This is a genomic window from Amycolatopsis thermalba (assembly GCF_023376025.1).
Taxonomy (GTDB): domain Bacteria; phylum Actinomycetota; class Actinomycetes; order Mycobacteriales; family Pseudonocardiaceae; genus Amycolatopsis_E; species Amycolatopsis_E thermalba.
On record NZ_CP091196.1, the window covers coordinates 2,779,075 to 2,835,601 of the forward strand.

Consider the following 56,527-nt stretch of genomic DNA (forward strand, 5'->3'; position numbering starts at 1 on the left):
TGCCCAGCTCGCGCTTGTCGGACAGGCCGGCGACGTGCGGGGCGAACCCGAGCTCGGCGAACGCCGCGACGTTGTCGTCGACGGTGATGCCGCGTTCGGAACCAGCCACCAGGGCGCCGTAGACGGACTTGGGCAGGCGCTTCTTCGCCCGCCGCTGTGCCTCGGCCACCGTCTCGAACCAACCGTTGGACATCTCGCCACTCCGCCTCGCCTGTGAGGGACATCATTTTGGCACTTGATGCCATATTAGGCCACACGGGGTCGCCGGACGCAAGACCGGGCTTTCCGCCGTTGTCCGGTCACGGTTAGATCGAGCGGGTGTCCTCTTTCCAGCCGGACGAGCCGGTCGCGCACGTGGACGTGCACGTGGAGCACCTGCCCGGCGCGACGCTGGTGCGCGTCGCCGGCGAACTCGACCACCTGACCGCCCCCGCGTTCGAGGCCGTCGCCCTGCCCGCGGCGCGCGCCTGCGCCGAGCGGCTGGTGATCGACTTGAGCGAGGTGAGTTTCCTGGCCTCGGCGGGGATCGCGGTCGTGCTGGCCGCCGGGATGGCGGCCCCGGGCCGCGTGCACGTGGTGGTCGGCTCCGGCTTCACAAGGCGCCCACTGGAGATCACCGGAGCCGACGAAATCGTCCGACTGCGCACGACGCGCGAGGAGGCGCTGGCGGAGGATTAGGGCCTGTCCGCATGGCGACGGCCCAGCCGGGCCGGGCGGGTGGAGTCGCGCCGCGGCCGGCCGGGTGCGGCGGCGATCGGCAGGCACTCCATCGCCGCCGACCACTCCGGCCACCCAAGCACGAGGCGATCCACCTGGCGGGCGAGCAGCGTCTGCGACGGTGACCCGGCGCGGCCTACTCCGCGATCACCGTCCTGACCGGATCCAGGCCGCCTCAAGGAGCGACCGGCTCGTGCGGACCCGGCTCACGCCGGCACTCCCTCCATGATCTGGTATCGCCTGGGCCAGTGGGACCAGTAGGCGCCGGTGTAGCCCAGCTCGGTCAGCCGCAGGAGGAACGGGTTGTCCGCGTAGTTGTTGTCCTCCGGGCTGAGACCGGGACGTGTCGGCAACATGACCCGGAGCCGGTCCTGGTGGGGGACGTAATCCCACAGGAGCTCGAGGGCGTGGTCATAGCGCTGGCCGGGGCCGCGTTCGTCGTCGCCGCGAAGTTCCGGGGAAAAGTAGTAGACAGGGCGGAACCCGCCCGCGCGGTCGAACATGAACTGCCGCTCATAAGTCACGGTGTCGGTGCACTGGTTCAGCGGAGTCAGCACGATCGGTTCGTCGGCATCGTTGGACTGCAGGCCGGGTACCGGCACCGAGCCCATGCTCGCGGCAGCCAGGCGGCGTCCCAGCGGCGAGTACGGGAACACGCGAATGCCCAGCGTGTAGCCAACGACCGTCGCGTCGAGCGACTGGAAGTCCTCGACGCACGCGCGCATCGTCTCGGGAGTTTCGCCGGGCATGCCGAGCAGGGCTTCCACCATGGTGGCCATGCCGTACTCGGATGCCCACTGGCACACCCTCCGGACGTCCTCGAAGGTGTAGAACCCGGTGCCGCCCGCGCTCACCTTCCAGCCGCTGAGCAGTTCGGGGCGCGAATGGTCCGGAGCCACGTTGATACCGGCGCAGCCCGCTTCGGCGAGCAGCGCCGCGTATTCGGCATCGAAGGGTGCCGGTTGTACGTAGATCCACAGGCGCAGATCGTGCAGCGGGGACGAGGAGTCGCGGGACTTGCGCCGGATGATCTCCCGCAGAACCGCCTTGCTGTGAGCGATGTTCAGGTTGAACTCGCTGTCCGTCGTGTGCAGGTCCTGAACGCCTTGCGACAGCAGGCTCTCGATCTCGTCGACCACCGCGGTCTCGGCCCGGCGCGCGAATCGGTTGCCCTTGGCGTCCGGTTCCACGCAATGGGTGCAGGCGAAGGTGCACCCGTTCTTCGTCAGAATGTTGCCCAGCCCGCCACGGCGGAAGTAGGCGAAGTTGTCGACGCGATCTGCCCGCCCTGAGTGCCGGCGGTACGGCGCCGCACGCTGAACCAGCGACACTCGCGCGGTGGTGGCCGAGCTGTCGCCGTGGGGAATCTGCCGCACACCCGCTGGCCCGTTGTTGATGATCAGCCCGGGAACGGTTTCCGGTGGGTTGGCGCTCGCTACCGCTTCGGCGAGTTGCACCAGTGTGAACTCGCCTGGCCCCTTGACGCCGTACTCGATTCCGAAGTAATCGACCAGCGCGTACGGCATGGACGAGAATCCGACGCCACCCGCGACCACCGGCGCCGTCGTCCTCGTCCGGATGCAGTCGATGATCTCCTTGTGGGAATCCAGGAACACTCGTTGTTCCTGCGGGTAGATCGTGTCGGTGTTCCTGATCGTCACTCCGATCAGCATCGGTTGCCTGCGCTGGAAGTAGGACGTGACGGCGTCCGGCCAGTGGTCGCGCTCGAACGTGAGATCCAGGACTTCGACGTCGAACCGCGCGTCCTCGAGGGCGGTCGTCAGGATGTCGAGCGCGTAGGGAGTGATCGGTGGATGCACCAGGTTCGGGTTGACGAGCGTGACCAAACCCCTTGCCATTGTTCCCCCAGTTTCGTGGTACCGACGGTATTCGTTCCCTCGTCGCCGAATCAGCATGCAAAGGATTCGTGCTACCGGGTAGGGGCCAACAACACCAGGGCCTCCGCCGAACAGGTGAACTGTTCTTCTCCACCCCGGGCGAGCCGCCGCACCGCGTCGCGGTGCGGTAGGGCGCTCGGTATCGTCGTTACCGGCAGGGTCAGCGCGGATCCGAGGGACCAGGCTGTCCAGGCACGCGAGGAACCGATGGATGAGCTGCCGCTGAAGCGATTCGAGTACTACCACACCACCAGAGTGGACGAGTCCCGGGACAAGACCGCTCGGATGATGAGGTCGCACCGGCTCGTCCCGCTCGACCGGCGTGCCTCCGGGTTCGAAGCACGGCATCATGTGGCCCCGGTGGGCAAGGCTTCCCTGCACTACGTCAGCTACGGGCGGGACGACACGCACGTCATCCCCGGGCCGCTGGAAACCTTCTACGTCCTGATGATCCCGCACAACGGGCGGTGTGTCGTCAACACAGGGCATCGCAGCCGGGTCATCACTCCCGGAACCGCAGCCCTGATCTCGCCGGACGACGAACTGGACATGGTGTGGGAACGAGGTTGCGGCCAGCTTATGGTCAAGTTGCCAACGGATGTCGTGATCGGCAGGCTCGAGTCCCTTCTCCACCGGTCGATCGCTGCACCGCCACGGTTCGAGCCGTTCGTCGACCTCCGCAGTGGTGGGGGCAGGCAGCTCTGGAACCTCGTCCAGGGCATCACCGACGGGTTGAACGTGGACGATCCGTTGCTGGCACACCACGGCATGCTCTTGACTGTCGAGCAGATGCTCACCACTACCGTCCTCTACACGCAGCACCACAGCTATTCGGATGAGCTCACACGAGTCGAGACGTCTATGGCTTCCCATGTCGTCCGGAAGGTGGCCGACTTCGTGGAAGAGATCTCGGTCCTGCCCTCGACCACCGCGGAGCTGGCTGTGGTCGCGGGAGTCAGCGAACGATCACTGCAGCGTGCTTTTCGCGCCGAGCTGGGTGTTTCACCGATGCGTTATGTGAGCGAAGTTCGACTGCGGCGGGTACATGAGGAGTTGCTGCGCGCGGACCAGGCGCAGAACGTCACTGTGACACAGATCGCAGCTCGGGTAGGGGTGTCGAATTTCGGCCGATTCGCCCGGGCGTACCGGGAGCGGTACGGGGAACTCCCCTCCGAGACGAAGCGTCGTGCCAGGATGGCCCCGTTGGCGCGAAGTGGACAAGAACCTGTCGGCAACTGAATAGGTCTTCGCCGTTTCCGTTCCTAACGTGGGATGGTGACTCCTCGCTCCCACGTACCGCAGATTTCGCGCGGCTCCACCGCCATCGGCTCGTTGATCAGGATTTCACGCTCGCAACTCGGGTACAGCCAGTACCGGCTGGCTGAGGAGTTGCTGGACGTCTCGGGCAACTCGGCGATCACGCGCGAGCAGGTCGCCCGTTGGGAACGCGGTAAACGCATCCCGCGGTCCTACTGGCGGGCATGGCTGGCTGTCGCGCTGGACCTGCCCGTCGCAGTGCTCGACGAGGCGGCTCGCTTCGACCAGCGGGTCCGTGTTGCCGGTGGAGCGACGCGCGACACCGCCACGCGTGTCGACGGCCCCGCCTCGGCCGGGCGAGCCGGCGTTGAGTCAGCGCCGGTGCAAAGTGGCCGAGGGGAACTCGTCGTAGTGACTGCGATACCAGGCGGCGAAGCGACCACTGTGCCGCACGCCCCAGCGGCTCGTGACCGCCTCCACCGTGCACCCTGCCTCCGGGTCCGCGGCGACCAGGTCGTCGTGTATCCGCCGCAGCCGGGTCAGCCGGATGTAGGTGCTCGGCGAGACACCGAGCTCGTCCTGGAAACGCCGCTGCAACCACCGCACGCTCACCCGTGCGAACCTCGCGAGCTCCGGGACGGTCAAGTCCTTGTCGGCGTGTTCGTCGATCAGCGTGATGACGGCCGCAAGGTCAGGCCTGGACAGCGTCGTCACATTCACCTCCCGTGGGACGGGTCGTCGGGTGCCGGAGGCGCTCCCGCACCTCGAGCAGCAACACGTTCGATGAGGGGTGGCGACGGAAGCGGCCGAGGTGCCGGTTCAGTTCCTCGAGCGCGGAGTCGACCCTGCCCGAAGACAGCCCGGCGTGGTCGTCCAGCAGCGTGCGGATCACTGTGCGGGCCTTGCCCATCTGTCCCGTTCGCAGTCGCAGGCCGGCGAGCCGAGCACTCGTCAGCGCCCGGGAGCGGCGCTCGTGTGGGGGGCGTTGCTTGAGCGAAACCGCAAGTGCGCGCTGTGCCTCGGCGAGGTCACCGGCGTGCTCCAGGACTACCCCGCGCTGGTAGGTGAGGGTGGCGTTCTCTGCTCCGGACGTGGCCAGGATTCTCTCGGCATCGGCCAGCGCCTGCCGGGCCGCGTTCGGTTCGTTCAGCGCCGCGCGGGTGATGGCCACGTGGCCGAGGAGCTCTGCGAGCTGTTGTCGGGGCATGCTGTCCGGTGCGGTCGCGAGAGCCATTTCGGCGATACGGGCTGCGCTCGCGGTGTCTCCTAGGGTCAACGCCTGCAGGCTGATGTTCCGCAGCACGGCGGCGTAGGTGTTCTGGTCCACCGCTTCGATCGCCAGGCGCAGGGCGAGGCGAAAGTAGGCCAGCGCGAGGCCGTGGAGATTGCTGTCGAAGGACATGAACCCCGCGAGGTCGCAGGACCGGGCAGCGGCTGCGCACACGGCCCGCTGAGGAGCGCCTGGCGAAGCGCGGTGAGCAGCTTCGACGACGTCCCCAGCCAGGTACGCGACGAGTGCGCCGCGTGCGTGGCCGCCACCGAAGCGCTGGTCCGCTGTGGCGAACGCGGAGGTCATCATGGTCAACGCTTCGGCCGCCGCCGCCCGCCGCGGCACTGGCGCGGACGGCCGGGATGCCGGCAGGGTCTCCGGCCACGGGGCGACCTCGAGATCGACCTGCCGGTAGAGACGTTTCTGAGGGATGCCCGTCCACACCGATGAGAGGTCTTCCCGAGCGAGATCGCGCAGTGCCGCGATGGCGTCGGTACACCCGTCCCGGCCCCCGCCGGGGTCGCCCTGATCGTTTCGCGGGAAACCCACTTCGTCCGGTGTGACGACTCGTCCCAGCCTCCGGGAAAGGGCTTCGGCGACATAGAGCGGAGTGTCACCGCGCGGTAGTGAACCCCGGAGCCAGTGCGAAACGGAGGTCCGATCGTACGTGAGGACCCGCCCCGACTCGGCGGCCACGGCGTTCACCGCCCGCGCCAGTCCTTCCCGTGTCCAGTCGGCCACGGCCAGCAGCCTGCGCAACTTCTCGTTCGGGTCACGTGGCATTTCCTGGTCCTCCCAGGAGTTTCCTATCGCTTTTTCGCCCACACCGGGCAGGGGCCAATCTCGCGGGATCGATCGAACGGGCGTTCAACACTTTCAACAGCCCGGAACGCTCCAAGGCTGGCGCGCGGAGTTGATCGCCGCTTACATGGAGGACGTAGGTGGCATGTGGTCACGCGAATCTCGTCCTGTTACTACGGAAGTACGAGGCGGATCAGCCTGGCCCCTATCGCGGAGAGGATCTTCGTGAAAGTCGGTTCCGTGGATATGGTCCACGGACGGCGCCCAGGCCACTCGTCCCCCGCGGACTGCCGGCCCGACGACGGGTCGGTGGAAATCTGGACCGCTTTGGTGGACGACCTGTGCCTGATGTCGTTCGTGGCGTGGACCCAGCAGAAGGGCGCTCACCCGGCACGGGTGCGTGTTCTCGATTCCATCAGCACGAACAATCTGAGGTATGCGAAGGAAATAGCAGAAGTGTCCCGTGCAGGTGCAGCACCGGATCGGGTCCGCCTGACGCGGCGCCCGCCCCGGGACTGGTGGCCGAGTGGTCTCTTCCGGATTCCGGATCGCTCGTGGTCCTCGGTCGTCGCCCGGGGCCTCGTTCTCTCGGCGAGCCTGCTGGTACTGGCTCGATCGCAGCTCGGCGAGGTGACCGACACTGCCTGGCGACGAGCGCTCGTGCTCGTCGAGCGGGGGCAGTCACGGCAGTTCGGCCAGTGGCGGCTGGCGGCGGGATCGCTGCTCGCCGGCCCGGACGCAAGCGCGGAGCTCGGGGAGTACGTCCGTGCGACCATGGCGTGCGCGGGTGATCTCTACCGTGCTGGTGGGCCAGGTGGGCTCGACATCGGGGACGTGCAGTGTCACCATGCGCTTCCCCGTGTCCTCCGGCGGTCCGGCGTCCCGCAGTCCTGGTTGTCCACCTGGTGCGACTATCCGCGTCGCCGCGAGAACGCCACGGCCTGTCGCGCCACCACCCGGCTGATCGACGAGATGCGCTCCACCCCCAGGTGGCCGGCGGTACGACGGGCACCGAGCATCCGGGAGACGGTGTGATCATGAGCAGATTCACCCACTTCTGCTCGACGCGATGGTCCGATTTGGACGCTCGCGGACACGTGGCGGACACTTCGTACCTGCGCTACCTCCAGGAGTGCCGTCTCGAGCTGATCTACCGGCTGCTGCCGCTGTACGAGGCCGAGGACCTGGCTCGTGGCAGTGTCGTCACGCGGCAGTGCATGACATACCTCCGCCCGCTCTACCACCGCGCCGAGCCGATCACCGTCGAAACCTGGGTCACGGACATGAAGGCGGCGCTGGTGCGGTTCGCGTACGTGGTCCGCGATCACGCTCGGGCATACGTGGAGGGCGAGGCTGATCTCGTACCGGTAGACCTCCGGTACGGCACGCCACGACGGTTCACCGAAAACGAACGCACCCATTTCCGGGCTTACTGGGAGCGCGAAGTGACCAGTCACCCGGCAGCAGCATTGGCAGAACACGGAGGTTGATCGTGAGCAGTGACACTGGCACGGCGTTCGCGCCGGCCGGCGACATCGGCGCAGTGGGGCGCCCACCGGCCAGAGGCAGGCTCGCCGGGAAGGTCGCGGTGGTGACGGGCGGCACGCGCGGATTGGGGCTCGCGATGGCCACCGTCTTTCTCGAGGAAGAGGCGAGCGTCATTTGCGCCGCCAGGAGAAGCACCACGCTCACCGAGCTGGCGCAGGCACACGGTGATCGCGTGAGCGTGGAGACGGTGGACGTGTGCTCGGCGGAATCCGTCCGCTCCCTCATGGACCGGGTCATGCAGCGGTTCGGGCGGGTCGACATCCTGGTGTCCAACGCGGGCGTCAGCCGCAACGGCAAGATCGTGGATCTCGGCGAACGCGAATGGCGGGAAGTGCTGGACACGAACCTGACCGGGGCGTTCCACTGCACGAAGTACGTGGTCCCGTGCATGGAGACGGCCGGGGGCGGGCGGATCATCAACATCTCGGCCGGCATGTCCTCACGTGTCGCCCCCGGCGCTGCCGCCTACTCCGCCTCGAAGGCCGCGCTCGAGATGTTCACCCGGGCATCCGCCGTCGAGCTGGCGAAGAAGGGCATCCTCGTCAACTGCATCGCCCCCGGGTTCGTCAACACCGGGATGTACGAACCCCTGCGTGACGACGAACGGCTGCGTTCACGGTACGAACGCATGATGGTGTCCGGGCGACCGGGCGAGCCGTGGGAAGTCGCGGCCGCGGCGGTGTTCCTCGCGAGCGCTGAGGGCTCGTACGTCAACGGGCATGTTCTGGAAGTCAACGGGGGCCTGTTGTGGTCCTGACCCAGCAACTCGGCAAGAGGGAGAACACCGTGTACGTCGACGTGGAGGTCGAAGGCGCGGTGGCCACGATCCGGATGGACCGGCCACCGCTCAACGTCCTGAACCTCGAGCTGCTGAACTCGCTACGCGAGGCGGCTGAGGACATTGCCACCCAGCTGCAGATCAAGGCCGTCGTGCTGTACGGAGGCTCCAAGGTGTTCTCCGCCGGGGCCGACATCCGCGAGCTGAAACAGCTCACCGACGAGGACGCACCGGAACACGCCAAGGCGATGCAGGACGCCGTGATGTCCGTGGCGCACATACCCGTGCCCGTGATCGCGGCGATCCGCGGTGCGGCGGTGGGCGGAGGGTGCGAGCTCGCGCTCGCCGCCGATTTCCGCGTCTGTGCCGACAGTTCCGTGATCGGGTTGCCCGAGATCCTGTTGGGTGTCATCCCCACCGGAGGTGGAACGCAGCGCCTGACAGCCGTGGTCGGGCTCCCCAGAGCGAAGGAGATCGTCTACTCCGGACGCACGCTCGACGCCAAGGAAGCCAGGGAGATCGGATTGGCCGACCGCGTGGTTCCCGACGATGAGGTGCTCACCGAGGCGAAACGTTGGGCGGCGCGTTACGAGAACAGCTCAGCGACGGGGTTGCGGGCCGCCAAGGCCGCACTCGAGCACGGGCAGGACGACGGCCTGGCCGTCGAACTGGAGAACTTCGTCGAATCGTTTCGTGCACCCGACCGGACGATCGGGATGCGCAGTTTCCTCGAGCAGGGGCCCGGCCGGGCGAGGTTTGGCGCGGGCACGGAGAAGGCGGGTAAGTCATGACCACTGATGTCGGGATCATCGGTCTGGGCAGATACCTGCCCAGCGAGGTGCGTACCAATGAAGACGTGGCCGCTCGTACACCCGGCGTGAACGCGGAGTGGGTCGGGCGCCGAACCGGGGTGCTGACCCGGCACGTCGCCGCGCCCGGCGAAGCCGCTTCGGACCTGGCCACTCCCGCCGCCGAGGCGGCTCTGTCGGCCGCCGAGCTGGACCCTGCCCAGGTGTCCCTGCTCGTCGTGGCGACCACGACCGCGGACGAGCCCAGCCCGGCGACGGCCTGCCGCGTGCAGGCCTCGTTGGGAGCGGTCAACGCGGTGTCCTTCGACGTCAACGGCGCCTGCGCCGGCTGGCTGTTCGCCGTCAAGATCGCCCGCGACTGGTTGCGAGACAACCCGTCGGGCGGGTACGCGGTCGTCGTCGGCGTCGAGGTGTTCTCCCGTTTCCTGGACCCGGACGATCGCGCGACCGCGGTCATCTTCGGTGACGGCGCCGCCGCGGCGGTTCTCGGACCGGTTCCCGAGGGGGCGGGATTCGACGACATCCGTCTCGGCACCGAAAGTGATCTCGTGGACGCGGTGGTCGTGCCGGGTGGCGGGAGCCGTCTGCCGGCCAGTCCGTCCACCGTGGAGCGGCGGGAGCACACGATCCGGATGGACGGCCGGGCGGTGACCCAGTTCTTCCGGTCCCAATTCCCGCAGTTGCTGTACGGATTGCTGCGGGACCATGACCTGAAGCTCGACGACATCGACGTCTTCGCCTGTCACCAGGCGAACCCCGTGCTGCTGAAGGCGGTCGCCGCCGAGCACGGCATCGAACCGGACCGCCTCATCGTCGTAGCCGACCGCATCGGCAACATCGGATCCGGTTGCACGCCCTACGCGATCGCCGAAGCCGTGGCCCGAGGACGTGTGCGTCCGGGCTCCCGGGTCATCCTCGTCGCATTCGGGGCCGGCATGACGTGGGGGAGTGCCTTGCTGACCTGGGCGCCGGACGTACGACTGCTGGACGCCACGCCCGCCACCACCGCCCGTCCGAAGGAGAGTGTGTGATGACGACCTCCGGTCTCATCGGGCTGGGCATGAGCCTTCCGCCCGACGTCGTCTCGAACGAAAGGCTGATCCGGGACAACGGGCTCGACTCGAGTGACGAGTGGATCAGGACGCGTACCGGGATCGGCGCCCGGCGAATGGCGGACGAGTACACGAGCACCGGCGACCTCGGCGTCGCGGCCGGGGCCGCGGCCCTCGCGTCGGCCAGGGTCGTGACGGGCGGTGAGGTGTGCCCGGACATGGTGATCCTCGCGACGACCACGCCGGATCACCGGTGCCCGTCGACCGCGCCGCATATCGCGCACCGCCTGGGCCTCAAGGGTGTAGCGGCGGTCGACGTCTCCGCGGCCTGTTCTGGCTTCGTGTATGCACTTTCCCTGGCCCACGCGCTGGTCGTCGCGGGAACGCACCAGCAGGTCCTCGTAGTCGCCGCGGAGACCTACACAACCACGTTGATCGACCCGCACGACCGGGATACCGCGATCCTGTTCGGCGACGGGGCGGGAGCGGCGGTGGTGGCCGCCGCGGCACCCGGTGATCCCGGTGCCGTCGAGTCCATCGAGCTGGGCAGCGACGGCACCGGACTGGAGGTCTTCCACGTGCCGGCCGGAGGTTCCCGGTCGCCGTTCCGAATGAGCCAGGGGCCGGTCGAGGACCTGTACGTCAAGATGAACGGGCGCGCGCTCTACACCAATGCGGTTCGCCGGATGACCGCCACCGCCAGGGCCGCGCTCAGCGGAGCCGGGTGGTCGGTCGAAGACCTCGGCGTGTTCATCGGGCACCAGGCGAACCAGCGGATCCTCGACAGCGTGGCCGAGCACCTCGGCCTGCCGCCCGGCCGTCAGCAGGGAAATCTCCGCGATCTGGGAAACACGGCCGCGGCGTCCATCCCCCTGGCGGTCGCGGACGCCGCACTTCGTGGCGCCGCTCGCCCGGGCGATCGCACCCTTCTCGCGGCGTTCGGCGCCGGCTACACCTGGGGAGCCGTGGCCCTGCGATTCCCGGCTGCCGTGCCCTACAGCCTGGCTCCGCACGCCGCGGGAGCGCCGGAACCCGCGGCGCCGGGTCGCCGAGTCGCCACACACGCTTGAATCGCAATCAAGGAGAGGAATCGATGACCGAACGGTATGAGCAGTTGACCCGGACCCTTGTCGAGAAGTTCTCGGCCGACCCCGAACAGATCGACCCTGGTGTCACGCTGGCCGAACTCGGACTGGACTCGCTCGCGGTCGCGGAGTTGTTCATGAATCTGCAGGACGAGTGGAACGTGCCCCTGCAGGACGACATCGACTCGATGGAACTGACCCTCGACCAGGTCCTGAAGCTGGCCGAATCGGCGGGTTGACAGGTGCCCCGGCCGGTGTGCGTCACCGGCCGGGGACACCCTCGAGGTGTTTCGGGCGCTCGTGGATTCCCACCGTCATCAGGGCGATGTCGATGTAGCGCTGGGCGACCTCCTCGGGCGCCATCGGGCCGGTCGGGTGGTACCAGCGGGCTATGGACTGGCACATGCCGAGCAGGGCGCGGGCCGTCTCGGCGGGCTGGGCCACCGTGAAGATCCCCTGGACCGCACCGTCGGTGACGACGCGGACCAGCAGGTCCTCCACCTCCTTGCGGATCGCCGCGTAGCGCCTGCGGTTCGGGGCCGACAGGTAGCGCAGTTCGACGTCCAGGGTGGCCAGCTTGACGCGGTGCGTCATGTACAGCACGACCGCCTCGATCATGTTCACGAACTGCAGGTCGGGCCGGTCACCGGCGTCCTCCACCGCCGCGCGGGCCCGCCACGCCACCTCGAGCGTGCCCTTCTCCAGCAGCGCGACGAACACGCCCTCCTTGTTCTCGTGGTGGTAGTACAGCGACGGCACCGTCTGGCCGACCCGGCGGGCGATGTCCCGCACCGAGGTGCCGTAGAACCCGCGCTCGTAGAACGCCTGCAGCGCCGCGGCCAGCAGGGGGGTCAGGTCGAGCGGCTCGAAATTGCGCCAGTCGTCCCGCCCGCCCCGCGCGGGGCGGGTCTTCCTCGCTGCTGCTTTCACGCCTGTCCACCCGACTTTCGTCCGTCGCCGGTGCCTGCCAAGGTTACGCCCACCTCAATAGATCGCGGCGTACATGATCTTCTCCTGCGTCGCCTCCGCGCGGCTGAACTCCGCAACCGCGCGGCCGAACCTGGTGACCAGGATGCGGTCCGACACGGCGAGGATCTCCGGCAGGTAGGAGGATATGACGATCACCGCCTTGCCCTCGTCGGCGAGGGTGCGGATCAGGTGGTGGATCTCGTCGATCGCGCCGACGTCGACGCCGCGCGTGGGCTCGTCGAAGATGACCACCTCCGGCTCGGCGACCAGCGACTTGCCGACCACCACCTTCTGCTGGTTCCCGCCGGACAGCTCGATGATCTTCGCGTCCGCGTTGATCGCCTTGATGCGCAGCTTCGCCGACCACTCGTCGGCGACGCGCCTGCGCTGCGATCCGGCCAGCAGCCACTGCCGGCGGCCCCGGCGGGAGGCGAGGTACCCGAGGTAGATGTTGTCGGCCACGGTCATCGTCTCGAAGAACCCGTCGAGCTTGCGGTCCTCGGTGATGTAGACGATGCCGTCGTCGATGGCCTGCTTGGGCACCCGGTAGCGGACCGGTTTGCCGTTGAGCAGCACCCGCCCGCCGTGGATCCGGTTGCGTTTCAGCGCGCCGGTGATGATCTTCGCCGTCTCCGTCCGGCCGCTGCCGATCAGCCCGGCGATGCCGAGCACCTCACCGGCGTAGGCCGAGAACGACATGTTCTTCACGACGTTGCCCAGGATCAGGTTCTCGACCTCCAGCACCCGGCGGCGCCGGACGTGGCCCTCGCGGGCGGCCGGGCGGTTCCGCGCGGCCCCGTCCAGCGACCGGCCCACCATGTACTTGACGATCTCGTCCCGCGAGGTCTGCTTCGCGTCCAGGCAGGCGACCCGCTTGCCGTCACGCAGAACGGTGACGCGGTTGGCGATGGCGAGCGATTCCTCCAGCGCGTGGGACACGTAGATGATGCCCAGGCCCGCGGTCCGCAGGTCCTCGATCACGTTGAACAGGTGCAGGGTCTCCTCAGGCGTGAGGCTCGCGGTCGGCTCGTCGAAGATGACGATGCGCGCGCCGGTGCGCAGGGCCCGCGCGATCTCGACCATCTGCTTCTTCGCCGCGCCGAGGTTGGACACGTACGCCGTCGGGTCGACGTGGAAGTTCATCGACTGCAGCAGCTGCTGGGCGCCGATGTTCAGCGAGCGGAACCGGGTCAGCAGCTTTTCGTGGCCGAGCTCGATGTTCTGCGCCGCCGTCATCGTCGGCACCAGGCTCGTCTCCTGGTAGACCATCGCGATGCCGTGGTCGAGCGCTTCGTGCGGGCGCCGGAACGAGACCTCCTCCCCGCCGATGCGCACCACTCCGCTCGAATGCTGCACCGCCCCGGCGAGGATCTTGCACAGCGTCGACTTGCCCGCGCCGTTCTCGCCGACCAGCGCGTGCACCTCGCCGGCCCGCAGGTCGAAGTCGACCTCGGAGATGGCGTGCACCCCGCGGTAGGTCTTGGTCACCTTCGCCATGTCCACCAGCAGCGTGCCGCCGCCTGCCGGGTCGATGTCGAGCTGGTCCACCAGCGACTGGCTCATTGCGCGTCACCCGCCCTCGTGATCAGGACCTCGTCGCCACCGCGGACCGCGATGAACAACCGGTCGCCGTACTGCTTCACCGACGTCACCCCGTGCCGCCGACCGCCGCCGCGGCTGTGCAGGCTGCGGAGCGGGTACCCGTCGGGATCCAGCCGGGTCACCAGGCCGTAGGACCGGGGCGGCGCCCACGGTTTGATCACGCCGAGCTTGCGGATCTGACCGCCCTGCAGGGGTTCCAGCCCCGAGTCGAGGCCGCGCAGCGCGGGGCGGATCCACAGGTCCGGTTCGATCGTGCGCATCATCTCCTCGACGTAGTCGCGCTGGGTGAGGACGAACTCGACCAGCTGGGTGCGCAACGCGAACACCGCGAGCCAGTACCCGCCGCCGGAGGCCGGGCTGATCCGCCCCGGGTAGCCGGGCAGGTTGTCCCGCAGCACGTCCGGGCGGCTCGTGTCCGCCAGCGGGTACCGCACCAGCCGGTGCGACCACGCCTCGCTGACGACGAGTGCGTCCTCGTCCGCGGTGAGCGTGACCCCGCTGGGGTGGGCGAGTCCGCGGGCCAGCACCGTGGTCCGGCGGGTCCGCGGGTCGTACCGCAGGAGCCGGCCGAGGGCGTTCTGCTCCATCAGGTCGCGCACCCAGTCCGCGCCGTGGTGGCGCACGGAGCCGTCGGTGAGGTAGATCGTCCCGTCGCCGGCCACCGCGACATCGGTCAGGCAGCGAGTGGGCACGCCGTCGGAGTCGGCGTCGACGAGGACCTCGGTGCCGCCGCCCTGGTCGACGCGGACGAGCCCGAGACCCGCCACGCACACCAGCAGCCCGCCCTCGTGGTCGAGTGCGATCGCGCCGGCGTCACCGGGCACGGTCGCGGTGACCTCGTGGTGGGCGAAGTTCAGGCCGTACCGCCGGACCACCTTGTCGGCCGTGGTGACGTGGAGCGATCCGTACGCGTCGCGCACCACGTCGTCGGGCTCGGGCAGCTCGTCGATCGACTCCTCGATGCGCTCCAGCGCGTCGTTCGGGGTCAGCCCGCCGTCCAGCGGCGGGATCGCCCGCGCGCCGGACCGGCCGGGGAACAGGAACTCCTTGACCAGTTCCCACGCTTCCACTCGTGGCATGGTTCCTCCTCAGCTCACCGACGCGTGGCGCGTCCGGCGTGCCTCGCCGGCGGCCGCGGCGGGGACCTCACGCACCTTGATCCGGCCGATGCGGTTGTTCTCCAGCCCGCCGATGTACAGGTAGCCGTCGTGCTCGCGCATCGACGTGATGGTGGAGTGCTTCTTCCCGCCCGGGTCCCAGTAGGTGTCGAGCACCTCGCCCCGCTCGGACACCCGCACCACGCAGCCGTGGTTCATGCTGGGGTAGAGCCATTCGTCGCGCGGGATGCGCTTCATCATGCGGCGGCGGAACTTCGGCATCCGCATCGCGAGGTCGTAGGCGGGGGAGCGCATGCCGCAGATCGCGATCCAGTAGGCCCCGCCGGAGCCGCGGTTGATGTTGTCCACGTAGCCGGGGAAGTTGTCCATGAACACCTCGAGCCGGCCCTTCTTCGGGCCGCTGTGCCAGTACCTCAGGATGCGGCACAGCCAGGTTTGGGCGATCAGCACCGACTCGCCGTCGTGGGAGCAGCACACCCCGTTGGGGAACACCAGGTCCGGCACCGCGGTGCGGGTCTTGCCGGTGGCCGGGTCGTAGCACAACAGACGCCCGTTGGGCCGCCCCTCGATGCCGTCGAGGACCCAGTCGGCCATCTCGAACCGGTTGGTGGCCTCGCTGAAGTAGATCTTGCCGTCCGGCGCGATGTCGAGGTCGTCGGGCAGGCGCAGCCGCGAGTCGTCCCGCAGGCGGGTCCAGGTCCGGTTCGTCTCGTCGGACAGCTTGCGGTGCTTGCCGTCGGGTGAGACCGCGTACAGGCCCATGCCGCCGACGCAGACGATCAGGTCGCCCGCGGAGTCGAAGGCCAGCCCCAGCGGGTGGCCGCCGATGCGCGCGAAGATCTCCCGGTCGCGGTAGTCCTCGCCGGAGAACCGCAGGATCCAGCCCTGCCGGGTGCCGCAGTAGATCCGGCCCTGGTCGTCGAGGATGACGTCCTCCGGCCCTTCGACCTCACCGAGACCGATCTCCTCGGCGTCGCTGAGGCGGTCGTTGATCTCGTACCGGGTGCCCGAGCCGGGCCGCACGTCCGGCGGGGTGCCGTACTCGACGAGCGTGGGGTTGACGTAGGTCTTCTGGATCGCCTTGCCGCGGTTCTTGCCCCACTTCGTGTCGAGCCCGACGGCGATGATCAGCACGACGGCCAGCGCCGTCTGCAGCACCTCGCCGCCGACGTCCATCAGCAGCAGTCCCTTGCCGAGCAGGCTGATCGTGGCCGCGCCGATGAACGCCCGCCACACCGTGCCCTTGCCGCCGGAGAGGCTGATGCCGCCGAGGATCACCGCGGTCAGCACGCTCAGTTCCATGCCCTCGCCGACGCGGGCGCTCGCGCTGCCCAGGCGCGCGGCGTAGAAGACGCCGGCCAGCGCGCACAGGGCGCCGGAGATCACGTAACCCAGCAGCAGCACCCGTTCCACCCGGATGCCGGCGTGCCGCGCGGCCCGCCTGCTCGCGCCGACGGCGGTCACGTGCCAGCCGAACCGGGACCGGCTGAGCAGGAGGTGCCCCGCGACGAGCACGACGAGCAGCGTGACGAAGCTGAACGGGATGCCGGCCACCTTGCCCGTGCTGAACCAGTCCCACACCGGGTCCATCAGGAACACCATCGCGGTCTGCGCGGAGTAGTGCAGGTCCAGCAGGTTGAGGACGCCGCGGAAGATGATCAGCGTGACGAGCGTGGTGAGGAACGGCCGCGCCTTGAGGTAGGCCACGATCGACCCGTTCACCGACCCGAGGACCGCGCCGACGACGATCGTCAGCAGGATCGCCGGCACGACGGGCACACCCACGACGGTGATCAGCAGGAGCACCACGATGTTGCACAGCCCGAACATCGAGCCGACGGACAGGTCGATCCCGCCGGAGATCATCACGACCGCCATGCCGAGGCAGACCAGTGAGATCTCGGCCAGCTCGGTGGCCGAGGACAACAGGTTCGCGGTGGTGGCGAAACCCGGTGCGGCGATCGAGAAGAAGACGATCACCCCGACCAGGATCGCCAGCGGGATGGCGGGTTCCATCCACCGTTTCTCGAACAGCTCGGCGAACAACTGCTGCGGGGAGAACCGGTACCGCAGGTGGCGCAGCCGGGTGCCGAGGTTCTCGTTCTCCAGAACGTTGCGCTCCGGAGGCCGGCGCCGGGCGGGCACGGGCCGGACTTCCGTACTTGCCGTCATGGCGGTCCCTCTCGGTGCCGGTCAGGAAACGGTGAGCCCGTCGCTCTTGCCGTCGTAACACATGTTGGGCTGGTTCCAGTTGGTCTTGTCGATCTTCACCAGCGGGGTGTAGTCGGCGATGCGGGCGGTGCCGGGCGCCTGCCCGGACTGCAGGAGGTACTTGGCGATGGCGACGATGTCCTTGCCCTGGGTGGGCACCGAGTAGCCGTAGGACTGGTGGAACATGCCGTCGCGGATGCCCTCGCAGGTGATGGAGCTGTGGTCGGAGGTGAACACCTTGACCTGCCCGAGCTTGCCGGCCTCCTTGATCGCCGCGGCCGAGCCGTACTGCATCTGGTCCCAGAAACCCCAGCTGGCGCACAGGTTCGGGTGCTGCTGGATCACGGTCGCCGTGATGTCGTGCGCCTTGGTGCGGTCCCAGTTCGCCGCCTGGGTGGACACGATCTTGATCTCCGGGTGCTGGTCGAAGATCTCCTTCGCGCCCGCCATCACGTCGAGCGTGAAGCCGGAGGTCGCGTCGCCCTGCACGATCTGCACCTCGTGCGAGGTGGGGGTGTTCGCGCCGCACTCGTTGACGATGTCGGTCGCGATGCGACGGCCCAGGTCGATGGTGTCGGCGCCGACGAAGGCGTCCGACTTGTAGTTGCTCACCATGTTGATCTGGATGACGTAGATCCCGGCCTGCTCGGCCTGCTGGATGAGCTTGGCGAGGATCTGCACGTCGAAGTTGTGCACCACCAGGACGGCGGGTTTCTCGTTGATCAGCGACTGCACCGCTTCGGCCTGTTTCGCGGTGTCCCAGTTGGGATCGCGCAGGACGTAGTTCAGCCCGGCCGCCTTGAAGCCGGTCTCCATCTGCCGGTTCCACTCCTCCATGAGCGGGGTGCCCAGTCCCACCGGGACGAACGCCACCGTCTTGCCCTCGATGCTGCGCAGGGCGTGGTTGCGCAGTTCACCGGCGGAGGCGGTCGGCGGGATCTGGCCGCTGCCCGCCGACGTCGAGTTCGCCCTGGTGCCGGTGGAACATCCGGTGGCGATCAGCACCGCGGCGGCGCCGAGTGCGAGCGCGCGGACCGCGCGGGTACGAAGTGGACGCATGGGAGGACCTCCTTGTCCTTCGGTGGATGTCTGGGGTGTCAGTCGCCCTGGCGGACGGTCTCTTCGTCGCGCGGGTGCAGCCGGTTGTCCAGCACGAGGGCCGCGAGCAGGATGAGACCCTTGACGATGTCCTGCTCGTGGGTGTTCATGTTCATGATCGTCATGCCGTTGAGCATGATCCCGATCAGCGCGGTGCCGGCCACCACGCTCGCGACGCTGCCGCGTCCGCCGACCAGGCTGATGCCGCCGACCACGACGACGAGCAGCACGTCGTAGATCAGCGAACCGTCGATGACCTGGGTGTTGAGCCCGCCGACCGCGCCGGCGGTGACCAGGCCGCCGACGAACCCGATCGCGGCGCTGGCCGTGTACTCGAACACGGTCAGCGGCCGCACGGCGATGCCGGTGAGCGCGGCCGCGCCGGCGTTGTCCCCGTGGGCGTAGATGAAGCGTCCCCCGCGGGTGCGGGAGAGCATCAGCTGGGCGAGCACGGCGACGACCGCGAACACGATGATGGGGACCGGGATGCCGAACACCGTGCCCTGTCCCAGGGCGAGGACGAACTGGCGGTCGCCGGGCAGCTCCGCGATCAGTCCGTCCAGGACGGTGGTGCGGGCGAGACCGTAGACCAGCAGGCCGGAGGCCAGCGTCGCGAACAGGGCCGGGATCTCCACGAAGGCGATCAGGAACCCGTTCAGCAGCCCCATGATGACGACGATGCCGAGGCCGGTCAGCAGGGCGACCGGGGTGCTGACCGGTGTGCGCATCAGCTGGATCGCCACCGCGGTGGCCACGCCCATCGAGGCGATGAGGGACAGGTCCATCCCCCTGGCGATCACCACGACCGCCATGGCCACCCCGAAGATCCCCAGTGCGGACACACTGCGGACCAGGTTGACCAGGTTGTCGACGTTGAGGAACCCGTCGAGGGTCAGGCTGAAGACCACGAACAGGGCCACGACCACGAACAGGACCACTTGCTCCTGGGAAATCCGGTTCGCGAATGATGGTCGGGACCTCGGTAGAACTGCGCTCATCGCTACTCCGTTGTCCGATGCGCGGGCTGTCTAGCGAGCACTAGATAGGATTGACGGAAAAGATACACGGGTTCGTTTTCCAGACAAGTCCGCGTGGTCCGCGGGGGCGAGTTACCACCCGTTGGGGTGAGGTGGGCCGCGCCCGTGGTGGGGTGGCGGGGTAACGCTTCGGCATCGCGGACCGCGTCCGGCCGGTGTCTGCAAGTGCTCCATGTCGGGCAAAAGTCCATGTCGGGCAAGGGAGTTTCAGTCCTGAATGGTCAAAGCTTCAACCGACTGCGGGGCGCCGGGCGGGTTGTCCGCGATGCGAACTTGACAAACCGGCCGCTTCGTGCCCTACTTATCGGGCGTTAGATAGACACACGAACGCGACCGGGAGCGGTGTGACGTATTCGCTGTCGCGCTGATTTCCTTTTGCCGATTCTTCCCTTTTCTTTTCGTGCCGATCAGTCCTCGCTCGGAGAAAACCGCATGCTTCCTTCTTCCTGGGCCGCGCGGCTGCGGTTGCCGTTGATCGCGGCGCCCATGACGGCCGTTTCGGGTCCCGATCTCGTCGTCGCCGCCTGCCGCCAGGGCGTCGTCGGCTCGTTCCCGACGCACAACGCGCGGACTCCCGCCCAGCTCGGCCGGTGGCTGACCCACATCCGGGAGGCCCTGCCCGCCGCGGCTGCCCCGGTCGCGCCCAACCTGGTCGTGCACCGGTCGAACCCCCGGCTGCGGGAGGACGTGGACTGTCTCGTGCGGCACGGCGCCGAGGTGGTGATCACCAGCGTCGGATCCCCGGAGCCGGTGATCGGGCCGCTGCACGACGCCGGGGCGCTCGTGTTCGCCGACGTCGCGACCCTGCGCCACGTGGACCGGGCCCTGGCGGCCGGCGCCGACGGTCTGGTGCTGCTGACCTCCGGAGCCGGTGGGCAGACGGGGTGGAACAACCCGTTCGCCTTCGTCCGCGCGGTGCGGGAGCGCTACGACGGGCCCGTGGTCCTCGCCGGCGGCGTCAGCGACGGTGTCGCGCTGCTCGCCGCCCGCCTGCTGGGCGCGGACCTGGCGTACATGGGCACCAGGTTCATCGCCACCGAGGAGAGCCTCGCCGGTGACGACTACCGGCGGGCGCTCGTCGAGGCCTCGCTCGACGACATCGTGCTCTCCCGCGGGCCGAGCGGGTTGCCCGCCAACTTCCTCGCCGCCTCGCTCGCCACCGCCGGCCACGGCCCGGACCAGCCCGCCCGGTTCGACTTCCGGACGCTGCTCGAGCGACCGCGGGCCTGGGCGGCCGGCCAGAGCGCGCACGGCGTGCACCGCGTGCAGAGCGTCGCCGATCTGGTCGAGACGACCCGGGCGGAATACGCCTCGGCCCTCCGGGCCGTTCCCGTCGATCCCCTGCCCGAGGCCTGCGCGGCCGGAAAGGAGTTCTGATGTCGTTGTGGGGAACGCTGCCCAGCGTCCTGGACCGCGCCTGCGCGTACTACCCGGACCGGGTGGCCATCGTGGACGGCGACCGCCGGATCCGGTACCGGGAGCTGCGGGAGTGGTCCGACCGCGTCGGCAACGGCCTGCACGAGCTCGGCGTGCGGAAAGGGGACCGGGTCGGGCTGCTGATGCCGAACTGCCTGGAGTTCATCCCGACGCAGCACGGGATCTGGAAGGCCGGTGCGGCGACGGTGCAGATGCCGGCCCGGGCCTCCGCCGAGGACCTCGCGTTCTTCCTCGAGCAGTCCGAAGCTTCGACGCTGGTCTACCACTCCCAGTTCGAGCCGGTCGTCGGGAAGTTCCGCGGCCGGCTGCCGGGCATCCGGCGGTACATCCGGCTGGGCGGCGGGGAGGACCTGGCGGACACCTGGGACTACGGGATGGTGTTCAGCGCGGCGCCGACGGAGACGCCGGTCCCCGAGCCCGCGCCGGGCGACCTCGCCTACGTCGCCTTCACCTCGGGCACGACGGGCACGCCCAAGGGCGTCATCTACACCCACGAGGCCTGGTCGCACTACATCGTGACGGCGGGCCTGGAGATCGCCGACACCCGCCCCGGCGAGGTGTTCGCCCACGGCGCGCCGCTCACGCACTTCACGGGCGCGTTCGTGCTGCCGACGTTCATGCGCGGCGGGACGAACGTCATGCTGCCCACCCTGGACATCGACCTGCTGCTCGACACCGTGGCGAAGGAGCGGGTCACCGCGACCGCGGTGGTGCCGACCGCGCTGTACCTGCTGCTCGACCACCCGCGCTTGGCGGACACGGACCTCTCGTCGCTGCGCACGGTCGTCTACGCCGGTTCGCCGATCGCGCCCGAACGCCTGCGCCAGGCGCTGGCCGCGCTCGGGCCGATCTTCGTGCAGACCTACGCCGGCCACGAGCCCGGCTTCATGACGACGCTGCGCAAGGAGGACCACCGGTTCGGCACGCCGGAGGAGGTCGCGCGGCTGGCGTCCGCCGGGCGGCCGATGTTCCACGTCGAGATGAGCATCCAGGACGAGTCCGACCGGATCCTGCCGGTCGGCGACGTGGGGGAGGTCTGCACCCGGCAGGAGGGGCAGATGGTCGGCTACCTCGATCCCGCGCTGGACGGCGAGGCGATCCGCGACGGCTGGGTGCACTCCGGCGACATCGGCTACCTCGACGACGACGGCTCCCTCTACCTCGTCGACCGCAAGAAGGACATGATCGTGTCGGGCGGGTTCAACGTGTTCCCGAGGCAGGTGGAGGACGTGCTGGCCCAGCACCCCGCGGTCGCGCAGTGCGCGGTGTTCGGCGTGCCCGACCCGAAGTGGGGCGAGGCGGTCAAGGCGGTCGTCGTGCCGAAACCGGGGTCCGACGTGGCTGCCGGGGAGCTGATCGCGCTGGTCAAGGAGCACAAGGGCAGTGTGTGGGCGCCCAAGTCGGTGGACTTCGTGTCCGCGTTGCCCCTGAACGCGTCGGGAAAGGTGGACAAGAAGTCGCTGCGTGCTCCGTACTGGGCCGGGCAGGGCAGGCGCATCGGCTGAGGGGTCAGCATCCGGGGGCGCGCGTGCCCGGTGGGCTGAACTCCAGCCAGAGCGTGTTCGTGCGGGGGAGGACGTACGTGGGGCTCTCCGGGCGGCGCCAGTCGTCCGGGACGAGGACGTACTGGTTGCCCGACTGGAGCAGCAGTTTGAGCCCGGGGTAGCGGTACTGGAACGCGCCGTCCGGGGCGGGGCAGTGCACTTCGCCCGGGAGGTTGAGCTTCTGGGCGCTGTAGAGGACCGCCGCGGGGCGGCCGGCGAGCGCGCGTTCGGTTTCGAAGGCCCGGCGGACGCCGACCTGGCCCGCGTAGTCGGCCACCGCCCAGAACAGGCCGAACGTCACCAGCGCGTACGCCACCAGCCATTCGGCGACCCCGTGCGCGGTCCACCGCCGCCACGCGAAGACCAGCAGCACCACGGCCAGCGCGAAACCGAGCCCGGGCAGCGCGGTGAACCGCCGGAAGGGCACCGGGTCCAGCGCGATCGCGAACGTCACCGCGAGCAGCGCCGCGCCCAGCACCGCGGCCACGGGCGTCGCCCGGCGCAGGATCGTCTGCCAGGCCCGGCGGGAGAGCCGGAAGCGCAGGAACCGGATCACGCCGAGCGCCAGGAACACCGCCCCGGCCAGCTCGGCGATCGGCAGCAGCAGCCCGTCCACCCCGCGTGCCAGTATCTCCGGCGTGGTCTGCCCGAGCAGCGTGTAGTGCACCCGGAAGTAGCTGAAGAACACCTGCGTGGTCAGGAAACCGAAGTAGTAGAGCAGCCCGGTCAGCAGCGTCGCGTTCGCGGCCAGCGTGCCGACCACCCGCAGCGCGCGGGCCGGGCCGGCCGCCTGCCGCGGGCGCGGCGGCGACAGCCGGGTCCTAGCCACCGGACTCGGCGGTGTCCGGGGTGGACTCTGCGGCGGTGGTTTCCTCCGTCGTCTCACAGGGTTTCGCCCTGATCGTGATCGTTCCGCCCGGGAGCACCGGGTCCGGCCCGATGCTCGCCGCGCACTCGCCCCGTCCGGAGACCACCACCTTCACCCCGCAGAGGCCGGGCCCGCACTCCTCGCGCAGGGTCGCGAGGATCTCCGCCCGCGCACCCGCCACCCCTGCGAGCAGCAGCGTGCTGTCGTAGTCGATGGGGCTGCCCGGTACCCCGGGCGGCTCGCTCTTCGACGTGCGGGTCGTCGTCGGGTCCGCGCCCGTGCCGGCCGTCTCGGTCGTGGTGACTTCGGCCGGGCTGTCCGCCGGCTGCTCGCCCGGGATCGGCGACCCGCCCGCGCACCCCGCGAGGGCCGCGCCGATCAGCAACGCACCGTGGTAGCTCCGCATAGCTCACCGTCCTGGCGGGAGTTCCTGCCTATCAGGACGCACCCGGAGCGCGACCTGATACAGCAGCCGGCTCCTCCCTTCGGGTGAATCAGCGCGCGCGGGCGGGCAGCGGCGACGTGCTCGCGCGCGCCGGGACGGCGTACCGGCTCTTCCCGCCGTCACGGGGGAACAACACGGTCATCCAGGTGCCTTCGCCGCCGATCCAGGCCGGCTGCGGCCCGGCGCTCGCGAAGCGCGTCGGCCGGCGGATCGACAGGCCCCCGCTCAGCTCGATCCCACCGCCCTCGGCGGCGAACACCCGCCCGACCGGGGTCACCACGACCGACGCCGGGTGCCACCCGGTGCGGCGCACCGGGTGGCACCTGCGGGCCCAGCTCGCCGCCGCGAACGCGGCGACCGGCGTGCCGGCGAGCCCGGCCAGCAGCGGGACGAGGTTCCAGAAGGACCGGACGGGATCGTCGTTCGCGTCGTCGAGGGTGCGGACGCGAGCGGGGTCCGCGGGGTCGTAGGCGACCAGGACCTGTTGGTACACCTCGAACCGCTGCCCGGTGCTGAGCTTGATCACCGCGGCGCGGCGGGTGTCCCCGACCGGGTAGGTGACTTCGATCGTCGCGTCTCCCCGGCGCGGATGCGGCGCCGTCACGACGGTGGCCGGGACGCGCGTTCCGTGCTCCAGCAGTTCCCGCACGCGGGCCCTGGCGACCTGTGCCAGTGGACGGCCTCGGCCGCCAAGAGGACGGCCGCCGCGGACAGCAGGATGGCGATCGCCAGCGCGACGCCGGTCTCACTGCCGGAGAGATCGCCCCCGATCGCTCCCGTCAGGACCACGCCGATCACGGCGACGACGGCGAGGCATGAGCCGGCGAACCGGTTCCGGGTTCTCCGTCGTCGTCGGACGCGATGTCCGTGGTCATGATCCCAAACTACTCACCCATCCGTGTGACTGGTGCCACAACCGCGGCGGAACTCCTCAGGATCGGCAATTAACCATTTGGTCCATTGAGAGCGAGCACGACGTGGTGGCTCAGCCGGGTGCCGACAGGGCGCGTCCGCGGCAGGCGGCATTCGCCGCCTGGGTCGGCAGCGCTCTGGAGTACTACGCCTTCTTCATCTACGGCACGGCCGCGGCGCTGGTGTTCGGCAAGATCTTCTTCCCGGTCTCGGACCCGGCGACCGGCACGTTGCTGGCCTTGTCCACGTTCGGCGTCGGGTACGTGTCGCGGCCGTTGGGCGCGATCCTGCTCGGCCACCTCGGCGACCGGTTCGGGCGCAAGCGGGTGCTCGTGCTCACCCTGCTCCTGATGGGCGTGTCGACGGTGCTGGTCGGCTGTCTGCCCAGCTACCAGACCGCCGGGGTCGCCGCGCCGGTCATGCTCGTCGCGCTGCGGCTGCTGCAGGGGCTGTCCGCGGGCGGCGAGCAGGCGAGCGCGAACTCGATGTCGCTGGAGCACGCTCCGGAGAACCGCCGCGCGTACTACACCAGCTTCACCCTCAGCGGCACCCAGGCCGGGCAGATCGTCGCCACCGCCGTGTTCCTCCCGGTCGCCGCGCTGCCGCAGGACGTCCTGCTGTCCTGGGGCAGCGCGTGCCGTTCTGGGGCAGCGCCCTGATGGTCCTCGTCGGCTACCTGGTGCGCCGCACGGTCGAGGAGACCCCGGTGTTCGAGCAGGAGGTCCGCACCGGCGAGGTCACCAAGCTGCCGATGGTCGTGCTGCTGCGCGAGCACTGGGCCGACGTGCTACGGGTGATCGTCGCGGCGCTCATCGCGTGCTCGCCAACGTCGCCGCCGTCGTCTCGATCCCGCTGTGGGCGAGGCTCGCCGACCGGGTCGGCCGCAAGCCGCTGTTCATCGCCGGTTCGCTGGGCTGCGCGGTGCTGATCTTCGCCTACCTCGGCGCCATCGCGGCCGGCAGCTGGGGGCTGATCTTCGCCGTCGGCATCGTCCTGTTCGGCGTCGTCTACACCGCCACCAGCGCGGTGTAGCCCGCCTTCTACGGCGAGATGTTCCCGGCCCGCGTGCGGCTGTCCGTTACCGCGATCGGCACCCAGATCGGGTTCGCCATCAGCGGCTTCCTGCCGACCGTGGCCGCCGCGGTCGCCGGTGACGGCACCGGCGCGTGGCTCGGCGTGGCGATCTTCACCGCGGCGCTGTGCCTGGTCAACGTGATCGCCGTGGCCACCGCGCGGGAGACCTACCGCGTCCCGACCGCGCGGCTGGGCATCGAGGAAACCGCTCCGGCGGAGCCGGTGGGCGCTGTGCGGTGAGCGAGTACGAGGTCCACGCCCTCTGCTACGGCCGCCGGAACGGCACCCGCGGACAGCACTTCCTCGGGCGGCCGACCGAGCTGCTGGCCTCGATCGTGGTCGCCGCGGCGGGAGCTGGACTACTGGACCGGACCGTGGGCGCTGGACCACTCCGCGGCGACCGGTTGTCCGAAGTGGACGGAGATGTGGAGGTCCGGCCCGGGCTGAGCGTGCACCTCGTGGGCGGGCACACGGCCGGGATGCAGATCGTCCGCGTCGCGACCGCCGCCGGGCCGGTCGTGGTGGCCTCGGACGCCGGCCACTTCCACGAGAACCTCGACGACGACCGGCCCGCGCCGCTGCTGCACTCGATGCCCGGGGTCTACGGCGCGTTCGACCGGATCCGCGAACTGGGCGGCGTCGTGCTGCCCGGGCACGATCCGGAGGTGCTGGCGCGGTACCCGGCCGTGGCGCGGGACGTCGTCCGCGTCGCCTGAGGCCGGGTACCGGCACGGCGTCAGGCCGCTCGGTCCAGGGCGGCCGGCGCCCCGTCCCGCACCAGACGGCGGCGCTTGTCGTCCGTGGCCCACCACTTCCGCTTGCCCGGGTGGCGCGCCTCGTAGCCCATCTGCCACACGACGCTCCGGCAGATGACCTCCTTCACCACCGCGCCGAGCCGGCCGCCGAGGTAGGAGGCCTTCGCGGTGTCGTCCTTCGTCGAAAACTGGAAGATGCCGTGGCGACGGCCCAGGCTGATGCACTGCCCGGCGAACCCGACGTCGATCGGGGCGGGCTCGGTGCCCGCGATCCGGGCCAGGACCGTCTGGGCGGCCTGCGGGCCCACCTGCACCGCGGCCTGGCAGCTCATCCGGACCGGCAGGCCCGAGGGCGCCGCCGAATCCCCGGCCGCGACGATGCGCTCGTCGTCCACACTGGTCAGGGTCTCGTCGGTGAGCAGGCGGCCCAGCGCGTCGGTGGTCAGGCCGCTGCGGGCGGCGAGGCCGGGCACACCGAACCCGGCGGTCCACAGGGTCACGCCGGAGGTGAGGGTGCGGCCGTCGCTGAGCTGGACGGCGTCGCGGGTCACCGCGGTCACCGCGGGTCCTTCGAGGACGGTCACCCCCAGCTTCGCGAGCCGCCGGGCGACCGACCGCCGTCCACGCGGGTGCAGGTACGGGCCGAGCTCGCCGCCGCAGACCAGCGTCACGGCGCGGCCCCGCCCGGCCAGTTCGGCGGCGGTCTCGATGCCGGTCGGGCCGGCGCCGACGATCGTCACCGCGGCGGCGGCTTCGACGAGCGGCCGGGCGCGCTCGGCTTCTTCGAGCGTGGCGAGCGGGTGGGCGAACTCGGCCGCGCCCGGCACGCTCGGGTCCGCGCTGCCGCTGCCCACCGCGTAGACCAGGTAGTCGTAGCCGATCGTGCCGCCACCGGCGAGGGTCACGCTCCGCTGGGCGGTGTCGATCCGCGTCGCGGTGTCCACCACCAGCCGGATGCCCTCACGCAGGATCTTGCGGTAGCCGACGACCGCGGGGTGCGTGCCGCCGACGAGCTGGTGCAGGCGGACCCGGTCGACGAACTCCGGGCGCGGGTTGACCACGGTGACGGTCACGTCGGCGCGCTGGGTCAGCCGGTTCGCGGCCATGACTCCGGCATAACCGCCGCCGATCACGACCACTTCGGTGTTGCCGCTCATGGTGTCTCCTTTCCAGGGGGTCGACCATCAGACAAAGCGGCCCCGCGGAGCGTGACAGCGCGTGACCTGGATCACTCCGCTGGCGGACGAGAGATCGCCGTCGCCCGGATCCGCGTGAAGCTGGACCAGGTGGCCGGCGACCTCGGTACCACGTGACGCTCCACTCGTTTCGCCTGGTCGGCTCTCGCCCGCCGCGACACATTCGGATGAACTGGACCGAGCACGAAACGACGGACGAGGAGGGGGCCCGTGGCGCTGCCAGAATGGCTGGTCAAGGAGATCGACGAAGTAGGAGACCACCCGGCGTTCGCGGGCGTCGACGAGCTGCACCGCCGGTTGCGCGGGCTCGCCGCGGGCTACGGCGAGATCGCGACGCTCCAGCGCGTGGGCACGTCCCGGCACGGCGAGCCGCTGCTGTGCCTGACGATCGACGGCGAGCCGGGCGATCCCACCGCGCTGGTCTTCGGCCTGCCGCACCCCAACGAGCCCATCGGCGGGCTCACCGCGCTGCACCTGGCCGAGCGGCTGTGCGCCGATCCCGGGCTGCGGGCGCGGCTGCGGCACCGGTGGCGGATCATCGCGTGCATCGACCCGGACGGGCTGCGGCTCAACGAGGGCTGGCTGGCCGGCCCGTTCACCCGGGAGCACTACGCGCGGCACTTCTACCGCCCGGCCGGTTCCGACCAGGTCGAGTGGACGTTCCCGCTGGACTACAAGGACGCCTACTTCGACGCGGCGCTGCCGGAGACGCAGGCGCTGATGCGGCTGATCGACTCCGACCGCCCGGATCTGGTGTGCTCGCTGCACAACAGCGAGCTGGGCGGGGTCTACTACTACCTCAGCCGGCCCGAGCCCGCGCTGCACCGGGTGTTGCAGGCGCTGCCCGGGCACGCCGGGCTGCCGCTGGACCGCGGTGAGCCGGAGGCGCCCTACATCGTGCGGCTGGACGACGCGATCTTCCAGGGCACGTCGATCAGCCGGGCCTACGACTACCTGACCGGCCGGGGCGAGCCGTGGACCAACTCGGCCGGCGACAGCACGGCGTCCTACGCGGGCCGGTACGGGGCGCTCACGCTGGTGACCGAGCTGCCGTACTGGACGTCGGACACCGCGGACGACGAGAGCCCGGCCGGCATCGGGTACGCGTCGGCGCTGGCCGCGCACGCCCGGGCGGTGGCGGACCTGTCGTCGCTGATGACGGACACCATCGAGGCGGTGTCCGGGGCGCTGATGGTGCCGGACTCCCCCTTCTGGCGGGCGAGCCGCTCCTTCGCGACGATGATGGCGGCCGGGGCGCGCAGTGCCCGGTCCCGCAGCACAACCCCGGAGGCCGACCGCCCGGCGACGGTGGCCGAAGTGGCGTCCCTGGCGGAGGCGACGCACAGTTTCCGGTTGCGGTACGGGGGGATTCTGTTGCGGGCGCTGGACGGTGAGCTGGCGGTGGGGAACACGCGGCCGCCGGTGCGGGTCGCGCGGGACCGGGTGGCCGCCCGGCACGCGGAGTGGCTGGCCGAGGACGCCGCGCTGGGCGACTACCGGACGATCCCGATCCGCCACCTGGTGGCGACGCAGTACGGAGCGGTGCTCGCCGCTGCCTCGCAGGTGGCTGGGTGAGTAGCCGCTCCGGCCTGTGGCTGGTGAGTAGCCGCTACGCGGGTGTTTGCGCTGCGCGCGGCTGACAGCGCCGGCTTCGCTCCGCTACGCCCCGATTGAGGCCGCGCCCCGATTTTTCATTGTTTCAACGGCCGAGCAGGGGAGCGGGGGAGGGCTGGGCGGCAGGTGGGTCACCTGCCGTTGCCGGGCGTCACAAACCGCCACCCTGATGTGCTCCGAGAATCTCGGACGCGGCTCAAGCGGACTGTATCACGCAACCTGCTGATTGGTGAACCATTCGTCGAGCACTTCGATCGGTGGTCGATATCCCAGCGCTGAATGTAGTCGGCGTGTGTTGTAGAAGCCTTCGATGAAGCGGATGATCTCGCGGCGAGCCTCCTTCTTGGTCGCGAAATGTCGGTGGTGCATCCACTCCGTCTTCAACTTCCCGAAGAACGACTCGGCCATAGTGTTATCAAAACAGATCCCGGTGCGGCCCATTGATTGCCGAACATTCTCTTCTCGTAGTAGTCGCCCAAAACTGTAGGAGGTATATTGGCTACCGCGGTCGGAGTGGAAGATCGATCCGGCGGGCAGTCGGATACGGTGCGCTGCCATCGTCATCGCCGTGCACACCAGTTCCGCATCGTAATGCTCATCCACAGACCATCCGAGGATGCTCTTCGAGTAGCAGTCGATCACTGTTGCCAGGAAGAGTGCGCCTTCACCGGTGTTGAGCTGCGTGATATCGCCGACCAGTTTCTCCCCAGGTGCCGACGCGGTGAAGTTCCGTCTGACCAGGTCGGGGATCGGGCCGGCAACCCGGTCGGTCACGGTCAGCCCGCGCCGGGGCTTGACCTGCACGGGAAACAGTCGCGCCTGGCGCATGAGCCGCCGCACCAGCTCGTCGTGGACCTGTACGCCGCCGCGCACCAGCTCGGCATGCACGCGCCGATAGCCGTAGGTGCGCTTCGAGGCGGCGAACACCACGCGAATCTGCTCGATCAACAATCCCCGGCGCTGTTCCTGCGCCGAGACCGCGCGACGCTCCCAGTCGTAGAAGCCCGAGCGTGACACACCCATCAGCCGACACATCAGGGCCACATCGAAATGCGCCTTCTCCGCTGCAATACACGCGTAGCGCTGGGCTACCGTTGTTCTTTCGCGAAGAAGGCTGCCGCTTTTTTCAGGAACGCGTTCTCCTGCTCCAGTTCGCGGATACGCCGCTCCAGCTCGCCCACCTGACCCCGCGTCGCGGTCGGCGACTCTTCAGCTCTCTTCTTTTTCTCGGCCGTCACCCAGTTATGCACCGTCTGCGCGACCAAATCAAAATCGCGCGCCGCTTCGGTATAGCTCAGCCCGCCCTCGAGTACCGCGTTGACGACTTCAGCCTTCAATTCCGGCGAGTACTTTCTCGGTCTCCTTGCCATGAAACACTCCTCCGGGCTCCTCCGCCAGTCTACTTGGAAGACGTGTCCGGAGACCTCGGAGCACATCAAAAGAGTACCTTGACAACCCCTGATCGGCCGCAGAACCGGGCTGTGGATCGGGGAGCGGGGGAGGGCTGGGCGGCAGGTGGGTCACCTGCCGTTGCCGGGCGTCACAAACCGCCACCCGGCAACGCAAAGCACCAACCCCCACGAGCCACCCCTCTCCCGCAACCCGATCCCCAGCCAAATCGGTTGCCGAGCAGTCGGGTCAAGGTACTCTTTCCCGCCTTGACGCGACTTCTCGGCAACCGAACAATTGAAGATCGGGTTCGGGAGGGGCAGATCGGGGCGTAGCGAAGCGAAGCCGGCGCAGTTCAGCCACCCGCGTAGCGGCTACGAAACTTTCGACGGATGCGTAGCCAACGGCATCACCCGAATATCCATGTACGGGAACAACGGCAACCCCGACAACAGCTCGTGCAGCTCGTCGTTCGACCCCACGTCGAAGATCGAGATGTTCGAGTACTCACCCACGATGCGCCACAGGTGCGGCCACTTCCCCTCCCGTTGCAGCTGCTGGCTGTACGCCTTCTCCCGGGCGACGATGTCCGCCCGCACCGACGGGTCCATATCGGACGGCAACCGAACATCCATCCGGACGTGGAACAACATGGGTGAGTCCTCCAGAGACGATCAAGCGGGGTCGAGCACGAAACCGTAGGACACCGTCTCGCCGCCGTCGCCCGGTTTCGGGTCCAGCAGCAGCTCCGGCTTGACCGCCGAGGCGATGTCGTCCTCATTGTGCTCGTCGCCGGGGAAGTACAGCTGCGCGGTCAGCAGTTCGTGGCCCGGCGCGGACACCTTGACGTGCAGGTGCGCCGGGCGCCACGCGTGCCAGCCCGCGGCGGCGATGAGCTTGCCGCACGCGCCGTCGGTCGGGATCTGGTACGGCGCGGGCCGCACGGTGTGGATCTCGAACGAGCCGTCCTCCGCCACCGAGAAGGTGCCGCGCAGATTCCACTCCGGGATGCCCGGCGCGAACTGCGAGTACAGGCCGTCGGCGTCGGCGTGCCACAGCTCGACCTTCGCGTCCTTCAGCGGCGTACCATCGACCGAGGTGACCGTGCCGGTCCACACCAGCGGCGTGCCGCCCTCGTCCGCGCGCATCGGCACCGAGCCGCGCGAGCCCTGCTCGGGCGCGCCGGGCACGTAGTACGGGCCTTCGATCGTGCCCTTGTTGCCCTTGCGGTGCGCGGTGGCGACCTCCTCCACCACGTGCTCCACCCACACGTCCAGGAACAGCGGCCATTCGCCGTCCTCGCCGACCTGGATCAGCCACGCCTTCAGCGCGTTGTACTCGTCGTAGGTGACCTTGTGCTTGCGGATCGTCTCGTGCACCGCCGACAGCACCTCACGGGCGAGCGTCGACACCCGCTCCTTCGGGGTGCCGGCCACGGCGGCGAACTTGTCCGTCTTGAACCGCTGCGTGGCGCTGGCCCCCGATTCGGCGGCCGCGGGAGCGTGGTGGGTGGCGGTCATGGGATCCTCCTTGATTCCTTGATATCCGGGGAAGTTTCAGCGGTCCTGGCGGTAGCGGTCGAGCTTGGCCGGGTCGATCTCGATCCCGAGCCCGGCGCCGGGCCGGATGTGCAGCTCACCGTCGTGGATCTCCAGCGGTTCGGTGAGCAGGTCGTCGCTCATGTCGAGGAAGTTGGACAGCTCGCCCGCCCGCCGCGAGGTGAGCGCGTAGGACGCGCCGAACGCGACGGTGCACACCGAACCGATCTGGCCGTCGATCTGGTTGCCCATCACGACCTCCAGGCCCAGCCCCTCGGCGAGGTGGTGCACGCGCTGCGAGTGGGTGAAGCCGGTGCGCGCGGTCTTGATGCTGATCGCGGTGGCCGAGCCGGCCAGGATCTCGCGGGTCACGTCGGCCGGGGTGACGGCCGATTCGTCGGCGATGAACGGCACGTCCAGCTGCGACACCAGCCAGCGGCGGCCCAGCACGTCGTCGGCCGGGCACAGCTCCTCGGCGAACAGCAGGCCGAGGTCGGCCATCTCCTTCATCGCCACGGCCGACTCCGAGGCGGTCCAGCCCCGGTTGCCGTCCACGTACAACTCGACGTCGTCGCCCATGCCCTCGCGCAGGGCCCGCACCACGGCGGTGTCCAGGGAGACCGGGCGGCGCCCGACCTTGACCTTGAACGTGGTGATGCCGTGCTCGTCGCGCATGCGCTGGGCTTCGGCGACCATCGCCGACGGCTCGTCGAACCCGAGCATGTGCGACACGCGCATCCGGTCGGTGTAGCCGCCGAGCAGCTCGGTGACCTGCACGTCCAGGGTGCGGCCGAGCGCGTCCCACACGGCCATGTCGATGGCCGCCTTCGCGGCCGGGTTGCCGACCGTGCGCGCCAGGCGCGAGGCCATGGTCTCGCGTTCGAGCAGGGTCAGGCCGGTCACCTGCGGGGCGAAGATCTTCTCGATCACCGCGATGATCCCGGCCTGCGTCTCGCCGTAGGTGAACGGCCGCGGCGGCGCCTCGGCCACGCCGGTGATCCCGTCGTCGGTGTGCACCCGCACCAGCACGTGCTCGGCCACGTGCACCTCGCCGGAGGCGAACTTGAGCGGTTTGCGGTACGGGATGGCGAACGGGATCGCCTCCACGCGCGTGATCTTCATCGGCTGACCTCGGATGCTTGTGGTTGCGGAGCGAGGGCGGCCTCGAGGACGTCGAGGACCGACCGGACGAGCGGGGAGTCGTTGTCGCGGCGCCAGGCGAGGGCGAGTTCGACCGTGCCGGCGTCGGCGAGGTCGCGGAACACGACCCCGGCCAGCGGCAGCGCGCGGGCCGACGCGGGCACCACCGCGACGCCGAGCCCGCCGGCGACCAGCGCCAGCAGCACCGCCGTGCCGGCCGCTTCGTGCTCGCGGCGCGGGCTGAACCCGGCGGCCTGGCAGCTGCGCATGACGGCGTCGTTGACCACGGAGTCCTTGCTGGCGTAGCTGATGAACCCCTCCGTGCGCAGGTCGGCCACCGACACCGCGGGCTCGACCGCGAGCCGGTGGTCGGCGGGCACGGCGAGGATCAGCGGCTCGACCTCCAGGGTGTGCAGCTCGATGTCCTCGCCCTGCGCGGGCGGGCGCAGCACGGCCAGGTCGAGGCCGCCGTTGCGGAGCCCGTCGCACTGGGCCGGGGTGAGCAGGTCCGCGTGCACCTCGACGGCCACCCCGGGCAGGTCCCGCTTGACCGCGCGGGCGATGCGCGGCAGGTGCGAGAACGCCGAGGTGCCGGTGAACCCGACCCGGACCAGGCCCAGGCGGCCGTCGGCGATGCGGCGCACGCCGCGGACGCTGTCCTCGACCGTGTCCAGCACCCGGCGCGCCTCGGCCAGCAGGAACTCACCCGCCGGGGTGAGCCGGACCTGCCGGGTGGTGCGGGTGAACAGGGGCGCGCCCAGCTCGGCCTCCAGCTGGCGGATCGCGTGCGACAGGGCCGGCTGCGCCATGTGCAGGCGCTCGGCGGCCTTCCCGAAGTGGCAGGTGTCGGCCACGGCGGTGAAGTACCGCAGATGACGCAGCTCCATCGCCGGCCTCCTTCCCGCTCCTCGTGGATTCATTCACCGTAGGTACGGATATTGAGTCAAGACAAGGAGCGATTCGGTCTGGATTGATCGATGCTATCGATTAATAGCACCCTGGGTCAGGACTAGGTAATCGCCCGGTGTGACTGGGGCCACGGGTTGTCATGGTCGGGGGAACACGCAGAGCCGAGCAGTGCCGCTGAGGCCGTTGGAGGTTTCCATGACCGAGACCGTGGACCACGTGTCGGCCGTCCTCGCCGACGCCGTCGTGGAGGACCGCGAGGCCGGAATCTACCGCGCGAACCGCCGGATCTTCACCGACGAGGAGATCTTCGAACTCGAGATGAAGCACATCTTCGAGGGCAACTGGATCTACCTCGCCCACGAGAGCCAGATCCCGAACCCGGGCGACTACTTCACCACCTACATCGGACGGCAGCCGGTGGTGATCACGCGCGACTCCGGCGGCGAGCTGCACTGCCTGATCAACGCCTGCGCGCACCGGGGCGCGATGATCTGCCGCCGCAAGACCGACAACCGGATGACCCTGACCTGCCCCTTTCACGGCTGGACCTTCCGCAACGACGGCAAGCTGCTCAAGGTCAAGGACCCCGACGGCGCCGGGTACCCGGCCTCGTTCAACACCGGCGGCTCGCACGACCTGAGCCGCGTGGCCCGCTTCGACAGCTACCGCGGATTCCTGTTCGGCAGCCTCAACGCCGACGTGCTGCCTCTGGAGGAGCACCTCGGGGACACCACGAAGATCATCGACATGCTGGTGGACCAGTCCCCGGAGGGGCTGGAGGTGCTGCGCGGCTCGTCCACCTACACCTTCGACGGCAACTGGAAGGTGCAGGCCGAAAACGGCGCCGACGGCTACCACGTCACCGCGACGCACTGGAACTACGCGGCCACCACCGCGCGGCGCAACACCGGTGAGTCCACGAACGACACCAAGACCCTCGACGCCGGCAGCTGGGGCAAGTCCGGCGGCGGCTACTGGTCCTTCCCGCACGGGCACCTGTGCCTGTGGACGTGGGCGGCCAACCCGCAGGACCGTCCACTGTGGAACCGGATGGACGAGCTGAAGGCGGAGTTCGGCGACGCCAAGGGCGAGTTCATGGTCAAGGGCTCCCGCAACCTGTGCCTGTACCCCAACGTCTACCTGATGGACCAGTTCTCCACGCAGATCCGGCACTTCCGGCCGATCGCGCCGGACAAGACCGAGGTGACGATCTACTGCATCGCGCCCAAGGGCGAGAGCGCCGACGCGCGCGCCTGGCGGATCCGACAGTACGAGGACTTCTTCAACGCCTCCGGCATGGCCACCCCGGACGACCTGGAGGAGTTCCGCTCCTGCCAGCTCACCTTCCGCGCCACCGCCGCGCCGTGGAACGACATGAGCCGCGGCGCCGAGCACTGGCTGACCGGCCCGGACGAGGTCGCGCTGGCCCTGGACATGAAGGGCGTCATCTCGGCGGGGCAGAAGAACGAGGACGAGGGGCTGTACCCGGTCCAGCACGGCTACTGGCGGGACACCCTGCGCAAGGCGATCGGAGCGGCGGAATGACCACCGGGATCAAGACCATCACCCAGACCGACATCGAGCAGTTCCTCTACCGCGAGGCGCGCTACCTCGACGACCGCGAGTTCGAGAAGTGGCTGGACTGCTACGCCGACGACGTCGTGTTCTGGATGCCCTCCTGGGGCGACGACGACCTGCTGACCGAGGACCCGCGGAGCCAGATCTCGCTCATCTACTACCCGAACAAGGGCGGGCTGGAGGACCGGGTGTTCCGGATCCGCACCGAGCGGTCCAGCGCCACGTCGATCCCGGAGCCGCGCACCAGCCACAACATCACCAACGTCGAGCTGATCGAGCGCCGCGGCGACATCGTGGACGTGCGCTTCAACTGGCACACCATGTACTTCCGCTACAAGACGGTCGACCCGTACTACGGCACGTCGTTCTACACGATCGACTTCTCCGGCGAATCCCCGCTGATCCGCCGCAAGACCGTCATCCTGAAGAACGACTACATCCACCACGTCGTCGACGTCTACCACATCTAGGACTGTCACGGGCTGGTTTGCGTGGCGGTGCGGGTGGCGGAACCTCAGACGCCCCCTCGCTGTGGGATCGCCTCCTCATGAATGCCAATTCATCACGTCGGCGCTGTCCTCGCGAGGGGACGTCTGAGAACCCGCGGCGGTGCCGGTTCACGGCCCACCACAAGCGGCTTCGCCGCTTCACCACCTCGCCCGAGCACCAGGAGTCACCATGGCTTTCCAGGTCGCACTGTCCTTCGAGGACGGTGTCACCCGCTTCATCAGGTGCGAGCCGGACCAGACGGTCGCCGACGCGTCCTACCGGCAGCGCATCAACATCCCGCTGGACTGCCGCGACGGGGCGTGCGGGACGTGCAAGGCGTTCTGCGAGTCCGGTGAGTACGACGGCGGCACCTACATCGACGACGCGTTGCCGGAGGACGAGGCCGCCCGCGGGTACGTGCTGCCGTGCAGCATGAAACCGAAGTCCGATTTGGTGCTGCAGATCGCCAGCACGTCGGCGGTGGCGAAGACCCAGGCGGCGACCTACCCGGCGACGCTCACCGCGCTGGAGCGGTTGTCGCCGACCACGGTCGCCCTCACGCTGGAGACGCCGGACCGCGACCAGCTGGCGTTCCTGCCCGGGCAGTACGTCAACATCGAGGTCCCCGGCACCGGTCAGACGCGCTCGTACTCGTTCAGCAACGCCCCGGACGACAAGCAGCTGACGTTCCTGGTGAAGCTCACGCCGGGCGGGGTCATGTCGGACTACCTCACCGAGCGGGCCGCGCCCGGGGACGAGCTGACCTTCACCGGCCCGCACGGCAGCTTCTTCCTGCGCGAGGCCGACCGGCCGGTGCTGCTGCTCGCGGGCGGCACCGGGCTGGCGCCGATCCTGTCGATCGTGCGGGCCCTGCGCGGCTCCGCCCGGCGGGCGCACCTGATCTACGGCGTCACCACCGACGACGACCTGGTCGAGATGGACACGCTCGCCGCGCTGGCCGCCGAGGTCGAGGGGCTCACCTGGGACTACTGCGTCGCCGACCCGGATTCGAGCGCCCCGAACAAGGGTTACGTGACCAGCCTGATCCGCGACGAGCACCTGCACGGCGGCGAGGTGGCGGTGTACCTGTGCGGCCCGCCGCCGATGGTCGAGGCGGTGCGCCGGCACTTCGCCGACACGGGCGTGGAACCGGCGGGCTTCTACTACGAGAAGTTCGCGTTGTCGGCCGCCGCGGTGGCGACCAAGGCCGATCCCGAGCCCGAGGCCGTCCCGGTCACCCCGGCTCCGGCCCGGCCGGCACCGGCCGCTCCGGTTTCGTCTGCCCCGGAACCGGTGGGGGCGAGCCGGGCCGTCGCCGGGCAGCGGATCTTCCCGCTCGCCGAGGTCGCGCCGCTCCACGGCGGCTCGCCTCGGCCCGCGGCCGAGGAGGCGGCCACGGCTCGTGCCATCGCCGGTCAGGTCATCTGGCCGGGACAGGGCACCGGCGGCGCCCTCGACCCCGGCGACTCCCCGCGACCCACCGCGTCCCGCACCATCGCGGGCCAGGAAATGCTGCCCCGGCAGGACATCACCCCCGCGTTCGAGGCGGGGGACCGGCCGGCCGCGCGGCGGACGGAGTTCCTCAGCCCGGGCCGCTTCGCCGGCAAGGTCGTCGTGGTGACCGGCGCCGCGCAGGGCATCGGTGCGCGGGTCGCGCGGCGGATCAGCGCCGAGGGCGGCACGGTCGTCCTCGCCGACCGCGCGGACCTGGTGACCGCCGTCGCCGACGAGCTCAGCGGCGAAACCCTGCCGGTGCTCGCCGACCTGGAGACCTGGGCGGGCGCGCAGGCGGTGGCCGAGGCGGCGCTGGCCCGGTACGGCCGCATCGACGTGCTGGTCAACAACGTCGGCGGGGCCATCTGGTTCAAGCCGTTCACCGAGTTCACCCCGGCGCAGATCGACGCCGAGATCCGCCGGTCGCTGATGACCACGCTGTACTCGTGCCGCGCCGCGCTGCCGTCGATGGCCGCGCGGGGGCACGGCGTGATCGTCAACGTCTCCTCGGCCGCCACCCGGGGCATCCACCGCATCCCGTACTCGGCGGCCAAGGGCGGCATCAACGCCATCACGGCCTCGCTCGCGCTGGAGTACGCCGACGCGGGCATCCGGGTGGTCGCGACCGCGCCCGGCGGCACCGAAGCGCCGCCGCGCCGGATCAGCCGCGGCGGGTCGGCGCTGGAGACCGAGCAGGAGCGGGCCTGGTTCCAGGCGCACATCGACCAGACCGTGCAGTCGTCGCTGATGAAGCGCTACGGCACGCTCGACGAGCAGGCCGCCGCGATCGCGTTCCTGGCCTCCGACGAGGCCTCCTACATCACCGGCACCGTCCTGCCGGTGGCCGGGGGCGACCTCGGCTGACATCCCCGGCGGCCCCGCCCGGGGCCGCTGTTTCCTCCCCACACCCCACCCCGGGAGCCATCATGTCCGACACCGACGCAACGAAGCGCCGGCGCACCGTGTCCTGGGTGGTCGCCCTGTCGGCGATCGCCCTCGTCTTCGACGGGTACGACCTGGTCGTCTACGGCACCGTCCTGCCCACCCTGCTCGCCGACCCCAGCCAGCTCGGCCACATCAGCGCCGGCCAGGCCGGGGCACTGGGCAGCTACGCCCTGGTCGGCGTGCTCGTCGGCGCACTGGCCGCGGGCGCCCTCGGCGACTGGATCGGCCGCCGCAAGATCATGCTGATCAACCTGGCCTGGTTCTCGATCGGGATGGGGCTGACCGCCCTGACGCAGAACGTCACCGCGTTCGGCTTCGGCCGGTTCTTCACCGGCATCGGGGTCGGCGCGCTGGTCGCGACCGTCGGCGCTCTGGTGGCCGAGTTCGCGCCGGCCGGACGCCGCAACCGGCTCAACGCGATCGTCTACAGTGGAGTGCCCGCCGGTGGCGTGCTCGCCTCACTGCTGGCGATCGTGCTGGCCGACGACGTCGGGTGGCGCGGGCTGTTCTGGGTCGGCGCGCTGCCGATCGTGCTGGTCCTGCCGCTGGCGATCGTCAAGCTGCCGGAGTCGGCGAAGTGGCTGGCCGCCCGCGGCCGGGACGCCGAGGCGCGGGCGGTGTCGGAGCGCACCGGGGTCCCGCTGGTGCCGGAGCCGCCGGTGACCGACCGCGTCGGCTTCCCGGCGCTGGCGACCCGGGCCCTGGCCTGGCCGACCGCGCTGCTCGGGCTGATGAGCTTCGCCGGGCTGCTGCTGACCTACGGCCTGAACACGTGGTTGCCGAAGATCATGTCCGACAACGGGTACGGCACGAGCTACTCGCTGACCTTCCTGCTGATCCTCAACCTCGGCGCGATCATCGGCGGCCTGCTCGCCTCGCTGTGGGCGGACCGGGCGGGGGCGAAGCGGGTCGTGGTCACCACGTTCGTGCTCGCCGCGATCACGCTCGCGCTGCTGCCGCTGGACCTGCCGCTGGTCGCGCTGCTGCTCGCGGTGGCGGTGGCCGGGGTCGGCACGATCGGCACCCAGGTGCTGATCTACGGGCTGGTGTCCAACTACTACCCGACGCGGGCGCGCGCCGCCGGGGTGGCGTGGTGCGCCGGGTTCGGCCGGCTCGGCGGGATCGTGGGCCCGGTCGTCGGCGGCCTGCTGGTCGGCGCCGGTCTCGGCGGGACGACGGCGTTCTTCATCTTCGCCGGGGTGGCGCTCGCCGCGGCGCTGGTCACCGCCCTGGTGCCGCGGGCCGACCACGCCGGCGTTCCGGTGGCCGCGGTCGCGCCGGAGCCCGCCTAGAGTGACCATGTGGTCCACCGTCGCCCGCAGCTGATCGCCCGCGCCGCCGCGCTCGCCGCACTGGGCAGCGCGACGGCGCCGGCGTTCGTGCTGGTCACCGGCCCGGCCGGGGTGGGACGGTCCGCGCTGGCCGACGAGTTCGCCGCCCGGCACGACGGGCCGGTGCGGCGCGCGGCCGGGGCGCCGTGGGAGACCGGCCGCGCCGGGGGAGTGCTGGCCCAGCTCGGTGGCGCCGACGGGGTGGCCATTGTGGACGATGCGCAGTGGGCGGACCTGGAGTCCTTGCGCACGCTGGTCTCCGCCGTCCGGCACGACCACGATGGCCGGCTGCTCGTGGTCGCCACGTGCGTGAGCGGCGACCACCACGTGCCCGCGGCGGCGCTGGAACTGCTGCACCGCGCCGCGACCACGACCGTGCGCCTGGAGCCGCTCACCGCGTGCGAGGTCGGCGACCTGGCCGCGGCGCACGGCGTGCTGCTGCACCCGTCGATGGCCGAGCGGCTGTGGCGGCACACCGGCGGCATCCCGCGCCACGTCGTGCAGCTGCTCGGCGAGGTGCCGGCCGCGACGTGGGCCCGGTTCGACCCGGACCTGCCCGCGCCCGCCGCGGTCGCCGCGCGGGTGTGCGAGGCCCTGGAGTCGTGCTCGCCCGCGGCGCGGCGGCTGGTCGAGGCGATCGCGGTGCTCGGGCCGGGCACCGCGGTGCGGGACGCCGCGTCGCTGGCCGGGGCCGGCGGCGACGTGCTGCCGCTGCTCGACGAGGCGTGTGCCGCGGGACTGGCCGAGTTCGCCCCGCACGGCCTCACCGAAGCCGGCCCGCCGGACCCGATGGTGCGCGCCGCCGTGCTCGCCGCGATGGGCCCGGCCGCCGCCGCGGACGCGCACCGCCGGGCCGCCGACCTCATCGAGGACCCGGTGCGCCGCATGCACCTGCTGGTCGCCGCGTCCCCGGTGCCGGACGCGGCGGTCGCCGACCGGCTCGACGAGCTGGCCGCCGAACGCGCCGCCGAGGGCGCGTGGGGCGTGGCGGCCTCGTTGCTGTCCGACGCCAGCCGCCTCACCGACGACCGGCTGAAGCGGGAAAGCCGCCTCACCCGCGCGGTGGACGCGTTGATCGGCGCCGGGGACGCGTTCGCCGCGGCCGCGCTGGTCCCGGAGGTGGAGAGCCTGCGGGAGACGCCGCTGCGCAACGCCGTCCTGGGGTACCTGGCGATCGTGCGCGGCCGCGCCGCCGAGGCGGAAACGCGGCTGGGCCGGGCCTGGGACCTGGTCAACTCCGGACGCGAGCCGGACGTCGCGGCGCTGATCTGCCAGCGCTACGTGCTGCACTCGCTGGCGCGGTGCCGCGCCGAGGACCTGGTGCGGTGGGCGGACCGGGCGATCTCGCTGGTGCCCGCGGACGCCCCGGCCGCGGTCGAGGCGGCGGCGATCCGCGGGCTGGGCCTGGCCGGCAGCGGCCGCGCGGACGAGGCGCTGGCCGGGTACGCCGAGCTGGCCGGACGGGTGCAGCACGGCGCGCAGGCGCAGCGGATCCAGATGGGCCGCGGCTGGCTGAACCTGATGGTCGACGCGCTCGACGAGGCGCGGGTGGACCTGGAGATCTCGGTGCCCACGACGTTCCTCGGCGGCTCGACCCGGATCTCGCTGTGGGCGCGCGGGTGGCTGGCGCGGGCGCAGTTCCTGGCGGGGGAGTGGGACGAGGCGCTGCGCACGGTCGCGGAGGCCGAGCCGCTGCTGGACCGGTCCGGGATCGTGCTGGCCGGGCCGCTGCTGGCGTGGACGGCGGTGGCGGTGCACGCGTTGCGGGGCGACTGGGAGCGCGCCGAGGAGGCGTTGCGCCGGGCCGACGCCGGGCCGCAGGACTACGAGATCATGCGGGTGCCGTCGTGCCTGGCGCGGGCGCACGTCGCGGAGGCGCGCGCGGACTCGGCCGGGGTGCTGCGGGCGTTGCGGCCGCTGACGATGCCGTGGGCGGGCGGCAGCATCGACGAGCCGGGGCTGTGGCCGTGGGCGGACATGTACGCGCACGCGCTGGTGCTGGCGGGCAAGACCGCGGAGGCCGGCGCGTTCCTCGAACCGCACGAACGCCTCGCCGCCGACCGCGGGCGGGTCTCGGCCCGGGCCCGCCTCGCCGCGGCGCGCGGGCGGCTGCTCGGCACGCGGGGTGACGTGGCGGGGGCGCGGGCGGCGTTCGGCGAGGCGCTGGAGTTGCTGGAGGACCTGCCGCTGCGCTACGACCTGGCGCGGGTGAACTTCGCCTACGGGCAGATCCTGCGGCGGGCCGGCAAGCGCCGCGAGGCCGACACGGTGATCAGCACCGCGCGGGACGCGTTCACCGCGCTGGGCGCGGCGACGTACGTGGCCCGCTGCGACCGCGAGCTGAAGGCCGGCGGGGTGCACGTCCCGCGCGGCCGGGGGTTCGACGAGCTGACCCCGCAGGAAGAGGCGGTGTCGCAGCTGGTCGCGAGTGGACTGTCCAACCGGGAGGTGGCGGCCGAGCTGTTCCTGTCCACGAAGACGGTGCAGTACCACCTGACCCGGATCTACGCCAAGCTCGGCATCCGCTCGCGCGCGGAGCTGGCCGCCCGGCGCCGGTCATGAGCGGAAGTCACCGCGCTCCAGCAGGGCCGACACCGCGAGCCCGGCGACCAGGCCCCAGAACGCGGCGCTGATGTTCAGCGGCTGCACGCCGGACACGGTCACCAGGAAGGCCACCAGGGCGCCGAGCGTGAACTTCGTGCGGAAGGCCGTCACGAACGCGCTCTGCAGTGCCCGCAGCATCGCCAGCCCGCCCAGCACCGCGATGAACGCGGGTGGCGTCGCCAGCATCAGGCGCACGAACGCCGGCGCGAACAGGCCCGTCACCACCGCTCCCGCACCGCACACGAGGCCCGCCGTGTACTGGCGTTCGCGCTCGCCCGAGGCGACCAGCAGCGCGTTCGTCGGCCCGGTCAGGCAGGTGGACACCGCGCCCACCGCCGCGGCCGGCAGCGACCACAGTCCACACAGGACGGTCACCACGTTGGTCGGCGGCTCGTGCCCGGCCTGCTTCAGCACCGCCACGCCCTGGCCGTTCTGCACCACCAGCACGGTCACCGCCAGCGGCACGACCAGCTCCAGCAACGCGGTCCAGGTGAACCGGGGCGCCTGCAGCAACGGCTCGGCCAGCCAGCCGGAACCGGCCGGGGCGAACCGGCCCGACACCGCCACCGCGACCGCGCCCGCCAGCAGCGCCCCCAGGATCGGCGGCAGCCGCCGACCGGCCGCCGGCAGCGCGCTGAGCAGCACGAACACCACGACCATCGGGACCGCGACGCCCGGGTCCAGGCCGAGCGCGGTCACCAGGTCGAGCCCGAACTCCAGGAACACCCCGGCCACCATCGCCATCACGATCGGCATCGGCAGCGCGGCCATCACCGCGCGCACCCAGCCGGTCAGGCCGATCCCCAGGATCAGCAGCGCCGTCACCACGAACGCGCCCAGCACCTCGGCCCAGGTCAGGTGGTTCAGCGATCCGCCGACGACGACCGTGCCGGGGATCGTCCAGAAGAACGCGAGCGGCCGCCGGTACAGCCACGACGCGAGCACCGTGAGGATGCCGTTGAGGAAGAAGACCCCGAAGATCCAGGACGCCAGCTGCGCCGGGGTCAGCCCGCCCTGCACCCCGACGGCGAGGATGACCGCGATCGGCCCGGTCGCGGAGAACACCAGGCCGATCACGCCGTTGGTCAGCGTGGTGCCGGTGAGGTCCCGGCGCACCCGCCGCGGCCCGGCAACCGGTTTCGGCGGTCGCTCGAACCGCGGCGCGCGGGTCTCCTCGTCGAGGCTCATGTACGCATGTTGAACGTGGCGATCGCGATGCGTACACCGGGTTGTGGCGGGTGCCACAGGGTCAGCGGTCGAACACGTCCTTCGCCGCGTCCTTGACCTTCTCGCCCGCCTGCTTGACGTCGGCCTTGCCCTGCTCGCCCTTGCCTTCGGCCTCCCACTGCTCGTTGCCGGTGGCCTTGCCGAGCCCTTCCTTCGCCTTGCCCTTGAGCTCTTCCGCCTTGTTCCGGGCCTTGTCTTCGCCGCTCATCTCGGGTCCTTCCGGTCGGTGAGCGCTCCGGGTACCCCAGTGGATGATCCTTACCCGGCCAGGGCGGACGGTGGGGCTCAGCAACAGGAGCGCGGGCGGGTCGTGATGGGGCTGGGCGCGGCCGCGCTGCCGGTGCTCTCGATCATCGCCGTCACAGGTTGATGCCCGCGGACAAGCGCGGGCCCAGGACGAGGGTGCGGTGAAGCCGGCGACCTGCGCCTGGGTCACGCCGAACAGCACCAGCCCGGCCCCGAGGCCGAGGAAGATGCCACCCGGCAGGTCGAACCGGGCCACGCCCGCCGGGGACTCGCCGGGCAGCACGCGCCACGCCGCGGGCAGCAGCACCAGCGCGACCACGAGCATGAGCCAGAACAGCGCGGGCCAGCCGAGGAACTGGCCGATCCCGCCGCCGATGGCCGGACCGGCGGCGGTGCCGATACCCGCCGCCGCCTCGCCGACCGCCTCGGCACCCGGCCGCTGGTGCTGGCGGGTCTCACGGCGATGGCGCTGTTCGCCCTGTTCCTGTCGAGCTTCGCGACGGCAGCGTCGGTGATCCCCGCGGGCGTCGGGATCCCCGGGCTCAGCGTCGGGTTCATCTTCGTCGCCACCCCGATCATCAGCGCCGCGACGCGGGAGACGACATCGTCGCCGGGGATGACGACGGTCGGGTTCCAGGCCGACGTGTCGACCGGCTGCGACGCGTTCCTGGCCATGGCCGTGGTCGCCGTCCTCGCGTTGATCGTCGTGTTCCGGATGCGCCCCGCCGCCTCGGTCCGCGGCGGTCAGTCCAGCCCGTCGCGGTCGGCCCAGTCCAGCAGCGTCTCCAGCGAGTAGGCGGTGTCGTCGATGCCGGCGTGCAGGTCGCCGAGCTTGGCGAACCTCGCGGGGACCGTCGCGATCGTGCAGTCGCCCGGTTCGACGTCGTCGATCTCGTCCCACCGGATCGGCGTCGACACCGTCGCCTCGGGCACGCCGCGCACCGAGTACGCGCTCGCGATCGTGTGGTCGCGCGCGTTCTGGTTGTAGTCCACGAACACCAGCGCCGGGTCGCGGTCCTTGCGCCACCACGTCGTGGTCACGTCGTCGGGGGCGCGGCGCTCCACCTCGCGCGCGAACGCCAGCGCCGCCCGGCGCACCTCGCTGAACCCCCACCGCGGCTCGATCCGCACGTAGATGTGCAGGCCGCTGCCCCCGGAGGTCTTCGGCCAGCCCACGGCGCCCAGCTCGTCGAGCACCTCGTGCGCGACGTGCGCCACCCGCCGCACCCGCGCGAAATCGGCCTCCGGGCCGGGGTCGAGGTCGATGCGCCACTCGTCGGGCTTCTCGGTGTCCGCGCGCCGCGAGTTCCAGGGGTGGAATTCCACGGTACTCATCTGCACCGCCCAGATCACGTGGGCCAGCTCGGTGACGCACAGCTCGTCGGCGTGCCGGTCGTAGCGCGGGAAGTGCACGCGCACCGTCTCCAGCCACGGCGGCGCCCCGGCCGGCACCCGCTTCTGGTGCACCTTGTCGCCGCTGACCCCGGACGGGAACCGGTGCAGCATGCACGGCCGCTCCCGCAGCGCGCGCACGATCCCCTCGCCCACGGCCAGGTAGTACCGCGCCAGGTCGAGCTTCGTCTCGCCCCGCGCCGGGAAGTAGACCCGCTGCGGGTTCGAGATCCGCACCGTGTGGTTCCCGGCCTCCAGCTCCACCGCCTCGCCCTTGGCCATGGACCGAACCTAGCGCGAAAACCGCCCCGTCGCGGGGTGCCGGGCGGACCCGGCACCCCGCGACGGCGTCAGGGCGCGATCTCCTCCAGCGTGCGGCCGCGGGTCTCCTCCGCGAACACCGCGGCCACGATCGCACCCACCAGCGTGATACCGCTGATCAGCAGGAACACCGAACCCAGCGCGGTGCCGCCGGCGTAGACCGCGCCGACCAGGATCGGCCCGAGGATCAGGCCCAGCCGGTTCATCACCCCGCCCAGGCTGCAGCCCAGCGCGCGGCTGCGCGTCGGGTACAGCTCGGGCGTGTACAGGTACAGGCTGATGTTCACGGCGAAGTTGAACACCGCCGCCAGCGACGACCACACCAGCAGCTGCACCGGCGACCCGGCGCCGAGCGCGCCCAGCACCACCAGCATCGCGGTGGTCGCGCCGAGACCGGCGGCCAGCACCATCCGCCGCCCGATCCGGTCGATCACCAGCGCCGCCAGCACGCAGCCGGCCAGACCGGCGGCCGAGGTCGCGGTGCTGTACCAGAGCGCCTGGCCCAGCGGCAGGTGGAACACACCGCGGTAGATCGTCGGCAGCCAGGACGTGATGCCGTAGTTGGCGAGGTAGCCGACGAACCAGATCGTCCACACCGTCAGCGTGCGACGCCGGTAGCGTCCGGCGAACAGGTCGCGCAGGGCGTTGCCGCGCTGCTGCGGGGCGGTCACCGGCACCGCGGCGGCCGGCGCGGGCAGCGGCTCACCGGTCGCGCGCTGGACCTTCGCCTCCATCGTCGCCATCGCCGCGGCCGCCCGGTCGTACTTGCCGCGCGAGGCGAGCCAGCGCGGCGACTCCGGCACCTTCTTCAGGATCACGAACGCCATCAGGCCGGGCACGGCGGCCAGCAGGTACAGCGAGCGCCAGCCCCACAGCGGGATCAGCCACGCCGCGACCAGCGCGCTCACCGCCAGGCCCGCCGGGAACACCACCTCGTAGAGCAGCACGAACCGGCCGCGCTTGTGGGCGCGGGTGATCTCGCTGATGTAGGCCGCGGCGGTGGGCACCTCGCCGCCGATCGCGAGCCCCTGCACGAACCGCAGGACGAGGAACGGGGTGAGCGAGTCGCAGGCGGCCATGCCGGCGCTGCACAGGGCGCTGACCGCGACGCAGATCGCGATCACCTTGACGCGGCCGATCCGGTCGGCGGCCCAGCCGGAGACCAGCGCGCCGAGCAGCATCCCGATCGAGCCGATGGTCAGCGCCGCGGTGCTGGTGGCCGCCGACAGGCCCCACTCGCGGGAGAGCACCGGCAGCGTGTAGGCGATCAGCAGCTGGTCGAACGCCTCGAAGAAGGTCACGATGCCGATCAGCAGGCGAACGCTGATCTGCCAGCGCGACATCGGCAGCCGTTCCAGCCGGGCCGCGATGTCACCCTGCGTCATTGCGGGTGTGGCGTCGATGCTCATTCGGTCTCCTCGTCGGGCAATAGTGTGCGGGCTGAATCGAGGAATCGCACTGCTTCGTCCCAGGTGTCGTCTTCGTCACGCAGGGACAGCCAGGACTCGCCCAGGTTCGCGGCGAGCACCGGCAGCTCGGGGAGACCGGGCCAGGGACCTTCGCGCGGCTCGACGCCCACCGCGGGCAGGCCGTGCGTGGTGGCGGCCCACGCGGCGAGGTGGGCGCCCTGGCCGAGCCCGGTGAACGCGGTGGGCGGGACTTGCGCGCGCCGCCGCAGGTGGTCGAGCGCGCCGGCGACGTCGGCGGCGAGGTCCTCCGGTTCGAGGGCGGCGAAGTTGCCGCGCGGGTAGACCCGTCCGCCGGTGTCGTAGTAGAGCAGCGGGGCCACGGCGAGGTACCCGCACTCGGCGAGCGCGCGGCACGCGGCCTCGGCTCCGGCGGTGAGCCCGCGCTCGTCGTGCAGGACGATCACGGCGGCGCGTACGTCGGCGACGGGGTAGCGCACGAGCAGCGGCGCGGCCGTCTTGAGGATGCGGCGCCGCCGGTTGGCGGGGGCGTGTCCGTGGTGGTGGCTGGTCGCCGGGGTGGTCATCAGTCCTCCCGGGGGACGGGCACCGGCGGGACGAACGGGCGCGGCGCCGGGTCCAGCGCCGTCACGTCGACCTCGATCACGGACGGGCCGTGCTGCGCGACCGCCTTCTCCAGGGCCTCCCCGAACAGCGACGGCTTGCTCACCAGCTGGTACGGCAGGTCCAGCGACTGCGCCAGCCGCGAGAAGTCCGGGGTGTAGAGGTCCACCCCGGCCCGCGCGCCGCCGTGGTGGTCCTGCATGTTGCGCAGCACCCCGTACCCGCCGTCGTTGAACACGACCAGCACCAGCCACGGCTTCTCCTGCGCCAGCGTGCCCAGCTCGCCCAGGTGCACGGCCAGCCCGCCGTCGCCCACCATCACCAGCGTGGGTGCGTCGCGGCCGGCCAGCGCCGCGCCGATGCCGGTCGCCAGGCCCTGCCCGATCCCGCCGCCGACCGGGAACAGGTTGGTGCGCGGGTCGGCGATCTCCAGCAGCCGGTTGCCCCACTGGCTCGACGGGATCGTCACGTCCCGCGCGATCACCGACTCCCGCGGCAGCCCCGCGCGCATCGCGTCACAGATCTCGGCGTACGGGCCGATCGCCTCACGCAGCCGCGACCGCACGGCGGCCCGCGTCGCCACCGCCCGCCCCCGCCACGCCGGATCACCCGGCCCGCCCCGCAGGCGCCGGAGCACCTCGGCCGCCTCCCCGGCGATTCCGACCGTCGCCGGGTACACCCGGCCCAGGGCGGCGGGGTCGACGTCGATCTGGATGTGCCGCTCGGGCAGCGCCAGGTGGTAGTGCCTGGTCTCGTTGGACCGGAAGTGCGTGCCGATCGAGATCAGCAGGTCGGCCTCGGCCAGCAGGTCCTCCGCCGCGGTCGCGAAGTTGCCCACCACCAGCTCGTGGTCCTCGGGCAGCGTGCCCCGCCCGGAGTTGCTCGTGAACACCGGCGCCCGCAGCCGCTCGGCCAGCTCCCGCACCTCGTCCCGCGCGCCCACCGCGCCACCGCCGGCCCAGATCACCGGCCGACGCGCCGCGGCGAGCAACTCTTCCGCCCGGGCCAGCGCGTCCTGGTCCGGCGACGGCACCGGCGCGGGGGTCTCCGGACCGCGGGCGGTGAACGTGTGCCGCGCGTACTGCAGGTCGATCGGCCACTCCACACTGGATGGTCCACAGGGGATCGACACGGCGTGCCGGACCGCCTGCCGCAGCACGTCCTCGGCGTCGGCCACGGAGGAGATGGTCGCCGCGTGCTTGGACACCGCCGTGAGCATGCCCAGCTGGTCGCGGGTCTCGTGGATGACCCCGCGCCCCTGCCCGAGGTAGGGCGAGTCGATCTGCCCGGTCACGTGCAGCACCCGGCTGCCCGCGGTCAGCGCCTCCACGAGCGACCCGGCCGCGTTGCCCGCGCCGGTGCCGGTGCTGGTGATCGCGACGCCGAGGCCGCCCCGGGCGCGGGCGTACCCGTCGGCCGCGTTGACCGCCGCGGCCTCGTGCCGCACCGGGACGAACCGCAGCCGCGCCGCGATCGCCTCCACCAGCGGCAGGTTGTGCACGCTGACGATGCCGAACGCGGTGTCGACGCCGTTGTCGATCAGGATCTGGGCGAGCAAGTCCCCGCCGTTGCCGTGTTTCACGAGTGTCTCCTCAGACGTATCGGGCGACGCCGCCACCGACATCGAGGGCGGAACCGGTCACATAGGACGCGCGTGGCGACAGCAGCGCCACGATCGGGAAGGCGACCTCGCCGGCGGTGCCGAGCCGGCCGAGCGGGATGCCGCGGTCCTCGGCCAGCTCGCGGGTCCAGTCCTCCCACGACCGGGAGGTGCCGGACTGCTCGTACCGGCGCCGCCACTGCCCGGTGTCCACCAGGCCGAGGCACACCGAGTTGACCCGCACCTGGGGCGCCAGCTCCGCGGCCAGCGTCTTGGACAGGTTCAGCAGTGCCGCCCGCGCCGCCGAGGTCGCGGCGAGCTGGGGTTCCGGCTGCCGCGACAGGATCGCGTTGACGTTGACCACCGCCGCACCCGGCCGCAACCACGGCTGCGCGGCGCGGACCACGTGCAGCACGGAGAAGATCTTCAGGTGCAGCTCGTCGCGCCACTGCTCGTCGCTGGTCTCGGCCAGCCGCGCCATCAGCGAGCGGCCGGCGTTGTTGACCACGCCGTCCAGCCCGCCGAACTCCTCGCCCGCGCCGGTGACGAACCGCCGCACGTCGCCGGCGTCGAGGACGTCGCAGGCCGCGGTGTACAGCCGGGCGCCGGACGCGCGGGGCAGATCGGCGAGCGCCTTCTCCAGCCGCTCGCCGTCCCGCGCGCACGCGGCGACGTGCGCGCCCTCCGCGAGCAGCAGCGCGGCGGTGGCCAGCCCGACACCGGAGCTGGCGCCGGTCACCACCACCGCCCGCCCGGAAAGTCGCAGGTCCATGAAAGCTCCTAGTGGCAGACGAATCCGCCGTCGACGACCAACGTTTGCCCGGTGATGAACGACGCGGCGTCGGAGAGCAGGAACTCCACCGCGCCCACCACGTCACCCGGTTGCTGCGCCCGGGTCAGCGCTCGCCCGTCCGCGTAGAGCTGGTGCCGTTCGCGGGGCACCCGCTCGGTGGCCTCGACCTCGGTCAGGCCCGGCGCGACCGCGTTCACCGTCACCCCGTCCGGCCCGGCGTCGCGGGCCATGGCGCGGGTCATCGCGATCACCGCGCCCTTCGACGACACGTAGTGCACCAGCCGCGGCGGCCCGAACAACGCGACGTCGGAGGCGATGTTCACGATCCGCCCGCCGGTGGCCGCCAGCTGCGCGTACAGGGCACGGGCGACCAGCCACGGACCGCGCGCGTTCACCGTCATCAGCCGGTCCCACGCCTCGACTTCGAGGTCGGCGAAGTGCTTGCCGCCCACGCCGTCGGCCATCGCCGCGTTGTTGACCAGCCCGTGCAGCGGCCCGATCTCCGCGACCCGCTTCGCCAGGTGCGCCACCGAATCGGGATCGGCGACGTCGGTGTCGATGCGGTGCACGGTCCGGCCGCGCTCTTCCAGCTGCGCCACCCCGCGGGCGGCCCGCTCCGGATCGCGCTCGGCGACCACGACCTGCGCGCCGGACGCGCCGAGGGCGTCGGCGATCGCCCAGCCGAGCCCGCGCCCGGCGCCGGTCACCACGATCAGGCGCATCGCGCGGCCTCCACTTCGGACAGGAACTCCAGCAGGACCTCGTTGAACTCGTCCGGGCACTCCTGGTTGGCCGCGTGCCCGCCGCCGATCACGCGCAGCCGCGCGCCCGGGATTTCCCGCGCCAGCAACCGGCTCTCCGCGACGCCGGTGACCTGGTCGTCCGCGCCGACCACCACCAGCGTCGGCACGCTGATCCGGCCGAGCAGCGGACCGTGGTTGGTGGTGGCCATCGACTCCGCGGCCGCGCGGTACCCGGCCAGGCGCACCCGGGCCATGGTCGCCTCGACCTTCGCGCGGGTCGCCGGATCGGAGCTGAGCCGCGGCGCGCGCCGCCGCGCGAACTCCGCGGCGCCCACCTCGGCCAGCTCGTCCACCCGCACCCGCATCCGCGCGGCGGCCTCGGGGCTGGTGCCGGAGCCGCGCGTCGAATCGGCCAGGGTCAGCGACCGCACGGGGTGCTCCAGCGCGAGCCGGGTCGCGATCACCCCGCCCCACGACACGCCCACCACGTGCGCGGGCTCGTCGAAGATCCGCGCCGCCTGCTCGGCGTACCAGCCGATGTCGGCCCGCTCCGGATCGGGCGAGTCCCCGTAGCCCGGCGCGTCCCAGGCGACCACCCGGTGCCGCTTCGACAGCACGTCCACCTGCGGCTCGAAGGACGCGCTCGACCCGCCGATGCCGTGCAGCAGCAACACCGGAGTCATCGGAACACCACCCGCGGCTCGGCCAGCGCGGCGATCGCGCCGAGCACCGCGTGCGGCACGACCTCGCTGCTCGTCGGAGTCCGCGGCGAGGGCCGGTTGCGGATCTCGAACCGGTACGACCCGGCCGGCCCCTCAGCGGTGATGACGTGCGAGGTCAGCTCCGCGGCCGGATCGGCGATCACCGCCGCCTCGACCACGTCCCAGTCGCCCGCGGCCAGCGCCACCGAGGCCGCCACGTTCGCCGACTTCGGGAACGCCGCGGTCACCTCGCGGGCCGGGCCGCGCATCAGCTCGACCGGCTCGGCGGTGGCCCGCAGCCGCTCGGCCTGACCGTCGGGCATCCACGGCTGCACCAGGTTCGCGGCCAGTTTCGTGGTCTCGATCGTCACCCGGGACAGCGGCGCCATCCGGGCCGCCGCCCGCAGCAGGTCCAGCCCGCCGATCGCCCCGGTGGACAGGTGCAGCTCACCCGGTCCGGCGGACAGCAGCTTCGCCAGCAGGGCGTCGTCGGCCAGCGCGCCGACCGACACGACCAGCAGGTCCCGCCCGGCGGCCAGCACCTGAGGTCCGACCTCCGCCAGTGCGCGCTGCCCGGCCGCCTCGACCACCAGGTCCGAAGTGGACAGCAGCTCGTCCAGCGACACCACCGGCAGGTCCGCGGGCCCGGCTGGGTCCACGACGCCGGAGAGCGTCGCACCCGGCACGGTCCCGTCGCGCAGGGCGCGGGCGACCACGCCGCCGATCGCGCCCGCGCCGATCACCCCGGTCCTCATCCCTGCCACCACGCCGAGTAGCCGGGGTCGGGCACGCCCGCCATGTGGGTGCGGACGTCCTTCGACGGCGGGCCCGCGGTGCCCCACAGGTCGGACAGCTCGGGCGTGCGCCGCCACACCCGGCACAGCCACGCGTCCTCCACCACCTGCTCGACCTCGGAGGTGTACTCGCACACCAGCCCGGCCGGGTCGGCGAAGTAGCCGAACGTGTTGCTGCCCGGCCCGTGCCGCCCCGGGCCCCACAGCGGGGTGATCCCGTTGTGCCGCAGCCGCCCGATGCCGCGCATGAAGTGGTCGATCGAGGCCATCTCGTAGGCGACGTGGTTGACCGACGCGAACGGCGCCTGGTTGAACGCGATCACGTGGTGGTCGGCGTTGCAGCGCAGGAACGCCATCTGGTGCTCGGACCAGTCGGAGATCCGCATGCCGAGCACGCGCGTGTAGAACTCGCAGGCCGCGTCGATGTCGGCGGTGTTGAGCACGACGTGCGCCAGCTTCCGCGGCACCGCGGGGTGCCCGTCCGGATCGTCCGGGGTCACCGCGAACACGTCCGCGGACAGCTCGATCAGCCTGCCCTCCGGATCGGCGAAGCGCAGCCCGTAGCCGCCGCCGACCTGGTCCAGCTTGCCGGGCTCGGTGACCAGCGGGATGCCCTGGGCGGCCAGGCGCGTGGCGGCCTCGTCGATCTCGCGGGGCGTGGCGATCGCGAAGGCCACCTTGCCGAGCGCGTTCTGCTCGGCCTGCTGCAACTGCAGCACGTGGTGTTCGCTGCTGGTGCCGCGCAGCCACACCGCGCCGGTGTCCTGCTCGACCTGCCGCAGCCCCCACACCTCGCGGTAGAACTCGCCCGCGTCGGCGCACGCGGTGGAGCGCAGGGTCACCGACCGCAGCGCCCGCAACCGGACGACGGGTTCGGACATGGTGTCCTCCAAGGGAAGTTGTCAGGCGACCGGGACCGGCGGGGCGGTCGCGGGCTCGGTCAGGCGGGCCACCTGTTTCGCGGCTTCGGCCTTGAGCAGGCGCCGCATGCGGACCAGCGCGATGTCGTGCTGGTAGAGGTTTTCCCGGTCCCACGCGTCGGCGGGCATCGCCTCGGCCATTTCGCGGTCCTGCTCCAGCACCGCGTAGTGCCGGGCCTCCAGCCGGTTGCGGTAGAGGAAGCGCCAGCTGTCCCGCTCCCAGCCGGACACCTTGCGGCAGCGCCAGAAGAACCCGGCGTGCCGGTTCTCCGAGATCGCGCACAAACCGGCGACGATCGAGAACGGACCGCCCGGGCCGGCGGTGTCGGGGTACGGGATGTCGAGGGTGACCCAGTCGGCGCCGCCGTGAGTCAGCTCCACCCAGTCGAAGTTGACGCCGCGCTGGTCGGTCTTCTCGAACACGAAACCCTTGTCGGTCGCGCGGATCTGGAAGACCGCCTCGCGCTTGCCGGCGAACATGGTGTGGCTGTTGCGGTGCAGGAACGCGCCGTGCATGGGGTCGAGCAGGTTGTCCAGCGAGTACAGGTAGGGCGCGTCCCATTCGACGTAGCAGAGGAACTGCGACCACTCTCCCCCTGCGATCGGCTCGGGCACCTCCAGCGGGGCCGGCGGTGCCGATTCGTCGACCCCGAACCAGGCGAAGATCGCGCCCGCGTGCTCCTCGGCGGGGAACGTCCGCAGCACGCGGCGGCCCTCCAGCGCGCAGCCCGGGCTGCCCGGCACGGACACCACCGTGCCCTCGGCGTCGAGCTGCACGCCGTGGTAGTTGCACGCGATCCGGTCGCCCATGTGCACGCCCTGCGACAGCCGCGCCCCGCGGTGCGGGCAGCGGTCCTCCTGGACGTGCACGGTTCCCGCGGCGTCTCGCCACAGCAGCAGCTGCTCGCCCGCGCGGTCGATCCGGACGAGTTCGCCGGTGCGCACGTGGTCCGACGGGCACAGCGGGTACCAGCGGTCCCGCAGCCCGAACGTCAGCAGGCCCTCGGGGGTGTGCAAGGGGTTCACGCGTGGTTCTCCGTTCCGCTCAGGCGGGCCAGTTCGGCGGTGAACGACGACTCGGTCCAGTCCTCGCCGCCCGCGGGGCGCACCCCGGAGGAGTTGAGGGCGGCCACGACACCGGGCAGGTCGTGCACGCCGCGGCCGTAGATCGCCTCGAGTTCGTCGCCGAACGCGTTCTCGTAGCTGGAAGGCATGTCCTCAGTCCTCCACGTCCAGGACGAGCTCGGCCGACCGGCTGCGCGACACGCAGATCAGCATCGTGCCGCCGGCCGCCTTCTCGTCGTCGCTCAGCAGGAAGTCGCGGTGCTCCGGTTCCCCGGAGAGCACCTTGGTCTCGCACGTGCCGCACACCCCTTCCCGGCAGGAGTTCGGCACGGACACCCCCGCCCCGGCGAGCGCGTCCAGGATGGACACCCCGGCCGGAACCGGCACGCGCCGCCCGGACCCGCCGCACACCACGTCGAAGCCCTCGTCAGGGGTGGGCGGGGTTGTTGTGGGCGCGCGGAACCGCTCGACCCGCAGCATCGAGGTGTCCGGGAGCGCGGCCTCGACCGCGGCGATGAGCGGTTCCGGGCCGCAGCAGTAGACCAGCGTGCCCGGACGGAGACCGGCCAGCTCCGCGGCCAGGTCCGGCGGTCCGCCGTGCTCGTCGTCGGCGTGCACGCGCACCCGGTCCGCGGGCAGGTCGCCCAGGAAGGCCATGCTCGCCCGGGATCGTCCACAGTAGAGCATGCTCCAGTCGGAATCCCGCTCTTGCAGGCGGTCCGCCATCGCCAGCAGGGGCGTGATGCCGATGCCGCCCGCGATCAGCAGGTGCGCCCGCGCGTCTTCGAGGGCGAAGTTGTTGCGCGGCCCGTCGATCTCGATCAGCGTGCCGGGCGTGAGGCGCTCGTGCACCCACGCGCTGCCGCCGCGGGAGGACGGCTCGCGCAGGACGGCCACGGTCCAGCTGTGCCCGTCCGCCGGGTCGCCGCACAGGGAGTACTCCCGGACCAGCCCGTTGGGCAGGTGCAGCGACAGGTGCGCGCCCGGCTCCCACGCCGGCAGGGCCGCCCCGGCGGGGTCGCGCAGCTCGACGCGCACGACCCCGTCGGCCAGCCAGGTGCTCTGGTGAACTCGTACCGTCCGGGGCATGGCGTCAGTCGCGGGTCACGCCGTGCATCGGCGAGGTCGGCGGGTAGGTCGGCAGCTGCGGCTTCTGCGCGCCGATGATCACCGCGAACAGGGCGTCGGTGTCGCCGATGTTGCGCAGGCTGCGCGGCACCCCGGCGGGGACGCGGATCAGGTCGCGGTAGCCCAGCACGCGGCTGGCGGTCTTGGTGCCGTCCTCGACGTCGTGCACGGTGACCTCGAGGGTGCCCTCCAGGACGAAGAAGACCTCTTCCACGTCGTGGTGGGTGTGCTCGGGGCCGATCGCCCCGGCCGGCAACCGCATGTTGGAGAAGGTGAAGTGCTCCGAGGGCAGGATGCGGTTGTCGGTGTCGTGGTTGCCGGTGGCGCCGGAGCCGATGTAGCGGACCTGGGCGCGGCGGAACTGGTCGCCCGCCTTGGCCTGGAAACCGAGCGTGTCCCAGTCCTCGTAGCGCGATTCGCGGGTTGCGATGCAGGAGTCGATCAGTTCCTCGAGGCCGGCTTGCGTCGTCGTCACGGGATCTCCTTGGATGTCTTAGCTCTAAGGGAACTTGGGAAGAGTTTGTAGCACCGCCGCCCGGTCGCCGACAACCCTTAGCGCTAAGTTTTCTGCGGGTTCGTTCCAATGCCGTCAACACCTTCCAATTAACTTAGAGCTAAGTTATTCTGCCGAGCCTGGACGGCGTGTGGAGGTGGCTCGATGACAGTGCCCGCGGACGAGATCCTGGTGGCCGGGCGGTGGCGGCGGGGCGGTGGCGCACCGCTGGAGTGCGTGGACCCGGCGACCGGTGAGCCGATCGCGGTCGTGCACGGCGCGTCCGCGCGGGACGTCGACGAGGCGGCCCGCGCGGCGTCGGTGGCCGAGTGGGCGGCGTTGCTGCCGCACGAACGGGCCCGGGTGCTGGCCCGGGTCGGCGACCTGATCGAGCGGGACGCGGAGTCGCTGGCCCTGCTGCAGACCCGCAACACCGGCAAGACCCGGCGGGAGACGCGGGCGCTGGTCGCGAGCGCGGCCGGGACGTTCCGGTTCTACGCGGCGGCGCTGGAGACGATGGAAACCGCGCTGACCCCGCAACGCGGGCCGTGGCTGACCATGT

General features: G+C 70.9%; 55 protein-coding genes and 1 pseudogene (2 of these 56 running past the window's edge). 21 read left to right on the forward strand and 35 right to left on the reverse strand.

Annotated features, from left to right (window positions below):
* A protein-coding gene (gene mftD, locus L1857_RS13395; protein WP_249465218.1) for a pre-mycofactocin synthase MftD crosses the window boundary here: on the reverse strand, positions 1–193 show its beginning. The gene continues 989 nt to the left of window position 1, outside the view; the window shows 193 of its 1,182 coding nt (coding positions 1–193); its start codon is at positions 191–193; its stop codon lies beyond the left edge, outside the window.
* A 125-nt stretch (positions 194–318) separates the two neighbouring features.
* Between mftD and L1857_RS13400 the strand changes: the two genes are divergently transcribed.
* Complete coding sequence (locus tag L1857_RS13400; RefSeq protein ID WP_094004992.1) at positions 319–678, forward strand: STAS domain-containing protein; 360 nt, start codon at positions 319–321, stop codon at positions 676–678.
* 245 nt (positions 679–923) lie between these two features.
* Here L1857_RS13400 and tsrT read toward each other — a convergent pair whose 3' ends face one another.
* Positions 924–2,564 (reverse strand): tryptophan 2-C-methyltransferase, encoded by a 1,641-nt coding sequence (gene tsrT, locus L1857_RS13405; protein WP_429727758.1) that lies wholly within the window; start codon positions 2,562–2,564, stop codon positions 924–926.
* A 258-nt stretch (positions 2,565–2,822) separates the two neighbouring features.
* On the opposite strand from tsrT, the gene L1857_RS13410 reads away from it, so the two are divergent.
* Positions 2,823–3,854, forward strand: coding sequence for an AraC family transcriptional regulator (locus tag L1857_RS13410; RefSeq protein WP_162831196.1), 1,032 nt, complete (start codon positions 2,823–2,825; stop codon positions 3,852–3,854).
* Between the two features lie 390 nt (positions 3,855–4,244).
* Here the strand turns inward: L1857_RS13410 and L1857_RS13415 are convergent, their stop codons facing one another.
* Positions 4,245–4,586 (reverse strand): helix-turn-helix transcriptional regulator, encoded by a 342-nt coding sequence (locus L1857_RS13415; RefSeq protein WP_162831195.1) that lies wholly within the window; start codon positions 4,584–4,586, stop codon positions 4,245–4,247.
* The gene (locus tag L1857_RS13420) at positions 4,564–5,925 is read right to left on the reverse strand and encodes an NsdA family TPR-like regulatory protein (protein ID WP_249465220.1); all 1,362 of its coding nucleotides are present in this window, start codon (positions 5,923–5,925) and stop codon (positions 4,564–4,566) included. Before L1857_RS13420 ends, L1857_RS13415 begins: the two co-directional genes overlap by 23 nt.
* A 327-nt stretch (positions 5,926–6,252) precedes the next feature.
* Between L1857_RS13420 and L1857_RS13425 the strand changes: the two genes are divergently transcribed.
* From L1857_RS13425 to L1857_RS13455, 7 genes are read left to right on the forward strand one after another with little or no spacing between them, the layout of a single operon-like run.
* Positions 6,253–6,978: a hypothetical protein gene (locus L1857_RS13425; RefSeq protein ID WP_162831193.1), complete on the forward strand. Its 726-nt coding sequence runs from the start codon at positions 6,253–6,255 to the stop codon at positions 6,976–6,978.
* A 2-nt stretch (positions 6,979–6,980) separates the two neighbouring features.
* Positions 6,981–7,433, forward strand: coding sequence for an acyl-CoA thioesterase (locus tag L1857_RS13430; RefSeq protein WP_240323353.1), 453 nt, complete (start codon positions 6,981–6,983; stop codon positions 7,431–7,433).
* 2 nt (positions 7,434–7,435) lie between these two features.
* The gene (locus tag L1857_RS13435; RefSeq protein ID WP_240323352.1) at positions 7,436–8,248 is read left to right on the forward strand and encodes an SDR family NAD(P)-dependent oxidoreductase; all 813 of its coding nucleotides are present in this window, start codon (positions 7,436–7,438) and stop codon (positions 8,246–8,248) included.
* Positions 8,249–8,277: 29 nt separating this feature from the next.
* Positions 8,278–9,060 (forward strand): enoyl-CoA hydratase/isomerase family protein, encoded by a 783-nt coding sequence (locus L1857_RS13440; RefSeq protein ID WP_240323351.1) that lies wholly within the window; start codon positions 8,278–8,280, stop codon positions 9,058–9,060.
* Complete coding sequence (locus tag L1857_RS13445; protein WP_116113197.1) at positions 9,057–10,109, forward strand: 3-oxoacyl-ACP synthase III family protein; 1,053 nt, start codon at positions 9,057–9,059, stop codon at positions 10,107–10,109. The genes L1857_RS13440 and L1857_RS13445 overlap by 4 nt, the downstream gene beginning before the upstream one ends.
* Positions 10,109–11,200: a beta-ketoacyl-ACP synthase 3 gene (locus tag L1857_RS13450; RefSeq protein ID WP_116113240.1), complete on the forward strand. Its 1,092-nt coding sequence runs from the start codon at positions 10,109–10,111 to the stop codon at positions 11,198–11,200. The genes L1857_RS13445 and L1857_RS13450 overlap by 1 nt, the downstream gene beginning before the upstream one ends.
* Positions 11,201–11,223: 23 nt before the next feature.
* Entirely contained in the window at positions 11,224–11,454 is a 231-nt protein-coding gene (locus L1857_RS13455) for an acyl carrier protein (protein WP_116113195.1), read from the forward strand.
* Positions 11,455–11,476: 22 nt separating this feature from the next.
* On the opposite strand, the gene L1857_RS13460 is transcribed toward L1857_RS13455, so the two are convergent.
* From L1857_RS13460 to L1857_RS13485, 6 genes are read right to left on the reverse strand one after another with little or no spacing between them, the layout of a single operon-like run.
* Positions 11,477–12,145 (reverse strand): TetR/AcrR family transcriptional regulator, encoded by a 669-nt coding sequence (locus L1857_RS13460; RefSeq protein WP_116113193.1) that lies wholly within the window; start codon positions 12,143–12,145, stop codon positions 11,477–11,479.
* Positions 12,146–12,199: 54 nt separating this feature from the next.
* Entirely contained in the window at positions 12,200–13,747 is a 1,548-nt protein-coding gene (locus L1857_RS13465) for a sugar ABC transporter ATP-binding protein (RefSeq protein ID WP_094005277.1), read from the reverse strand.
* Positions 13,744–14,865: an SMP-30/gluconolactonase/LRE family protein gene (locus L1857_RS13470; protein ID WP_094005276.1), complete on the reverse strand. Its 1,122-nt coding sequence runs from the start codon at positions 14,863–14,865 to the stop codon at positions 13,744–13,746. The genes L1857_RS13465 and L1857_RS13470 overlap by 4 nt, the downstream gene beginning before the upstream one ends.
* 9 nt (positions 14,866–14,874) lie before the next feature.
* Complete coding sequence (locus tag L1857_RS13475) at positions 14,875–17,076, reverse strand: ABC transporter permease (RefSeq protein WP_240323350.1); 2,202 nt, start codon at positions 17,074–17,076, stop codon at positions 14,875–14,877.
* A gap of 21 nt (positions 17,077–17,097) precedes the next feature.
* Positions 17,098–18,174: a sugar ABC transporter substrate-binding protein gene (locus tag L1857_RS13480; RefSeq protein WP_094005274.1), complete on the reverse strand. Its 1,077-nt coding sequence runs from the start codon at positions 18,172–18,174 to the stop codon at positions 17,098–17,100.
* Between the two features lie 38 nt (positions 18,175–18,212).
* Positions 18,213–19,151, reverse strand: a complete 939-nt coding sequence (locus tag L1857_RS13485; RefSeq protein ID WP_094005273.1) for an ABC transporter permease — start codon at positions 19,149–19,151, stop codon at positions 18,213–18,215.
* A gap of 531 nt (positions 19,152–19,682) precedes the next feature.
* Between L1857_RS13485 and L1857_RS13490 the strand changes: the two genes are divergently transcribed.
* Both L1857_RS13490 and L1857_RS13495 read left to right on the forward strand, forming a co-directional pair.
* Positions 19,683–20,627, forward strand: coding sequence for an NAD(P)H-dependent flavin oxidoreductase (locus L1857_RS13490; protein ID WP_094005272.1), 945 nt, complete (start codon positions 19,683–19,685; stop codon positions 20,625–20,627).
* Positions 20,627–22,192, forward strand: a complete 1,566-nt coding sequence (locus L1857_RS13495; RefSeq protein ID WP_116113181.1) for an AMP-binding protein — start codon at positions 20,627–20,629, stop codon at positions 22,190–22,192. The genes L1857_RS13490 and L1857_RS13495 overlap by 1 nt, the downstream gene beginning before the upstream one ends.
* 4 nt (positions 22,193–22,196) lie before the next feature.
* Here the strand turns inward: L1857_RS13495 and L1857_RS13500 are convergent, their stop codons facing one another.
* From L1857_RS13500 to L1857_RS13510, 3 genes are all read right to left on the reverse strand, one after another.
* Complete coding sequence (locus tag L1857_RS13500) at positions 22,197–23,060, reverse strand: hypothetical protein (RefSeq protein ID WP_249465222.1); 864 nt, start codon at positions 23,058–23,060, stop codon at positions 22,197–22,199.
* Positions 23,053–23,505: a hypothetical protein gene (locus tag L1857_RS13505; protein ID WP_116113175.1), complete on the reverse strand. Its 453-nt coding sequence runs from the start codon at positions 23,503–23,505 to the stop codon at positions 23,053–23,055. Before L1857_RS13505 ends, L1857_RS13500 begins: the two co-directional genes overlap by 8 nt.
* Positions 23,506–23,593: 88 nt before the next feature.
* Complete coding sequence (locus L1857_RS13510; protein ID WP_162831192.1) at positions 23,594–24,193, reverse strand: hypothetical protein; 600 nt, start codon at positions 24,191–24,193, stop codon at positions 23,594–23,596.
* Between the two features lie 328 nt (positions 24,194–24,521).
* On the opposite strand from L1857_RS13510, the pseudogene L1857_RS13515 reads away from it, so the two are divergent.
* Together L1857_RS13515 and L1857_RS13520 are read left to right on the forward strand one after the other, a co-directional pair.
* Positions 24,522–25,770, forward strand: a pseudogene (locus L1857_RS13515) (MFS transporter).
* On the forward strand, positions 25,767–26,246 hold the full coding sequence (locus L1857_RS13520) for an MBL fold metallo-hydrolase (RefSeq protein WP_116113167.1): 480 nt from the start codon (positions 25,767–25,769) through the stop codon (positions 26,244–26,246). The pseudogene L1857_RS13515 and the gene L1857_RS13520 overlap by 4 nt, the downstream one beginning before the upstream one ends.
* 20 nt (positions 26,247–26,266) lie before the next feature.
* Here L1857_RS13520 and L1857_RS13525 read toward each other — a convergent pair whose 3' ends face one another.
* Complete coding sequence (locus L1857_RS13525) at positions 26,267–27,442, reverse strand: NAD(P)/FAD-dependent oxidoreductase (protein WP_249465226.1); 1,176 nt, start codon at positions 27,440–27,442, stop codon at positions 26,267–26,269.
* 249 nt (positions 27,443–27,691) lie between these two features.
* Here L1857_RS13525 and L1857_RS13530 point away from each other — a divergent pair, with 249 nt between their 5' ends.
* A complete protein-coding gene (locus L1857_RS13530) occupies positions 27,692–29,056 on the forward strand; it encodes a M14 family zinc carboxypeptidase (protein WP_116113161.1) in 1,365 nt (454 codons plus the stop codon).
* A 249-nt stretch (positions 29,057–29,305) separates the two neighbouring features.
* On the opposite strand, the gene L1857_RS13535 is transcribed toward L1857_RS13530, so the two are convergent.
* The 6 genes from L1857_RS13535 to L1857_RS13560 all read right to left on the reverse strand — a co-directional run bounded on the left by L1857_RS13535 (position 29,306) and on the right by L1857_RS13560 (position 34,049).
* A complete protein-coding gene (locus L1857_RS13535; RefSeq protein ID WP_249467417.1) occupies positions 29,306–30,166 on the reverse strand; it encodes an IS3 family transposase in 861 nt (286 codons plus the stop codon).
* A 17-nt stretch (positions 30,167–30,183) separates the two neighbouring features.
* Positions 30,184–30,465: a transposase gene (locus tag L1857_RS13540; RefSeq protein ID WP_249464791.1), complete on the reverse strand. Its 282-nt coding sequence runs from the start codon at positions 30,463–30,465 to the stop codon at positions 30,184–30,186.
* A 393-nt stretch (positions 30,466–30,858) separates the two neighbouring features.
* A complete protein-coding gene (catC, locus tag L1857_RS13545; protein ID WP_116115052.1) occupies positions 30,859–31,137 on the reverse strand; it encodes a muconolactone Delta-isomerase in 279 nt (92 codons plus the stop codon).
* 21 nt (positions 31,138–31,158) lie between these two features.
* Positions 31,159–32,004: a catechol 1,2-dioxygenase gene (gene catA, locus L1857_RS13550; protein ID WP_094005264.1), complete on the reverse strand. Its 846-nt coding sequence runs from the start codon at positions 32,002–32,004 to the stop codon at positions 31,159–31,161.
* A gap of 36 nt (positions 32,005–32,040) precedes the next feature.
* On the reverse strand, positions 32,041–33,144 hold the full coding sequence (locus L1857_RS13555; RefSeq protein ID WP_116115050.1) for a mandelate racemase/muconate lactonizing enzyme family protein: 1,104 nt from the start codon (positions 33,142–33,144) through the stop codon (positions 32,041–32,043).
* Positions 33,141–34,049, reverse strand: a complete 909-nt coding sequence (locus L1857_RS13560) for a LysR substrate-binding domain-containing protein (RefSeq protein ID WP_249465229.1) — start codon at positions 34,047–34,049, stop codon at positions 33,141–33,143. Before L1857_RS13560 ends, L1857_RS13555 begins: the two co-directional genes overlap by 4 nt.
* A gap of 217 nt (positions 34,050–34,266) precedes the next feature.
* On the opposite strand from L1857_RS13560, the gene benA reads away from it, so the two are divergent.
* From benA to L1857_RS13590, 5 genes are all read left to right on the forward strand, one after another.
* Positions 34,267–35,616, forward strand: a complete 1,350-nt coding sequence (gene benA / locus L1857_RS13565) for a benzoate 1,2-dioxygenase large subunit (RefSeq protein WP_116115046.1) — start codon at positions 34,267–34,269, stop codon at positions 35,614–35,616.
* Entirely contained in the window at positions 35,613–36,119 is a 507-nt protein-coding gene (gene benB, locus L1857_RS13570; RefSeq protein ID WP_094005260.1) for a benzoate 1,2-dioxygenase small subunit, read from the forward strand. Before benA ends, benB begins: the two co-directional genes overlap by 4 nt.
* Before the next feature lie 208 nt (positions 36,120–36,327).
* On the forward strand, positions 36,328–38,496 hold the full coding sequence (gene benC / locus L1857_RS35395) for a benzoate 1,2-dioxygenase electron transfer component BenC (RefSeq protein ID WP_283258012.1): 2,169 nt from the start codon (positions 36,328–36,330) through the stop codon (positions 38,494–38,496).
* Positions 38,497–38,558: 62 nt separating this feature from the next.
* On the forward strand, positions 38,559–39,869 hold the full coding sequence (locus L1857_RS13585) for an MFS transporter (RefSeq protein ID WP_116115042.1): 1,311 nt from the start codon (positions 38,559–38,561) through the stop codon (positions 39,867–39,869).
* Positions 39,870–39,878: 9 nt separating this feature from the next.
* On the forward strand, positions 39,879–42,470 hold the full coding sequence (locus L1857_RS13590; protein ID WP_116115040.1) for a LuxR family transcriptional regulator: 2,592 nt from the start codon (positions 39,879–39,881) through the stop codon (positions 42,468–42,470).
* Here the strand turns inward: L1857_RS13590 and L1857_RS13595 are convergent.
* Together L1857_RS13595 and L1857_RS13600 are read right to left on the reverse strand one after the other, a co-directional pair.
* A complete protein-coding gene (locus tag L1857_RS13595; RefSeq protein WP_116115038.1) occupies positions 42,465–43,700 on the reverse strand; it encodes a benzoate/H(+) symporter BenE family transporter in 1,236 nt (411 codons plus the stop codon). The two genes, L1857_RS13590 and L1857_RS13595, sit on opposite strands and share 6 nt — an antisense overlap.
* A gap of 61 nt (positions 43,701–43,761) precedes the next feature.
* Complete coding sequence (locus L1857_RS13600) at positions 43,762–43,947, reverse strand: CsbD family protein (RefSeq protein ID WP_116115054.1); 186 nt, start codon at positions 43,945–43,947, stop codon at positions 43,762–43,764.
* 480 nt (positions 43,948–44,427) lie between these two features.
* Between L1857_RS13600 and L1857_RS13605 the strand changes: the two genes are divergently transcribed.
* Positions 44,428–44,781 carry a hypothetical protein gene (locus L1857_RS13605; RefSeq protein WP_205413425.1) on the forward strand — a complete coding sequence of 118 codons (354 nt, stop codon included), beginning with the start codon at positions 44,428–44,430 and terminating at the stop codon, positions 44,779–44,781.
* Here L1857_RS13605 and ligD read toward each other — a convergent pair.
* The 13 genes from ligD to L1857_RS13670 form a co-directional block, all read right to left on the reverse strand.
* The gene (ligD, locus tag L1857_RS13610) at positions 44,730–45,659 is read right to left on the reverse strand and encodes a non-homologous end-joining DNA ligase (RefSeq protein ID WP_249465231.1); all 930 of its coding nucleotides are present in this window, start codon (positions 45,657–45,659) and stop codon (positions 44,730–44,732) included. The two genes, L1857_RS13605 and ligD, sit on opposite strands and share 52 nt — an antisense overlap.
* Positions 45,660–45,727: 68 nt before the next feature.
* Positions 45,728–47,107, reverse strand: coding sequence for an MFS transporter (locus L1857_RS13615; protein ID WP_167481524.1), 1,380 nt, complete (start codon positions 47,105–47,107; stop codon positions 45,728–45,730).
* On the reverse strand, positions 47,104–47,691 hold the full coding sequence (locus L1857_RS13620; protein WP_249465234.1) for a dienelactone hydrolase family protein: 588 nt from the start codon (positions 47,689–47,691) through the stop codon (positions 47,104–47,106). Before L1857_RS13620 ends, L1857_RS13615 begins: the two co-directional genes overlap by 4 nt.
* Entirely contained in the window at positions 47,691–49,310 is a 1,620-nt protein-coding gene (locus L1857_RS13625; protein WP_249465236.1) for a thiamine pyrophosphate-binding protein, read from the reverse strand. The genes L1857_RS13620 and L1857_RS13625 overlap by 1 nt, the downstream gene beginning before the upstream one ends.
* A gap of 10 nt (positions 49,311–49,320) precedes the next feature.
* Entirely contained in the window at positions 49,321–50,100 is a 780-nt protein-coding gene (locus L1857_RS13630; RefSeq protein WP_116114323.1) for an SDR family oxidoreductase, read from the reverse strand.
* An 8-nt stretch (positions 50,101–50,108) separates the two neighbouring features.
* Positions 50,109–50,843, reverse strand: a complete 735-nt coding sequence (locus L1857_RS13635; RefSeq protein ID WP_116114321.1) for an SDR family oxidoreductase — start codon at positions 50,841–50,843, stop codon at positions 50,109–50,111.
* A complete protein-coding gene (locus L1857_RS13640) occupies positions 50,834–51,547 on the reverse strand; it encodes an alpha/beta fold hydrolase (protein WP_116114319.1) in 714 nt (237 codons plus the stop codon). The genes L1857_RS13635 and L1857_RS13640 overlap by 10 nt, the downstream gene beginning before the upstream one ends.
* Positions 51,544–52,320: an aspartate dehydrogenase domain-containing protein gene (locus L1857_RS13645; RefSeq protein ID WP_249465238.1), complete on the reverse strand. Its 777-nt coding sequence runs from the start codon at positions 52,318–52,320 to the stop codon at positions 51,544–51,546. The genes L1857_RS13640 and L1857_RS13645 overlap by 4 nt, the downstream gene beginning before the upstream one ends.
* Complete coding sequence (locus L1857_RS13650; protein WP_116114314.1) at positions 52,317–53,240, reverse strand: VOC family protein; 924 nt, start codon at positions 53,238–53,240, stop codon at positions 52,317–52,319. The genes L1857_RS13645 and L1857_RS13650 overlap by 4 nt, the downstream gene beginning before the upstream one ends.
* 21 nt (positions 53,241–53,261) lie before the next feature.
* Positions 53,262–54,305, reverse strand: a complete 1,044-nt coding sequence (locus tag L1857_RS13655; protein WP_233157235.1) for an aromatic ring-hydroxylating oxygenase subunit alpha — start codon at positions 54,303–54,305, stop codon at positions 53,262–53,264.
* Entirely contained in the window at positions 54,302–54,493 is a 192-nt protein-coding gene (locus L1857_RS13660; protein WP_094005242.1) for a recombinase-like helix-turn-helix domain-containing protein, read from the reverse strand. Before L1857_RS13660 ends, L1857_RS13655 begins: the two co-directional genes overlap by 4 nt.
* A gap of 4 nt (positions 54,494–54,497) precedes the next feature.
* Positions 54,498–55,433 carry a PDR/VanB family oxidoreductase gene (locus tag L1857_RS13665; protein WP_116114312.1) on the reverse strand — a complete coding sequence of 312 codons (936 nt, stop codon included), beginning with the start codon at positions 55,431–55,433 and terminating at the stop codon, positions 54,498–54,500.
* A 4-nt stretch (positions 55,434–55,437) separates the two neighbouring features.
* Complete coding sequence (locus tag L1857_RS13670; protein ID WP_094005240.1) at positions 55,438–55,947, reverse strand: cupin domain-containing protein; 510 nt, start codon at positions 55,945–55,947, stop codon at positions 55,438–55,440.
* A gap of 183 nt (positions 55,948–56,130) precedes the next feature.
* Between L1857_RS13670 and L1857_RS13675 the strand changes: the two genes are divergently transcribed.
* Positions 56,131–56,527 carry the 5' end (the start) of an aldehyde dehydrogenase gene (locus L1857_RS13675; RefSeq protein WP_249465240.1) on the forward strand. 1,052 nt of this gene lie beyond the right edge of the window, so 397 of the gene's 1,449 nt are visible here — the first part of the coding sequence; the start codon lies at positions 56,131–56,133; its stop codon lies off the right edge, out of view.

What these genes read in the sequence shown, in the direction of transcription:
- L1857_RS13410 (WP_162831196.1), top strand. Translation starts at nt 2,823, where the DNA reads ATGGATGAGCTGCCGCTGAAGCGATTCGAGTACTACCACACCACCAGA.
- L1857_RS13420 (WP_249465220.1), bottom strand. Translation starts at nt 5,925, where the DNA reads ATGCCACGTGACCCGAACGAGAAGTTGCGCAGGCTGCTGGCCGTGGCC.
- L1857_RS13430 (WP_240323353.1), top strand. Translation starts at nt 6,981, where the DNA reads ATGAGCAGATTCACCCACTTCTGCTCGACGCGATGGTCCGATTTGGAC.
- L1857_RS13445 (WP_116113197.1), top strand. Translation starts at nt 9,057, where the DNA reads ATGACCACTGATGTCGGGATCATCGGTCTGGGCAGATACCTGCCCAGC.
- L1857_RS13450 (WP_116113240.1), top strand. Translation starts at nt 10,109, where the DNA reads ATGACGACCTCCGGTCTCATCGGGCTGGGCATGAGCCTTCCGCCCGAC.
- L1857_RS13455 (WP_116113195.1), top strand. Translation starts at nt 11,224, where the DNA reads ATGACCGAACGGTATGAGCAGTTGACCCGGACCCTTGTCGAGAAGTTC.
- L1857_RS13465 (WP_094005277.1), bottom strand. Translation starts at nt 13,747, where the DNA reads ATGAGCCAGTCGCTGGTGGACCAGCTCGACATCGACCCGGCAGGCGGC.
- L1857_RS13470 (WP_094005276.1), bottom strand. Translation starts at nt 14,865, where the DNA reads ATGCCACGAGTGGAAGCGTGGGAACTGGTCAAGGAGTTCCTGTTCCCC.
- L1857_RS13475 (WP_240323350.1), bottom strand. Translation starts at nt 17,076, where the DNA reads ATGACGGCAAGTACGGAAGTCCGGCCCGTGCCCGCCCGGCGCCGGCCT.
- L1857_RS13480 (WP_094005274.1), bottom strand. Translation starts at nt 18,174, where the DNA reads ATGCGTCCACTTCGTACCCGCGCGGTCCGCGCGCTCGCACTCGGCGCC.
- L1857_RS13490 (WP_094005272.1), top strand. Translation starts at nt 19,683, where the DNA reads ATGCTTCCTTCTTCCTGGGCCGCGCGGCTGCGGTTGCCGTTGATCGCG.
- L1857_RS13495 (WP_116113181.1), top strand. Translation starts at nt 20,627, where the DNA reads ATGTCGTTGTGGGGAACGCTGCCCAGCGTCCTGGACCGCGCCTGCGCG.
- L1857_RS13505 (WP_116113175.1), bottom strand. Translation starts at nt 23,505, where the DNA reads ATGCGGAGCTACCACGGTGCGTTGCTGATCGGCGCGGCCCTCGCGGGG.
- L1857_RS13525 (WP_249465226.1), bottom strand. Translation starts at nt 27,442, where the DNA reads ATGAGCGGCAACACCGAAGTGGTCGTGATCGGCGGCGGTTATGCCGGA.
- L1857_RS13540 (WP_249464791.1), bottom strand. Translation starts at nt 30,465, where the DNA reads ATGGCAAGGAGACCGAGAAAGTACTCGCCGGAATTGAAGGCTGAAGTC.
- catC (WP_116115052.1), bottom strand. Translation starts at nt 31,137, where the DNA reads ATGTTGTTCCACGTCCGGATGGATGTTCGGTTGCCGTCCGATATGGAC.
- catA (WP_094005264.1), bottom strand. Translation starts at nt 32,004, where the DNA reads ATGACCGCCACCCACCACGCTCCCGCGGCCGCCGAATCGGGGGCCAGC.
- L1857_RS13555 (WP_116115050.1), bottom strand. Translation starts at nt 33,144, where the DNA reads ATGAAGATCACGCGCGTGGAGGCGATCCCGTTCGCCATCCCGTACCGC.
- L1857_RS13560 (WP_249465229.1), bottom strand. Translation starts at nt 34,049, where the DNA reads ATGGAGCTGCGTCATCTGCGGTACTTCACCGCCGTGGCCGACACCTGC.
- benA (WP_116115046.1), top strand. Translation starts at nt 34,267, where the DNA reads ATGACCGAGACCGTGGACCACGTGTCGGCCGTCCTCGCCGACGCCGTC.
- benB (WP_094005260.1), top strand. Translation starts at nt 35,613, where the DNA reads ATGACCACCGGGATCAAGACCATCACCCAGACCGACATCGAGCAGTTC.
- benC (WP_283258012.1), top strand. Translation starts at nt 36,328, where the DNA reads ATGGCTTTCCAGGTCGCACTGTCCTTCGAGGACGGTGTCACCCGCTTC.
- L1857_RS13585 (WP_116115042.1), top strand. Translation starts at nt 38,559, where the DNA reads ATGTCCGACACCGACGCAACGAAGCGCCGGCGCACCGTGTCCTGGGTG.
- L1857_RS13595 (WP_116115038.1), bottom strand. Translation starts at nt 43,700, where the DNA reads ATGAGCCTCGACGAGGAGACCCGCGCGCCGCGGTTCGAGCGACCGCCG.
- L1857_RS13600 (WP_116115054.1), bottom strand. Translation starts at nt 43,947, where the DNA reads ATGAGCGGCGAAGACAAGGCCCGGAACAAGGCGGAAGAGCTCAAGGGC.
- ligD (WP_249465231.1), bottom strand. Translation starts at nt 45,659, where the DNA reads ATGGCCAAGGGCGAGGCGGTGGAGCTGGAGGCCGGGAACCACACGGTG.
- L1857_RS13615 (WP_167481524.1), bottom strand. Translation starts at nt 47,107, where the DNA reads ATGAGCATCGACGCCACACCCGCAATGACGCAGGGTGACATCGCGGCC.
- L1857_RS13620 (WP_249465234.1), bottom strand. Translation starts at nt 47,691, where the DNA reads ATGACCACCCCGGCGACCAGCCACCACCACGGACACGCCCCCGCCAAC.
- L1857_RS13630 (WP_116114323.1), bottom strand. Translation starts at nt 50,100, where the DNA reads ATGGACCTGCGACTTTCCGGGCGGGCGGTGGTGGTGACCGGCGCCAGC.
- L1857_RS13635 (WP_116114321.1), bottom strand. Translation starts at nt 50,843, where the DNA reads ATGCGCCTGATCGTGGTGACCGGCGCCGGGCGCGGGCTCGGCTGGGCG.
- L1857_RS13640 (WP_116114319.1), bottom strand. Translation starts at nt 51,547, where the DNA reads ATGACTCCGGTGTTGCTGCTGCACGGCATCGGCGGGTCGAGCGCGTCC.
- L1857_RS13645 (WP_249465238.1), bottom strand. Translation starts at nt 52,320, where the DNA reads ATGAGGACCGGGGTGATCGGCGCGGGCGCGATCGGCGGCGTGGTCGCC.
- L1857_RS13650 (WP_116114314.1), bottom strand. Translation starts at nt 53,240, where the DNA reads ATGTCCGAACCCGTCGTCCGGTTGCGGGCGCTGCGGTCGGTGACCCTG.
- L1857_RS13660 (WP_094005242.1), bottom strand. Translation starts at nt 54,493, where the DNA reads ATGCCTTCCAGCTACGAGAACGCGTTCGGCGACGAACTCGAGGCGATC.
- L1857_RS13665 (WP_116114312.1), bottom strand. Translation starts at nt 55,433, where the DNA reads ATGCCCCGGACGGTACGAGTTCACCAGAGCACCTGGCTGGCCGACGGG.